The organism is Ensifer sp. GW821-FHT05G01 (genome assembly GCF_059419585.1).
This window is the reverse complement of record NZ_JBWKSC010000017.1, coordinates 1-57,465: the sequence shown is the minus strand read 5'-3', so window position 1 is coordinate 57,465 and position 57,465 is coordinate 1. Positions and strand designations below refer to the sequence as shown.

At 61.1% G+C, this 57,465-nt stretch carries 51 protein-coding genes and 3 pseudogenes; 22 read left to right on the top strand and 32 right to left on the bottom strand.

Annotated elements, in window-relative coordinates; translation table 11 throughout:
* Positions 1 to 308: 308 nt before the first annotated feature.
* From AC07UR_RS31075 to AC07UR_RS31045, 7 genes are all read left to right on the top strand, one after another.
* Positions 309 to 698, top strand: coding sequence for a hypothetical protein (locus AC07UR_RS31075; RefSeq protein ID WP_209792691.1), 390 nt, complete (start codon positions 309 to 311; stop codon positions 696 to 698).
* Positions 699 to 943: 245 nt separating this feature from the next.
* On the top strand, positions 944 to 2,056 hold the full coding sequence (locus AC07UR_RS31070) for an ABC transporter substrate-binding protein (RefSeq protein WP_209792692.1): 1,113 nt from the start codon (positions 944 to 946) through the stop codon (positions 2,054 to 2,056).
* Entirely contained in the window at positions 2,053 to 3,117 is a 1,065-nt protein-coding gene (locus AC07UR_RS31065; protein WP_209792693.1) for a FecCD family ABC transporter permease, read from the top strand. Before AC07UR_RS31070 ends, AC07UR_RS31065 begins: the two co-directional genes overlap by 4 nt.
* Positions 3,114 to 3,995: an ABC transporter ATP-binding protein gene (locus tag AC07UR_RS31060; protein ID WP_209792694.1), complete on the top strand. Its 882-nt coding sequence runs from the start codon at positions 3,114 to 3,116 to the stop codon at positions 3,993 to 3,995. The genes AC07UR_RS31065 and AC07UR_RS31060 overlap by 4 nt, the downstream gene beginning before the upstream one ends.
* Positions 3,996 to 4,150: 155 nt before the next feature.
* Positions 4,151 to 4,468, top strand: coding sequence for a hypothetical protein (locus tag AC07UR_RS31055; RefSeq protein WP_209792696.1), 318 nt, complete (start codon positions 4,151 to 4,153; stop codon positions 4,466 to 4,468).
* A gap of 504 nt (positions 4,469 to 4,972) precedes the next feature.
* The gene (locus tag AC07UR_RS31050; protein WP_173422425.1) at positions 4,973 to 5,170 is read left to right on the top strand and encodes a hypothetical protein; all 198 of its coding nucleotides are present in this window, start codon (positions 4,973 to 4,975) and stop codon (positions 5,168 to 5,170) included.
* A 175-nt stretch (positions 5,171 to 5,345) separates the two neighbouring features.
* On the top strand, positions 5,346 to 5,984 hold the full coding sequence (locus AC07UR_RS31045; protein ID WP_209792698.1) for an HdeD family acid-resistance protein: 639 nt from the start codon (positions 5,346 to 5,348) through the stop codon (positions 5,982 to 5,984).
* A gap of 682 nt (positions 5,985 to 6,666) precedes the next feature.
* Here the strand turns inward: AC07UR_RS31045 and AC07UR_RS31040 are convergent.
* Positions 6,667 to 6,807, bottom strand: a pseudogene (locus AC07UR_RS31040) (HlyD family type I secretion periplasmic adaptor subunit); the annotation flags it as partial.
* A gap of 226 nt (positions 6,808 to 7,033) precedes the next feature.
* Here AC07UR_RS31040 and AC07UR_RS31035 point away from each other — a divergent pair.
* A pseudogene (locus tag AC07UR_RS31035) lies at positions 7,034 to 7,216 on the top strand (IS481 family transposase); the annotation flags it as partial.
* 66 nt (positions 7,217 to 7,282) lie between these two features.
* Here AC07UR_RS31035 and AC07UR_RS31030 read toward each other — a convergent pair.
* The 12 genes and pseudogenes from AC07UR_RS31030 to AC07UR_RS30975 form a co-directional block, all read right to left on the bottom strand.
* Positions 7,283 to 8,038 (bottom strand): siderophore-interacting protein, encoded by a 756-nt coding sequence (locus AC07UR_RS31030; RefSeq protein ID WP_209792700.1) that lies wholly within the window; start codon positions 8,036 to 8,038, stop codon positions 7,283 to 7,285.
* Positions 8,035 to 8,880, bottom strand: a complete 846-nt coding sequence (locus AC07UR_RS31025) for an ABC transporter ATP-binding protein (RefSeq protein WP_209792702.1) — start codon at positions 8,878 to 8,880, stop codon at positions 8,035 to 8,037. The genes AC07UR_RS31030 and AC07UR_RS31025 overlap by 4 nt, the downstream gene beginning before the upstream one ends.
* Positions 8,877 to 10,883 (bottom strand): Fe(3+)-hydroxamate ABC transporter permease FhuB, encoded by a 2,007-nt coding sequence (fhuB, locus tag AC07UR_RS31020; protein ID WP_209792703.1) that lies wholly within the window; start codon positions 10,881 to 10,883, stop codon positions 8,877 to 8,879. The genes AC07UR_RS31025 and fhuB overlap by 4 nt, the downstream gene beginning before the upstream one ends.
* Positions 10,873 to 11,769: an ABC transporter substrate-binding protein gene (locus tag AC07UR_RS31015; protein ID WP_209792704.1), complete on the bottom strand. Its 897-nt coding sequence runs from the start codon at positions 11,767 to 11,769 to the stop codon at positions 10,873 to 10,875. Before AC07UR_RS31015 ends, fhuB begins: the two co-directional genes overlap by 11 nt.
* A 71-nt stretch (positions 11,770 to 11,840) precedes the next feature.
* On the bottom strand, positions 11,841 to 14,339 hold the full coding sequence (locus AC07UR_RS31010) for a TonB-dependent siderophore receptor (RefSeq protein WP_209792705.1): 2,499 nt from the start codon (positions 14,337 to 14,339) through the stop codon (positions 11,841 to 11,843).
* Positions 14,340 to 14,461: 122 nt separating this feature from the next.
* Positions 14,462 to 15,412: a FecR family protein gene (locus tag AC07UR_RS31005; protein ID WP_494701964.1), complete on the bottom strand. Its 951-nt coding sequence runs from the start codon at positions 15,410 to 15,412 to the stop codon at positions 14,462 to 14,464.
* Positions 15,413 to 15,520: 108 nt separating this feature from the next.
* Entirely contained in the window at positions 15,521 to 16,018 is a 498-nt protein-coding gene (locus AC07UR_RS31000; RefSeq protein WP_173422432.1) for a sigma-70 family RNA polymerase sigma factor, read from the bottom strand.
* 527 nt (positions 16,019 to 16,545) lie between these two features.
* A pseudogene (locus tag AC07UR_RS30995) lies at positions 16,546 to 16,809 on the bottom strand (LysR family transcriptional regulator); the annotation flags it as partial.
* Positions 16,810 to 16,968: 159 nt separating this feature from the next.
* A complete protein-coding gene (locus AC07UR_RS30990; RefSeq protein WP_209792708.1) occupies positions 16,969 to 18,675 on the bottom strand; it encodes a dipeptide ABC transporter ATP-binding protein in 1,707 nt (568 codons plus the stop codon).
* Positions 18,672 to 19,571, bottom strand: a complete 900-nt coding sequence (locus tag AC07UR_RS30985) for an ABC transporter permease (protein ID WP_209792709.1) — start codon at positions 19,569 to 19,571, stop codon at positions 18,672 to 18,674. Before AC07UR_RS30985 ends, AC07UR_RS30990 begins: the two co-directional genes overlap by 4 nt.
* Position 19,572: 1 nt before the next feature.
* The gene (locus AC07UR_RS30980) at positions 19,573 to 20,544 is read right to left on the bottom strand and encodes an ABC transporter permease (protein WP_209792712.1); all 972 of its coding nucleotides are present in this window, start codon (positions 20,542 to 20,544) and stop codon (positions 19,573 to 19,575) included.
* Between the two features lie 47 nt (positions 20,545 to 20,591).
* On the bottom strand, positions 20,592 to 21,293 hold the full coding sequence (locus tag AC07UR_RS30975; protein WP_209792714.1) for a creatininase family protein: 702 nt from the start codon (positions 21,291 to 21,293) through the stop codon (positions 20,592 to 20,594).
* A gap of 177 nt (positions 21,294 to 21,470) precedes the next feature.
* Here AC07UR_RS30975 and AC07UR_RS30970 point away from each other — a divergent pair, with 177 nt between their 5' ends.
* The 3 genes from AC07UR_RS30970 (at position 21,471) to AC07UR_RS30960 (ending at position 24,717) form a co-directional block, all read left to right on the top strand.
* A complete protein-coding gene (locus AC07UR_RS30970; RefSeq protein ID WP_209792716.1) occupies positions 21,471 to 22,043 on the top strand; it encodes a MarR family winged helix-turn-helix transcriptional regulator in 573 nt (190 codons plus the stop codon).
* 71 nt (positions 22,044 to 22,114) lie between these two features.
* Positions 22,115 to 23,695, top strand: coding sequence for an ABC transporter substrate-binding protein (locus tag AC07UR_RS30965; protein WP_209792718.1), 1,581 nt, complete (start codon positions 22,115 to 22,117; stop codon positions 23,693 to 23,695).
* A 68-nt stretch (positions 23,696 to 23,763) separates the two neighbouring features.
* Complete coding sequence (locus AC07UR_RS30960) at positions 23,764 to 24,717, top strand: isoaspartyl peptidase/L-asparaginase family protein (protein ID WP_209792720.1); 954 nt, start codon at positions 23,764 to 23,766, stop codon at positions 24,715 to 24,717.
* Between the two features lie 246 nt (positions 24,718 to 24,963).
* On the opposite strand, the gene AC07UR_RS30955 is transcribed toward AC07UR_RS30960, so the two are convergent.
* The 10 genes from AC07UR_RS30955 to AC07UR_RS30910 form a co-directional block, all read right to left on the bottom strand.
* A complete protein-coding gene (locus AC07UR_RS30955; protein WP_209792722.1) occupies positions 24,964 to 26,721 on the bottom strand; it encodes an adenylate/guanylate cyclase domain-containing protein in 1,758 nt (585 codons plus the stop codon).
* A 658-nt stretch (positions 26,722 to 27,379) separates the two neighbouring features.
* Complete coding sequence (locus tag AC07UR_RS30950; protein WP_412728415.1) at positions 27,380 to 28,999, bottom strand: ABC transporter substrate-binding protein; 1,620 nt, start codon at positions 28,997 to 28,999, stop codon at positions 27,380 to 27,382.
* A 59-nt stretch (positions 29,000 to 29,058) separates the two neighbouring features.
* On the bottom strand, positions 29,059 to 29,883 hold the full coding sequence (locus AC07UR_RS30945) for a creatininase family protein (protein ID WP_209792724.1): 825 nt from the start codon (positions 29,881 to 29,883) through the stop codon (positions 29,059 to 29,061).
* A 349-nt stretch (positions 29,884 to 30,232) separates the two neighbouring features.
* Positions 30,233 to 31,225: an oligopeptide/dipeptide ABC transporter ATP-binding protein gene (locus AC07UR_RS30940; protein WP_209792726.1), complete on the bottom strand. Its 993-nt coding sequence runs from the start codon at positions 31,223 to 31,225 to the stop codon at positions 30,233 to 30,235.
* The gene (locus AC07UR_RS30935) at positions 31,222 to 32,241 is read right to left on the bottom strand and encodes an ABC transporter ATP-binding protein (protein WP_173422443.1); all 1,020 of its coding nucleotides are present in this window, start codon (positions 32,239 to 32,241) and stop codon (positions 31,222 to 31,224) included. The genes AC07UR_RS30940 and AC07UR_RS30935 overlap by 4 nt, the downstream gene beginning before the upstream one ends.
* On the bottom strand, positions 32,241 to 33,149 hold the full coding sequence (gene ddpC / locus AC07UR_RS30930; protein WP_234903017.1) for a D,D-dipeptide ABC transporter permease: 909 nt from the start codon (positions 33,147 to 33,149) through the stop codon (positions 32,241 to 32,243). Before ddpC ends, AC07UR_RS30935 begins: the two co-directional genes overlap by 1 nt.
* Positions 33,150 to 33,151: 2 nt before the next feature.
* A complete protein-coding gene (locus tag AC07UR_RS30925) occupies positions 33,152 to 34,165 on the bottom strand; it encodes an ABC transporter permease (RefSeq protein WP_209792730.1) in 1,014 nt (337 codons plus the stop codon).
* A 141-nt stretch (positions 34,166 to 34,306) separates the two neighbouring features.
* The gene (locus tag AC07UR_RS30920; RefSeq protein WP_327795897.1) at positions 34,307 to 35,878 is read right to left on the bottom strand and encodes an ABC transporter substrate-binding protein; all 1,572 of its coding nucleotides are present in this window, start codon (positions 35,876 to 35,878) and stop codon (positions 34,307 to 34,309) included.
* Positions 35,879 to 35,969: 91 nt separating this feature from the next.
* On the bottom strand, positions 35,970 to 36,602 hold the full coding sequence (locus tag AC07UR_RS30915; RefSeq protein WP_209792732.1) for a helix-turn-helix domain-containing protein: 633 nt from the start codon (positions 36,600 to 36,602) through the stop codon (positions 35,970 to 35,972).
* Positions 36,603 to 36,829: 227 nt separating this feature from the next.
* Complete coding sequence (locus tag AC07UR_RS30910; RefSeq protein ID WP_209792734.1) at positions 36,830 to 38,320, bottom strand: M81 family metallopeptidase; 1,491 nt, start codon at positions 38,318 to 38,320, stop codon at positions 36,830 to 36,832.
* Between the two features lie 109 nt (positions 38,321 to 38,429).
* Here AC07UR_RS30910 and AC07UR_RS30905 point away from each other — a divergent pair, with 109 nt between their 5' ends.
* The 3 genes from AC07UR_RS30905 (at position 38,430) to AC07UR_RS30895 (ending at position 40,813) form a co-directional block, all read left to right on the top strand.
* Positions 38,430 to 39,254, top strand: coding sequence for a M55 family metallopeptidase (locus tag AC07UR_RS30905; RefSeq protein ID WP_209792736.1), 825 nt, complete (start codon positions 38,430 to 38,432; stop codon positions 39,252 to 39,254).
* 23 nt (positions 39,255 to 39,277) lie between these two features.
* The gene (locus AC07UR_RS30900; RefSeq protein ID WP_209792739.1) at positions 39,278 to 40,516 is read left to right on the top strand and encodes an NAD(P)/FAD-dependent oxidoreductase; all 1,239 of its coding nucleotides are present in this window, start codon (positions 39,278 to 39,280) and stop codon (positions 40,514 to 40,516) included.
* 114 nt (positions 40,517 to 40,630) lie between these two features.
* Positions 40,631 to 40,813: a hypothetical protein gene (locus AC07UR_RS30895; protein WP_209792741.1), complete on the top strand. Its 183-nt coding sequence runs from the start codon at positions 40,631 to 40,633 to the stop codon at positions 40,811 to 40,813.
* A 99-nt stretch (positions 40,814 to 40,912) separates the two neighbouring features.
* On the opposite strand, the gene AC07UR_RS30890 is transcribed toward AC07UR_RS30895, so the two are convergent.
* Positions 40,913 to 41,461, bottom strand: a complete 549-nt coding sequence (locus tag AC07UR_RS30890; RefSeq protein ID WP_494700353.1) for a transposase — start codon at positions 41,459 to 41,461, stop codon at positions 40,913 to 40,915.
* Between the two features lie 243 nt (positions 41,462 to 41,704).
* On the opposite strand from AC07UR_RS30890, the gene AC07UR_RS30885 reads away from it, so the two are divergent.
* Positions 41,705 to 42,577 (top strand): hypothetical protein, encoded by an 873-nt coding sequence (locus tag AC07UR_RS30885; RefSeq protein ID WP_209792743.1) that lies wholly within the window; start codon positions 41,705 to 41,707, stop codon positions 42,575 to 42,577.
* A 32-nt stretch (positions 42,578 to 42,609) separates the two neighbouring features.
* Here the strand turns inward: AC07UR_RS30885 and AC07UR_RS30880 are convergent, their stop codons facing one another.
* From AC07UR_RS30880 to AC07UR_RS30845, 8 genes are all read right to left on the bottom strand, one after another.
* Positions 42,610 to 43,293, bottom strand: a complete 684-nt coding sequence (locus AC07UR_RS30880) for a glycosyltransferase family protein (protein ID WP_209792745.1) — start codon at positions 43,291 to 43,293, stop codon at positions 42,610 to 42,612.
* A 701-nt stretch (positions 43,294 to 43,994) separates the two neighbouring features.
* Complete coding sequence (locus AC07UR_RS30875) at positions 43,995 to 45,641, bottom strand: Na/Pi cotransporter family protein (RefSeq protein WP_209792748.1); 1,647 nt, start codon at positions 45,639 to 45,641, stop codon at positions 43,995 to 43,997.
* A gap of 150 nt (positions 45,642 to 45,791) precedes the next feature.
* Positions 45,792 to 46,568: a histidinol-phosphatase gene (gene hisN / locus AC07UR_RS30870; RefSeq protein WP_209792750.1), complete on the bottom strand. Its 777-nt coding sequence runs from the start codon at positions 46,566 to 46,568 to the stop codon at positions 45,792 to 45,794.
* Positions 46,561 to 47,289, bottom strand: a complete 729-nt coding sequence (locus AC07UR_RS30865; protein ID WP_209792752.1) for an ABC transporter permease — start codon at positions 47,287 to 47,289, stop codon at positions 46,561 to 46,563. The genes hisN and AC07UR_RS30865 overlap by 8 nt, the downstream gene beginning before the upstream one ends.
* Positions 47,286 to 47,984, bottom strand: a complete 699-nt coding sequence (locus AC07UR_RS30860) for an ABC transporter permease (RefSeq protein ID WP_209792754.1) — start codon at positions 47,982 to 47,984, stop codon at positions 47,286 to 47,288. Before AC07UR_RS30860 ends, AC07UR_RS30865 begins: the two co-directional genes overlap by 4 nt.
* A gap of 58 nt (positions 47,985 to 48,042) precedes the next feature.
* Positions 48,043 to 48,837, bottom strand: coding sequence for a transporter substrate-binding domain-containing protein (locus tag AC07UR_RS30855; RefSeq protein WP_209792757.1), 795 nt, complete (start codon positions 48,835 to 48,837; stop codon positions 48,043 to 48,045).
* 286 nt (positions 48,838 to 49,123) lie between these two features.
* On the bottom strand, positions 49,124 to 50,632 hold the full coding sequence (pdxR, locus tag AC07UR_RS30850) for a MocR-like pyridoxine biosynthesis transcription factor PdxR (protein WP_209792759.1): 1,509 nt from the start codon (positions 50,630 to 50,632) through the stop codon (positions 49,124 to 49,126).
* Positions 50,633 to 50,688: 56 nt separating this feature from the next.
* Positions 50,689 to 51,258 (bottom strand): helix-turn-helix domain-containing protein, encoded by a 570-nt coding sequence (locus tag AC07UR_RS30845; protein ID WP_209792761.1) that lies wholly within the window; start codon positions 51,256 to 51,258, stop codon positions 50,689 to 50,691.
* Between the two features lie 124 nt (positions 51,259 to 51,382).
* Between AC07UR_RS30845 and AC07UR_RS30840 the strand changes: the two genes are divergently transcribed.
* The 7 genes from AC07UR_RS30840 to AC07UR_RS30810 all read left to right on the top strand — a co-directional run.
* Positions 51,383 to 52,324: an ornithine cyclodeaminase family protein gene (locus AC07UR_RS30840; protein ID WP_209792763.1), complete on the top strand. Its 942-nt coding sequence runs from the start codon at positions 51,383 to 51,385 to the stop codon at positions 52,322 to 52,324.
* A 30-nt stretch (positions 52,325 to 52,354) separates the two neighbouring features.
* The gene (locus tag AC07UR_RS30835; protein ID WP_209792765.1) at positions 52,355 to 53,488 is read left to right on the top strand and encodes an aminotransferase; all 1,134 of its coding nucleotides are present in this window, start codon (positions 52,355 to 52,357) and stop codon (positions 53,486 to 53,488) included.
* Between the two features lie 46 nt (positions 53,489 to 53,534).
* Positions 53,535 to 54,314, top strand: a complete 780-nt coding sequence (locus tag AC07UR_RS30830; protein WP_209792767.1) for a transporter substrate-binding domain-containing protein — start codon at positions 53,535 to 53,537, stop codon at positions 54,312 to 54,314.
* Positions 54,315 to 54,374: 60 nt separating this feature from the next.
* Positions 54,375 to 55,757, top strand: coding sequence for a M20/M25/M40 family metallo-hydrolase (locus AC07UR_RS30825; RefSeq protein ID WP_209792769.1), 1,383 nt, complete (start codon positions 54,375 to 54,377; stop codon positions 55,755 to 55,757).
* On the top strand, positions 55,754 to 56,425 hold the full coding sequence (locus tag AC07UR_RS30820; RefSeq protein ID WP_209792771.1) for an ABC transporter permease: 672 nt from the start codon (positions 55,754 to 55,756) through the stop codon (positions 56,423 to 56,425). The genes AC07UR_RS30825 and AC07UR_RS30820 overlap by 4 nt, the downstream gene beginning before the upstream one ends.
* 4 nt (positions 56,426 to 56,429) lie before the next feature.
* Positions 56,430 to 57,110, top strand: a complete 681-nt coding sequence (locus tag AC07UR_RS30815) for an ABC transporter permease (protein ID WP_209792773.1) — start codon at positions 56,430 to 56,432, stop codon at positions 57,108 to 57,110.
* Between the two features lie 86 nt (positions 57,111 to 57,196).
* Positions 57,197 to 57,465, top strand: a 269-nt coding sequence (locus AC07UR_RS30810) for an ATP-binding cassette domain-containing protein (protein ID WP_494700352.1), incomplete at its 3' end; no start/stop codon positions are given.

Genomic DNA, 57,465 nt, shown 5'->3' with positions numbered 1-57,465 from the left:
GCAAACAATGCCGATAAGATGACTAAAACTTGAAGGTTTTATCGGCGCCATCCGTGTTCGGTTCCAAAATCTCCGATCCGTCCTTGATACGGCGATGGGACGCCGATGGAGTTGGCATGACCGTGGATTTCGCCGTGCATGCTGGCGCGGTTGCGGCACGGCTTTGCGAAAGCCTGCCGGGTCATGCCGGTCCGTCAACAGCTGGTTGGCAACGATAATATCCAACGAACTTTGACCTGGCGCAAATCAGAACGGAAAGGATGGCTTAACATCCAATCGAACAAGGGATCGAATCGGGGAGTTGCGCCTTGAAACGGATTGGTGGCATTTGGGCGATGTCCCTGCGCATCCTGTGCGTTCTGACGCTGATCTCGATCGGTCTCATCCACAATGCGCCGCCGCGCGCCGACCTGCCTTCACAGGCCACGGCCGAAGCAAGCTATATGCTGCCCGACGGCTCAATGCCGGATCAATGCCTGGGCACCGGTGAGGATCACAAGTCCAAACCTGCAACCGGATGCGAAACATGCCGGTTGGCCGCAAACACATTGCTTCCCGACCCAGCCGACACGATCGGCGCGCCGGTTTCGTTCCGGGAAGCCACTCCCCCATTTATCGGCATCTACCGGACGCTCGGGCCGCAATTGCTGGCGTATAGCGTGTCCGCTCGAGGCCCTCCACCGCTAACCATCGCTTGATCAGCCGAGACGCTTCGTCGTCGCTGCGATGGATTAACGATAGAGCGATTTGCCCGCAAACGCCCGGTGGCGAACCAGAAGCCGGCATCACAATCCAGGCTGATGTAACACCGCCCCCTGCACGATCCGCGCCATACGCTTGCGGCTGAGCACGCTGTCGCTCCCCGCACCCAATCAGTCATTGAAAACAAAGAGCAGGCGCACGCCAGCACTGATCGTGCTGACGGCCGCCGCAAGGAAAACACATGCGCAACACACTCAAGACCATCGTTTTGCTCGCCACTGCCGCACTCGCACTTGCCGGCCAGAGCCACGCAGAAATCAGGGTTGTCGATGTCAAGGGACGGGAGGTCATCCTGGACGCACCGGCAAAGCGGGTGATCCTCAACTTCTACTACGAGGATTTCATTGCAGTCGTCGGTCCCGGCGCGATGGACAAGGTCGCAGCTCTATCGCTGTCGACCTGGAAAGACTGGCGTCCCAATCAGTTCGAAGCCTACGCAAAGGCAATCCCCGGACTGCCCACGATTCCCGACATTGGCGACACGGAAAACGGCACCTTCTCGGTTGAAAAGGTGATCGCAACGAGGCCCGACCTCGTGATCCTCTCGGCGTGGGCCTTCGATTCTCTGGGGGCCTCGGTCGACCAGATCACCTCGGCGGGCATACCGGTTGTCACGCTCGACTACAATTCGCAGACGGTCGAGAAGCACGTCCAGTCTACCCTTGTCCTCGGCCGGGTGATGGGCAGCGAAGAGCGGGCGGAAAAGCTTGCAAAGCAGTACGAAGACGCGATGCATGACATCAAGCGGCGAATTGAATCGGCTCCGCCGAGCAACAAGAAGGTCTATGTCGAACTTGCCCAGAAGGGTGCGCAGGACGTCGGCAACAGCTATGGCAAGACGATGTGGGGCGCGCTCGTTGACGAGCTCGGCGGTATCAATATCGCCAAGGACCAGGTTGAGAACTGGGGCCCGCTGAGCCCGGAATATGTGCTCACCCAGAAGCCCGACCTGGTGTTCCTGGCCGGATCCGAATGGGCGAACAAGCCCTTGTCCGTCTCGGTCGGGTTCGGCGCCTCCGAGGAACTGGTGCGCGACCGGATGAAGGCCTATGTCGAACGTCCCGGCTGGAGCACGCTGCCGGCTGTCCAGAACGGCGGCGTCCATGCCATCTATCATGGCGGTTCGCGTACCCTGTCCGACTTTGTCTACGCCGAGTACATTGCAAAACAGCTTTATCCCGACGCCTTCAAAGACGTCGATCCTGTCGCAGACATCCGGCGCTATTACGACACCTGGATGCCGATCAAGGCAGACGGCGTGTTCGTCCTTCCCTATGAAGCGAGCGTCAAATGACCGGCGCAGTCTTTGAGACGGCACATGTGGTCGCCGACTACCGGCGGGCCACGGCGAGGCGGCTCGGCGCCATTGGCGTCGGGCTGGCAGCCCTCTTGATCCTGGTCCTGGTGGATTTTCTGACCGGGCCGTCCGGCATGTCGCTGTTCGACGTGTGGTCCGCCCTTCTGGCCGGCCCGAAGGGCGACGACGTTGCGGCCGCGACCATCCTCTGGCAGCTACGCATGCCTCAAACCCTGATGGGCGCGCTTGTCGGGGCCTGCCTTGGGATCGCGGGACTGCAGATGCAGACGATCCTGGACAATCCGCTGGCAAGCCCGTTTACCCTCGGCTTCTCCGCTGCCGCGGGCTTTGGGGCGGCGCTTGCCATCATGTTCGGCGGCCTCGTTCCGCTTCCGGGTTTCGTCGTTGTCCCGGCGATGGCCTTTGCCATGACCCTCCTTGCCTGCGCGCTCGTCTATTTTGTGGCGCAACTCAGGGGAGCCACACCAGAAATCCTCGTTCTGGCGGGCATAGCAGTCCTGTTCCTGTTTCAGTCGATGCAATCGCTGCTGCAATTCCTGGCCTCGCCGGAAGTGCTCCAGCAGATCGTGTTCTGGCTGTTTGGCAGCCTGCTGAAGGCGAACTGGACCTCGGTCGCGGTCACCGCAGCGATCCTTGCGGCCTGCCTACCTTTTGTCGCGCGGGATTGCTGGAGGCTGACAGTGCTTCGCCTCGGCGAGGCCAACGCCTCCAGCCTCGGCCTTTCGGTGAGTGCGTTGCGCAAGCGCAGCTTCGTCCTGGTCGCGCTATTGACCGCAGCCGCCGTCTCTTTCGTCGGCACGATCGGCTTCGTCGGCCTTATCGCCCCGCATGTTGCCCGCACCGCAGTGGGCGAAGATCATCGCTTTGCATTTCCTTTTGCCGCAATTGCAGGCGCGATCATCCTGATTGGCGCTTCGGTCTTCGGCAAACTGCTCTCGCCAGCTTCGGTCATCCCGGTCGGCATCATCACTGCCGTTGCCGGCATCCCCATGTTGTTCCTCGTTATCGTTCGTCGGGGAGGAAGTGAAATATCATGAAGGAAGAACTCATCCTCGATGGTGTCTCCGTCAGGTGGGGACGCCTGACGATCGTCGATTCGCTCTCCTTGTCCCTTCCCGCAAACCAGATCGTCGCCCTTGCCGGCCCCAACGGTGCCGGAAAGTCCACGCTTCTGGGCGCCATCGCCGGAAGGCTCGCCCATTCGGGATCGGTGCGGTGGGGCGCGGGGCCACTGAACGCCCGGAGCGTCGGCTTCATGCCGCAACACTGCTGCACCAAGGCGGATCTCTCGGTGTTGCAAACTCTTCTGCTCGGATGCCACGAGCAGCTCGGCTTTCGCGTCGGAGAAGGCGAGCTTGAGCAGGCCAGCGAGATGCTCCACGAGTTCGGCCTCGAGGCGCTCGCACGCCGTCAGGTCGGAACCCTGTCGGGCGGCCAGCAGCAACTCGTGTTGCTCGCTCAGAGGTTGATGCGGCGCCCGAAGCTCCTCATCCTCGACGAGTCGACCTGCGCGCTCGACATCCGCCATCAGCTCACTGTCCTCGACATTCTCAGGAAGTATGTGGCGCGGACCGGTGCGCTGGTTCTCATGGCAATCCACGACCTGAACCTTGCGGCAAGGGCAGCGGACATTCTCCTGCTTTTACGGGCAGGGCGGCTGATGGCATGGGGAACTGCCGCCGAAGTGCTCACCGCCGAAAACGTCGCCGCCATCTACGATGTCGAGGCGAGAGTCCTCGCAACCGATGACGGACCCTGTGTGCTTCCCATCGGGCCGCGCCAGCCCATGAAGCCTCCATCGCCCTTTCCACAGGAGCAACGCGCCGTCGGGAACGTTCATCTGCAGTATCGGGTTGCAAGAGAGCACACCCGTCATATGCCGCTTGAGGCCCTAAACCAGCGTCAGTCCACATAACAGGCAGCTCGGCTCGACTTGGATTGCGAAACACATTCGAACGGCGCCAGCTTCAATTCAGGTTGGTCGAGCTAAGTAGCGTTTCAGGGGGCGGTTGTGCTATCGGACGATAGTTTTCGCCGCCACTCGAACAATTGACCTGCGAGAAACGTGAAATGAGCGAGATACAGAACAAAGCGGTAGCCCTTCTGACCCAGAACGAGGGCGATCTCTTTTCGCAACCGCCCCATGCCCGTGGCACACTCTTCTTGAGGCGAGCACTCGAACTCTATTTCGCACTTGGCGGCGACGAGACGACCGCAACCGAACTAATAGAGGAAGGCATGCAAACCCCACGCTTGCGGGTCGAAGCGGCTGTTGCAAATGTGATGATGGAAGTCGCCGCCGTCAGCCACCTGAATGACATCGACATGGTCCAGGCGGCCTACAATCGGCTGGATGCCGAACTGAAGGCGCCCGGCCTACTCAGGTGAGCAAGCGCCACGGTCGAAGTCTTTCTGGAAATTTTGCGGCTGTTCCCGCGCCGCCTTGGCCGCGCCGGTGGCTGGGAAAAGGCGAACGTCATCATTGAGAAGGCAGCCCGGATCTCCGGTTCGGTGACGTCACCAAATGTGAAGCGCTGGGTGCAATCCAAGAACGGCGGCGAGGAGGATTAAATTCAGCCGCTGACCGAGCGCGGCGCTTTAAAGTTTTCTGGATCGTCTATCGCCGCACCAAAGGCACGACCGTGGCGGTCGCCGATACCCGCCGGAGCCATCCGTCAATCGATTCCCTCTAGCAAAGTCGAGCATTACACCTTATCATTGCGCTTAATCTAAGCAGTCTTTAGTATGCGACTCCAGAACAGGACGACCTCTTTCACGCGACGCAATCGGCTTTTCCGTTGAACACGCGGCGCTTCGATGTAGTAGAGAGCGGACGCCAAGATTAGTTTCTTTCATTCCACTCGCGTATACTTCTGATAATGGGGATACTCCATGGCAGGATATGGTACAAACTTCAACCTGATGAAGATGAAGCTCATTGGCTTCGCCAGTATCATTATTGGCTTCCTGGTCGTGGCGTCCGGCTACCGCTATGGCTCCTTTGGGTTCGGATTGGCAGGCGTGATCTTGCTGCTCATCGGGATAGTTTTCATCATCGGTCACGTCCTGCGCCGGAATGAACGGCGGTAGCGTTGTTGCCGCCATGCGCTCTGCAGGCGCAAGGCACGCTCACGTGCCGTGTCCGGTAGATCGATGCGGCTGCACTGTAGGCGCAGCTTCTGAGCGCATTCGAACATTCTTGCGCAGCCTTCTCCGCTGGTCGGAGCATCGCAGTCACAACGAGTAGTGGGAGTGACGAGAACCCATGACACTTCACGACACCAGGCCGCGCAACGCAGGTGGCGATACGACCGGCCCCCCGACGTCGGTTCGCGTCGTGCTGGGCGGAGTGATGCTTCTGGCGGGATTGGTCGTCCTGACGGATGTGGCGTTTGCGTCGGTCGTTACTCCGGGCTTCATCGGAACCGCTGCCATCTTGGTCGGCACATTCGAAATCGTCCACGCCTTGTGGGCGAGAAGTTGGAGCGCCCTGTCATGGCAGATGCTGCTGGGACTTCTCTACATCGCCTTGGGCCTGATACTCACTGATGCAGTGGGTTCGAGCGTGATGGAGATCCTGACAAACATCGTGGCCCGGTCCGGGCGCACACAAGAGTTGTTGCAAACCTACGTGATTGGCCTGTTGTTCGCCCTGTCGGGGATCGTCAGGATGTTGCTCAGCCTAAGCCACTGGCGTCAGGCAGGATGGACCATGATGCTGTCAGGAGCCTTTGGCGCCGGGGCAGGATTCGCCATCTTGTCCGAGTTCCCAAAGTTAAGTCTGTGGATGTTGGCACTCTTGCTCGGCATCGATTTCCTGGCGCACGGCCTAGCGTGGCTGAGATTTGCATTTTCCCCTCGGCCGGACAGAAGTGGAAGCGATGCGGACCCCCCACCCGCGTAGGATGGGTCTCATACCAACGATCGCTGAGCCTTCAGCACCGCCGGATCAGGCGGATTGCGAGCCGCCTGGGACAAGGTCGAGTGAGTTTGGAAAACCCTGCCTCGGCGCTCAGTTGCTGGCAGTGCTGTGGCCGCATCTGACGGCATCATCGAAATGTCATGGCGTCGATCCAACTCCGACGCGACACCGTCGGATCGAAGCCTCCTGCAGGCCAGGAGGCAAGGCCAGCGCCTGCGTCGCCAACATGGGCGCCGCGTCCGCGAATGTCAGCGCGAGGAAATGCGCTTCCCCCAGCCAACTGGGATGGTTCACGCAAATGCTCCGGCCGCCTCCCCGAGCTGCTCGGTTTTTTTGTTTTGCTTTTTTTTGCCTGGCTCCAGAACGCAAAAAAAGCCCGCCGACCTTACGGTCTAGCGGGCTCTTTTTTGATTTGTTGCGGGGGGCTTAAGACACCAATACTCATGGATAAGGACCTCCGCCGCATCGATATGACCGATGAGGAACGCGCACGTTTCCTGCTCGCAGTCGAACAGACGAAGTTCCTGCCCGCCGACGAAATCTCGTAGGGAGCCAGGAACGTGTCCAAGCATTGGTTTCACGCAAACCGTGCAGTCCACCGCAGCGCGGAGTACACTTCACCTACCCTCTTGCTCATTGCTCGTCTCGATCGCAGGACATCCAGTTACTCCTCGCGCTTCGCACGTGCGATCTGATTAGCAAGCGGCTTGTTGAGATATGAAAGTGCGGCGCACTCTCCAGTCTGGACAAACGCCTCCACCGGCATACCCATGTGAAGCACCAGAGAGCCCAGGCGTCCAAGCTCTGGCTTCGCTGTTACGACCGTTCTCCTCCAGTTCTCATAGCAGGCGTTCGATCGATGCCTAAACAGGGAAGCGAGCCGGGCTTGTAACGACGGAAGCGCTACGCCGGGGGAGACCGGAAGCGTAAGACAGCAAGCAATCAATTGGCGATTTACCAAGGGGCCAATCCAGGTGTTTAGTCCCATGCTTTGATGGTGCAGTATTTTCCATTGAATGGAGGGAGGCACTATGGGCCGGCTTCTTCATGGGAGCGCCACCACGACAGAGGCGGTCCGTCGAGCGATACAACATAGTCAAGAGAGCCTGAGATCACTGGCCAAGCACTACGGCGTCAAGCAGAAGACCGTTGCCAAATGGAAGAAGCGAAACTCTGTCGCTGATCTGCCGACCGGCCCAAGTGAGCCAATGTCATGGCCGGGCGAGACCAGCGAGAAGGTTTCGCCGCAGGTATAGGCTAGCGTGAAATGGGCGCATTTGTTATCCGCGCGGCTTGCCCAGGAACCAATAACCGATGGCGGTGATGCGGTCTTTGTCGAACCCGATCCGATCACGGAAATGCTCACGTGCCCCGGTTACGGCTTGCGCTTCACCTGCGATCCAGATGTATCCCTGACCTTTTGGCAGGTCGATCGAGCGGGCGATCTCGGCAAGGCGTGTGATTTCTGGCGTGGCGCCAAATCCGGTATGCCATCTTGCCACCGCAGCTGCAGCCGTGATGTGCGGCTGCTCGTCGCCTGCGACAGCGACCTCGAGGTGCGCAAACGTCCGCAGTGTCGGCGGTGTTTCCTCGACGATCCGCCCGACAGCTGGAAGGCCGGTGATGTCTGCCAACAGGAGTATCCATTCCGCGTCCACCGGCGGCCGAAAACGGCCATCGGGATTGGCGATACCAATCCTATCGCCAACGTCGGCTCCGGCTGCCCAGCTCGCCGCCACACCGCCATCATGGACCACGAAATCCACGGTCATGCGCGCCCTATCGGCGTCCCACCGCCGCACCGTATAGGGACGCATCGGCGACTTCGGAACGCCTTCCGGTGTTCCCCACTTGCCATCGACCTGCCCTGGCAAGGCGATGTCGCCGCACGCGTTGGGAAAGACGAGACGGACCCATTCGTCGGCAAAGCCGGTCGATGTGAACTGTGCGATATCACCGCCACCAAGCTCGATGCGGACAACCGACGGCGAGAGCCGCTCAATCGAGACGACCTCTGCAGCAAAACTCGCATTCATCGCGGCGCTCCCTGCCCTGAGGCGCCTGGTTCCGGCAGCGCCGCAAATCCGCCGCCGGGCTGGCGGAAGACCTGCATCTCGATGCCGTAAATGCGGCGCAGGCTGTCCGGCGTCATGATTTCGGAAGGTCTGCCTTGCGCAAGCAGCTTGCCCGAGTGAAGCGCGATGATTTCATCACAGAAGCGGGCTGCCATGTTGATATCGTGCAGCACGACCACAACGCTGATGCTGCGTTCTTTCGCAAGTCGTCGAACAAGAGAAAGAACCTCGATCTGATGGGCGATATCGAGGGCTGCAATCGGTTCATCCAACAACAGGCAATCTGCGTCCTGTGCCACCAGCATCGCCAACCAGCAACGCTGCCGCTCGCCACCGGACAGCGTGTCGATCGGGCGGTTTACAAAAGCTGTAATCCCCGTCATTTCGATCGCCTCGTCGACCTTGCGCCTGTCGTCGCTGCCGAAGCGGCCGAGAGCCCCATGCCAGGGATAGCGCCCGAAGGCGACCAGTTCCTTGACGAGCAGGCCCGGAGCGGGCGGCGTCTGCTGCGGCAGATACGCGACCTTGCGGGCGAAGACGCGGCTGTCCAGTTGATCCAGCGCGACCCCATCATAGAGGACGCGGCCGTGACTTGGCCGCTGCTGGCGCGCCAGTATTTTCAGAAGCGTCGATTTCCCCGAGCCGTTGTGGCCGATCAGCCCATGAACCTGCCGCCCCTTCAACGCGAGGGACACTGGTCCGAGTATCTGCCGGCCGCCCACAAGGCATGAGACGCCCTCGACCTTAAAGCAGGGCGCTGCACAGACGCCGGACGCCTCACGGACACTCAAGCAAACAGTCATGCGCGCCTCCACATCAGCACGAGAAAATACGGACCGCCGACCAGCGCCGCGAGCAGCCCCGCCGGGATCTGCCAGGGAAAGATCAGCAGCCGACCCAGCCAGTCCGCCAGCACCATGATCGTGCTGCCGGCAATGGCCGCGGCGACAAGATGTGGCAAGGCGCGGCTGATACCGACCGCACGCGCCAGGTGGGGAGCAACCAAGCCGACGAAGCTCAACGGGCCGATCACAATCGTTGCACCGGCCGTCATCAAGGCGCAGGCGACAGCGATACAGCCACGGGCCTGGCCGATATTCATTCCGAGCGAGCGCGCGGAACTCTCCCCAAGCGGCAAGACATCAAGCCAGCGCGCGAATAGCGGAGAGGCAAACAGCGAGACCGTGGCGATACATGCAGCGGCAATAGCGGTGTCCCATGTCACGCGATAGGTGGAGCCGGACATCCAGGAAAGCAGAAATGTCCGTGACGAGCCGCCGGTGGCAATGAGCATTTCGCTGAGCGCGGCCACGAACGTTCCGAGCGCCACGCCGGCAAGGATCAACCTTTGCGGCGAAAACTCTGTTGTTCGGCTGACGGCCAACATGATGATCAGGGTCAACCCGGCCGAAGCTGTGGTTGCGGCCGTTAGCGAAGCAAGACCGAAGCCGGGCAGTACCACCGTGAGAGCGATTGCGCCGAGGCTTGCGCCGGAGGATATGCCGAGGATTTCTGGACTTGCGAGCGCGTTGCCCGTCATCCGTTGGATCATCGTTCCGGCCAGACCGAGAAGGGTTCCCGCTGATAGCGCCGCCAGAACGCGCGCGCCCCGCCATCGCGCGACGAAATCGGCAGCGTCGCCCCCCGCGACCGTCCAGCCGCCCATTGTCTTTCCCACAGCAAGCGCTCCGAGCAAAGCCAACCCAAGGACAGCCAGCCCCATCGAAACTGCCAGCCACGGGCGATCGAGCCTGCGGGCTGCGGCGAACGACACCGCTGGGGGAGCGGCAGCGTTTCTCAGTCCTGGAAGGAGGACGAGAAGGAGCGGCGCGCCCAACAACGCGGTGGCGACCCCGGTCGGCAGCGTCGTGTTACCGATTGCAACCTGCTGCACCAATTGGTCAGCCAGCCAAAGCAGGCTACCTCCAAAGGCAGGCGCCCACAGCAAACGCTCCTTCAGCCGCCTTGCGCCGGCGAGACTGACAAGCGTGGGGACCGCGAGGCCAACAAAGGCGATGACGCCAACCGCTGCGACGACGGAGGCAGACAGCGCCACGGCAACGAGAAGGGCGACAGGCCGAAATCCGGCCATTCGCAGCCCGAGAGATTGCGCACCCTCATCGCCGAGTTCCATCAAGGCCAGCGGACGCGTGAGAAGCAGCGATACGATGAACGCACACGCCAGGCGCGGGGCGAGGAACAGAACCTGCGACCACCCGCTCTGTTCGAGCCGACCGGACTGCCAGACGAACAGTTCGGAGAGATATTCATGATTGTAGAGGACCGCGACGCCTGAGATGGCCCCGAGCGTCATGTTGACGACCAGCCCCGCCATCACAAGCGAGAGTGGCGAACTCTGGCCTGAACGGGCTACGGCGAAAACCGCGGCGGCCGCAAGCAAGGCGCCTGCAATGGCGACCGTCTCCCGGCCATGATCCAGAAGCCAGGGTTGCCATAGGAGCGCGATGACGAGAGCGAGTTGCGCGCCCGTCGAGATGCCAAGCGTCGTCGGCTCCGCCAATGGGTTTCGCAGGACCTGCTGCAAGAGGGTCCCGGCGAGCCCGAGCGCGGCGCCCGCCAGGATACTGATCGCGATCCGCGGCAGATGGGAATAGACGAACAACAGCGAAGGAACATCCCCTCCGTCCGCTGCCCAAATCGCGTCCGGCCACCTCGCGATCGGCACCAGACCGGTCAGCAAGCGAACGCTGAACAACAGTGCCAGCCCGGCCATTGATAGAACGAGCAAACCGGGGGAAATGCGCAAAACCCTGTCGTTGCGAGTTGGAAGGATGTTAACCGGCATCGGGCTTTTCACGTGCGAATTCATCGACAAGCATCTGTGAGAAACGCACGGCCGTCGGAAGCGCCCCATACATGGCGACATCGGGAAACAGCCTGACCTCCCCGGCCTTGACTGCGGGAATGGCGTTCCAAAGCGCGCTTGTCTTCAGGGTTTTCAGGGCGCGCTCCGTCTTCGCTCCGTCGCCGAGAACGAGCATGCGAGCAGAAGAGATCGCCGCGAGCTTCTCGATGCCGACATAGTCGAAGCCGTTGCTGTTGGTCGGTGCAACCCATGCGTTTGCAAGCCCGACATGGGCCACGACATTGCCGGCAAAACTGTTCGATCCGAAGACATTCGCAAAGCGGCCATTGCTGTGGAGGTAGACGCAGAGGACAGGCGGGTGGCGCGGCGCGGACAAAACAGCCCGGTTGCGGGCGAGCGTCTGTTCCATCGCCGCCAGCAGGCTGCCGTCAGCCAGGCCGGGAAACGCCGTGACGACGGTTCGGGCAAAGTCCGCACACCGAGCGAGCTGACCGCGGCGGCCACCATGAAGATCGGTGACGACGACGTTGGAAATTCGGCGCAACTGTGGTTCGACCATTTTGGTGTAACTGCTCGTGTAGATGATCGAGGGGGCAAGGGCATCGATCAACTCGAGGTTCGGCTCCCAGGGCGCACCAAGATCGTGGATAGGAGCCCGTGCCGCAAAAGCCGGGTTGGCAGAAAGAAAGCGATCGCGCTCAGTGATGGCGATCGGCGCCACCCCAAGCGAAAGCAGCGTTTCCGACGATGCCCAATCGAGCGCAACCGCGCGAGCAGGAACAGCGTTCGGCTGCGCAGCCACGTCGCCGGCAACCAATGGAATGAGCGACGCTGCCCTTAGCAATGTCCGGCGGGTTATCGGCAAGACTGTCGCCCGATCCTTTCTGGAGCACAGATCGGGAGACCCCTTCGCGCAACGGTCTCCCGGCATCTTTCTCACCACTTGTATTTCAAGGTCCCCAGCACCGTGCGCCCTTCTCCCATATTGCAGGCGAGGGTGAAGAAGCAGCTCGCGACATAGGACTTGTCGAATAGGTTGGTGACGTTCAGGTTGGCACTGAGGCCATTGAGCTCTGGATTGCGCTTGCCGAAATCATAGCTGAGCGCCGCATCGAAGAGCGTGTAGGAAGGTACCTTGAAGGTGTTGAGCGCATCGCCCCATGACGCGCCCGTGTAACGCACGCCGCCGGCGACCCCCAATCCTTCGAGCGGGCCAGCCTCCACCTGGTAGTCCAACCAGAGGGACGCCATATGTCCGGGCACGCGAATGAGCTGTTTGCCCTCGGTCGCATAGCTCCCTTCAGCCGTCGCCTTGGTGACTTCCGAGTTGAGGTAGGTATAGGCGCCGATGAGGCTCAGGCCATCGGTCAACTCGGCAACGGCTTCGAATTCCAGACCGCGTGACCTGACTTCACCGACCTGTGCCGATTTGGTGATATCGGCCGGATCGGCAGTCGTGACGTTGACCCGCGTGAGATCGAAGGCCGAGACGGTGAAGAAGCCATCCCAACCCTCCGGCTGGAACTTCACGCCAACCTCGTACTGCCTGCTCTTTTCCGGTTCGAACGCCTTGCCGAAACGATCCTCGCCGACGACCGGATTGAAAGATTCCGAGTAACTGACATAGGGGGCGATGCCGCTGTCGAAGACATATGTCAGACCGGCGCGTCCGGTCAAAGCGGACCAATCACTGTCCTGCAGGGCCGTTGCCGTCTTGGGATTGGTCGGTATACCCGGATCGCCGTTCCACAGATCATCCACCTTTGCCGAAACCCAGTCGTGCCGAAGGCCGAGGGTCAGTCGCCAGTTTTCGTACTCGATCTGATCCTGCGCGTAGAGACCGAACTGGTTTGTCGTGGTTTCGGCGTCGACCCAGGTGTTCCATCTCGAAAAGTCGATGGGGCTTCCGTAGGTCGGCGCAAAAATGTTCTCGATCCGAGGGCCTGTTCCCCATTTCTCGTCACGCGTCGCCCGGCTCCAGGCATAGTCGAAGCCGAAAAGGACATCATGGCCAATCGCACCGGTCTCGAACTTGCCGTTCAGTTGGTTGTCGATGCCGACTGTGTCGCCGAAGGCATGCCGGAACTGCCAGTTTCTCGCGATGGCGGTGTTGCCTCCCGTCTGTGGGCTGAACAGCAGGCCGCTGTTGCGCGCGAGATAGTTCTCCTGGTTCTCGAAGTTGGAATAGCGGACGTTCTGCTTGAAGCTCCAATCAGCATTGAACTCGTGGAAGAACTCGTAGCCTAAATTGATCTGCTCCTGCGTTTCCCGGTCAAAATCCGGTTCCCCCAGGAAGCGTTCCATCGGCATCCGACCATAAGGGCTGGTGCCGTTGACCGCCGCCCACGGGTAATTGGTAACGGCAAGCGCATTGTTTTTCTGATAAGAGCCAAGCACCGTGAGATACGTCCCCTCATCCGGCTTCAGCGTGACGCTGGGAGCGAGCAGCAGGCGATCGTCATCCGTGTATTCGACGTTGCCGTCGGCGAGGCGACCTAGTCCAACGAAACGTCCGAGGATTGCACCTTCGGCATCAAGCGGGCCGCTGACGTCAAAGGCTGCCTGCCTGTGGCTCTGAGTGCCGAGCGAAAGCTGAGCCTCGCCGCGCGCGTCTTCCGTCGGACGCTTGGAGATCATATTGATCATGCCGCCAGGCTGGTTCTGGCCATAAAGCACCGAGACCGGACCTTTGAGGACCTCCACGCGCTCCAAACCGTAAGGCTCGGCCGCCATGATGCCGAAGTAGCTGAACGGCGTGTTGCGAAGGCCGTCAAGATAGGTATTGGCGAACTGGCCTCGGATAAAGATGTTGTCGGCCGCTACGACGGCGCCGCCATAATCCGAGCGCACGCCTGCGCTGTAGCGCAACGTCTCGTCCAGCCTGTTTGCGGCCTGCCGATCGATGCGATCGCGCGTGATGACCGAAATCGACTGCGGCGTTTCGAGCAAGGGCGTATCTGTCTTCGTGCCCGTCGATCCGCGGGTGGCAACAAAGCCGTCAACCGGACCCCATGGATTTTGACCGGTCACGCTGATCGTCTGCAACGCCGTCGCCCCGTCAACGGTAACGCCGCCGCCAACGGCGCCCGGCTCGGAGATCGCAACGGTCCGCGGATTAGTGAAGGTGTAAGTCAATCCCGAGCCGGCGAGGATCTTTGCAATCGCCACCTCGGGCGTTGCCCGACCGACAATGCCGGAGGTGTGTTTGGCCGAAGCGATCGACGGCACATAGGTGACCTGAATGCCGGCCTGCCGACCGAACCTGGCGAGCGCGTCACCGAGCGGCCCGGCCGCGATCGAAAAACTGGCCTCGGTCGACTGCGCCTGTGCCGGCAGCGGCGCCACCGCAGCGCCGCCGGCCACTGCCGTCGACATCAATAACGCAGCGGCAAACGCTCTGCCTGCCCGCTTGTTGTTCTTGCCCAAACGCCCCATTTTCTGCCCTCTTCTCACTACGCTTTCGCTCAGAAGGCCGAGCATTCGAACGACGTGCCGGCACCCTCTGATAGGGAAAACGGCGGCCGCCAGAAAATTTTCACTTTTTTCTCAAGTTTTTTTTAAAACGGTGAGATGACCGTCAGGTAGGGGGTAACGCTGCGTACCCTGCCGCCGTGAGGCTGGACAACGGCTTCGAGCGCCAACACAGGATCGCGCAGATCGTAGACACCGCTGACGAGACGTCTGCCAAACGAAGGGCTGGTTATCACGACCTCGCCCTTCTTCCATCGTGCGATGCGTGCGACGACGGCCGCGACAGTCTCGCGCTCGACGACGACCATCCCGTGCCGCCAGCTGGCAATCTGGCTTCGATCCTTCTTGCCGATCGATACGGACTGATCGCCTTCGGCAAAGGTCAGCCACTCGCCTTGCGCCAGACGCGCAGGCGCGATTGCGTTGTCCGACGGCAGATCCACGCCCACGAGGCCATGGTCAACAGCTATGGTCAGACAGTCCGCATCGCTGCTCACATCGAACGCCGTACCGAGCGCAGTGGCTGTCACGCCTGCCGAGGTGACGCGAAACGGCCTTGTTTCGTCCGGCGCCACCTCGAAGAATGCCATGCCCTGAAGCAGTTCGATCTCTCGCCGCTGCGCTGTAACCGTCAGGGCGATAGCACTGTTCGGTCCAAGTGTGGCGAAACTGCCGTCAGGCAATTCGAGGCGACGGATCTCGCCGGTCGCGGTCATCGCGTCGGCCCTCGCTTGAAGGATAAGGCGTGGGCCGGAAGAGGCTGCAGCGACAAGTCCGGCGGCGCCAAGGAAGCTGCCGACCATCAGCACGCGCCGAGAAACCGAGAAGGCGGCCTTGCGATCGGCCCTTCGTCGATCCGTGAGAATCTTGCCGGTCATGCCGTGGATTTCCAGAGCTTCCGACCACGCCTTCTCCTGTGCGGGGCCGCGCGACAGCCAACGACGCGCAACGTCGAGGGCAACCGGGTTTTCCGGGTCGCTCTGAATGCGGATCAGGAGATCCACCGCCTCATCGAAAAGCCTGTCCTCTTCGGACACGTCATCCTCCATTTGCGTGCCTCCATCACCGCATCGGGTCGACCTTGTACCGCGCCCATATACGAAAACGCGGCAGCGTGAAGGATTTTCACAGTGCCGCCGGGAATTCTATAGATCCTGCAGCCTGATACGCACATGCCGGTAGGCGTCCCGGATCAGTGCCCATGTGCGCGTGGTTGAAAGACCGATCTTTTCAGCGACTTCAGCGATCGTCAGATCTTCCAGCCGGTAGAGTTCGAAAGCCCGCCGAGTGCGCTCGGGCAGTTCGGCAAGAGCCGCATCGGAAAGCGCCAGTCGCTGCTTGTCGTAGAGCGCTGCTTCCGCCGATGGCCTGGGATCGGCAATCGCCGTGAACTCCGCATCGGGGATGTGATCGACCGGTGCAGCCTGCTCGCGGCGATGGTAATCGATCGCCAGATTGCGGGATATCTTGAACAGATACGCTCTGGGATTGTTCTGATTGCCCTTGGGGTTTGCGCCCATCAGCCGTACGAACGTGTCCTGCGTCAGGTCTGCCGCCGTCTCTTCCGACAGTCCGCGCCGGCGCAAGGAACCCGCGAGTTCCCGTGCATGCCGCCGGAAGAGATTATGAATATCCCAGGCCAATTAGAAACGTCCCCGTGAGGCGAAACCGCACGTCGGTTCGGGGTTGCGGCTGCACGAAGTCGCAGAGCCGTCGCGCTGCCGTTCGGGCATCGGTTTTGGCGGCGTGTAAGAATGCATTTGCAGAGACCTGGGCATCGATCATCACATTTCGAACTGATCCTTCTTAAGCCAGAAGCCGAATTACCTAGCAAGAACCATTAGTTACCGCGCGGTTTCGCCAGGAGATACCCGATCGATTAAAACATGTTTCTTTTTCTCATGTTTATCAACTCGATAGCCATCCGACTTGGTTTTTCGGACGATGAGTACTCCCCGGGTCCCAGTCTTTTTCTAGAATCGCGTGTCATTAACGCAACATTGACAGAGGACCGAGCCACCAGACGAACACGAAACGGCAAGGCAACGAGCTATGCCTCCACCGGTTAACGAGGTCATGCTGATGCCGCGTCGGGTTATCCTCTGCGCACTTGTCCCTCCATTCTGCTCTTTCCGCACCCGTCGCCACGTGTAAAAAAAGTGAAGTGAACCTTGCCGGCCGCCGAGCGCACCATCTCGGCCGACAGGTCGACATCGCCGAGGATCCTGACACAGCGGTCGTAGTAGACCGCCCCTGCCCTTGTCAGTTCCACCCGCGGGGTCGAGCGATGGAACAGCTGCACGCCGCGTTCCTTCTCCGGCGACTGGATCTGACAGCTCAAGGCCGGCTGGGCGATATGCCCCCGTGCGGCGGCGCGACCGAAATGCAGCTCCTCGGCAACCGCCACGAAATAGCTCAGCTGGCGAAGTTCCATACCGTTCTTCGTCTTCCGAAAAGACACGCGCATGCAGGCACGCAGGACGGAATACGCCCAGCGAACAAAGCGGAATCATTGATGCTAATATCGATGCAGTGTATCCATATAGCGTCTAGGTATTTGCAAATACCCTGTATTGAAATGTTCAGCGTCCCCTCACCGAACGCCCTGCGGCTGGGCCTCCAACATCGGAACGGCGTCGAGGAGCATCTGCGTATAGGAATGCTGGGGCGCGGTGAAGATTTGGGTCGCGGTCCCCTGTTCCACGATCTCCCCATGACGCATCACCACGACGCGGTCGCACAGATGGTGGACGACGGACAGATCATGGCTGATGAATAGAAGTGTGATGTTGAGTTTGTGGCGCAGCTCGATCAACAGATTGATGACCTGTGCCTGGATCGACACATCGAGGGAGGCGACGGGTTCGTCGCAGATAATGACCTCGGGCTGCATGGCGAGCGCCCGGGCGATTGCTATGCGCTGACGTTGACCGCCCGAGAACTGGTGCGGATAGCGATCCGCCATCGCCGGATCGAAGGCGACGGCGCGCAGCCACCTGTTGACGTAGTCGCGGGCACCGCTGCGTGTGCAGAAACCGTGCGCGATGGGCCCATCGGCCAACGACTGGAAGATCGTACGGCGAGGATCCAGCGAGGCGAAAGGATCCTGGAAGATCATCTGCACGTGGGTGCCGAGCTTGCCCGTCGCCGAGCGCACGGGCTTGCCACCGATGCTGATCGTCCCTGACGTCGGCGCATAGATGCCGCACAGTATGCGTCCGAGCGTCGATTTGCCGGATCCGGATTCCCCGACCAGGCCGAGAATCTCGCCGCGGGCGATGGTAAGGTCTGCGGATATCACCGCATGGACCGGACAGAGGTCCCGTGCCAGCCCCCAGCGCATGGCGAGTGCCCGCAGGTAGCCAATGGGTGGAGCAAAGATCTTTCCGACCGCCTCCGCCCGCAAGAAGGCGGTATCGGCTGCAGCACCGATGGCAGCGCCGCCAAGCCCGCTCAGATCCATCGGGCCGGCGGCCTCGGTCGCAGCGGACGCCAGCGGCTCGCCGGGCTTCGAACGCGACGGCAGCGCGTCCAGCAACCCTTGCGTATAGGGATGCTGCGGATTGTGCAGGACCTGCCGCGCGGGGCCTTGTTCGACGATCTTGCCGCGCCGCATAACCGCTATGGTGTCGGCAATCGTGGAGACGGTTGCCAGGTCGTGGCTGACCCAGATCAGGGATATTCCGATCTCGGCGACCAGCGCTTTCACCATGCGCAAGATCTCGGCCTGCACCGAGACATCGAGCGCCGTGGTCGGCTCGTCGGCAATCACAAGCTGCGGACGATGGAGAAGAGCGATGGCAATGGCGACCCGCTGCCGCATGCCGCCGGAGAACTCGTGCGGGTACTGATCCACCTTGTTTTCCGGATCGACGATCTTGACCCTCGCCAGCGCCTCGACCGCGCGGCGGCGTATGTCGGCGTCCGATACCTTCTCGTGCGCACGAAGTGCCATGCCGATCTGATCGATGATCCTGACCACCGGGTTCAGCGTCATCATCGGGTCCTGGAACACCATGGAGATGTCCTTGCCCCGTATCTTGCGCAGCGCCTTTTCATGGAGACCAACCAGTTCGCGTCCGTTGAAGCGGATGGAACTGCCCGGCTGGATGCGGCCGGTCTCGTCCAGCAGGCCGATCAGAGAGAAGCCGGTGATCGACTTGCCCGAACCGCTTTCGCCAACCAGCCCCATGACTTCGCCACGCTTCAGCGTGAAGGAGATGTCATCCACCGACTTGACGGTGCCTTTTTCGGTCTCGAAATAGGTCCGCAGATTGCGGACATCCAGAAGGTCATTCATTTGCGCAGCCTCGGATTGAGCTGGTCCCGGATCTGGTCGCCGACGAGGTTGATCGCCATGATCAGGACGATCAGTGCGACGCCTGGATAGATCGCGATCCAGTAACGCCCGGACATGAGGTACTGGAAGCCGTTGGCGATCAGCATGCCGAGCGATGGTTCCGTCGGCGGCAGACCGACGCCCAGGAAAGAAAGGGTAGCTTCCAGGGATATGGCAGAGGCGATCTGAACCGTGGCGACCACGATGAGCGGCGGCAACGAGTTCGGCAGAATGTGGCGGGTGATGACGAACCAGCCGCTCATCGGAACGGAAAGGGCCGCCTGGACATAGTCCTTCTGGCGCTCGGCCGCCGCCGCGCCGTGGGCCGTTCGCACGAAATAGGCATATTGGGCAAAGACCAAGGCGAGGATCAACTGCGACTTGCCCTGGCCGAGGATCGCTGCCACGACGAAGGCCAGCAGGATCGCCGGGAAGGAAAGCTGGATGTCAACGATGCGCATGATGACGGATTCCGTGCGCCCGCCGACATAAGCGGCAAAACACCCCACCACTGCCCCGATCGAGAAGGCGATGGCACCGGCCACCAGACCCATCTGCAGGGAAATGCGCAGGCCGTAGACGATGGCCGAAAGCAGGTCGCGCCCCTGGCTGTCGGTGCCCAGCAAATGCACGATGCCGGTGGACCCGACATAGCCCGGCGGGCGGCGGGCATCGCGCAGCACCAGCGCCTTCAGGTCGTAGGGATCCTGAGGCACGAGGAACGGCGCGAAGATTGCCAAAAGGATGATGGCAACCACCACCGCAAGAGCGGCGACCGCAACCTTGTTGCGGCGGAACATGTGCCAGAATTCGGCGAGCGGTGAGACGGATCTTACCGCATTGGCTTCCATCGACATCTCAGCGCCTCCCCTGCCGCAGGCGTGGATCAAGCACCGCATAGGCGAGATCCACGCACAGATTGATGACCACGAACAAGGCAGAGACCAACATCAGGTAGGCGACCATGACGGGCCGGTCGAGCGATGTGATGGAATCGACGATCAGCTTGCCAAGCCCGGGCCAGCTGAAGATCGTTTCGGTGACGAGCGCGAAGGCAAGCGTCGACCCGAGCTCCAGCCCGAACACGGTGACCAGTGGGATCGAGATCAGCTTGAGCACGTGTCGGCGCAGGATGGTTCCCTCGGAAATGCCGGCGGCGCGCGCGAATTTGATCGTATCGGTCAGCATCACCTCGCGCGTGCCGGAGGCAGCCAGCCGGCACATCATCGACAGCTTGAACAGCGACAGGTTGAGGGCCGGCAGGACGAGATGTGACCAGCCATCCAGGGTAAGAAATGAAAACGGGATACCGAACAGCTCCGCCGTCTGCCCGCGCCCGCCCGCCGGAAGGATGCCGAACTGGACGGCAAAAACCATGATCAGCATCAAACCGATCCAGAAGGTCGGTACCGAGAAGCCCAGGATCGACACCGCCATGATGGCCTTGGAGAGCAGACTGTCGGGCTTGTAGCCGGCATAGACCCCGAGCGGAATGCCTATCAGGGAAGCGAACAGCACGGCGATCAGCGTCAACTCCAGCGTCGCTGGAAGGCGCTGCGCAATCAGCGTGACGACCGGCATGTTGAAAACGAAGGATCGCCCGAGATCGCCGGTCAACAAACGCTGCAGGAACTGGAAATACTGCTCCCACAGGGGCAGGTCGAGGCCATATTGCGCGATGATCTGCTGGCGCATTTCCTGCGTCACGTCTGGCGAGATCAGAACGTCAACCGGATTTCCGATGACGTAGACGCCCATGAAGACGAGCATGGACATGATCAGCAGCACGAAGAACGCCTGTCCCAACCTGCGAAAAATAAAGGATGCCATGTCTGCCTCTGGGTGGATGCGTAAGGGGGCAATGCGCCCCCAAGGTTTCAGTGCCAGCCGTGCTCGATTTCGTGGCGCGTCTCCTCGACGCCCACCTGCCATATCGCCAGCATGTCCGTATCGGGCCGCTGGAAGACGCCGTGGTAGTTGCCTTCGGCGATACGTTCACGCTTGCGACCGGCATCGACGCGCGCGGCGGCGGCAAAGTCGATCCGCTCCTTCTGGAAATTCGGGATCGGCGCACCCTCCAGACGGGTCCACGGGAAATTCTCCATCCAGCTCGCATGCGAGGCCGCGGGATCGATCTCCAACACCTTGGCCATGGTCTTGGGCGCACGCCACCAATCATGCAGCTTGACCGAGCAGTCACGGTTGCGGTTCAGCCATTCGCTGATCACCGGATTGACCGGCGTGTTGCCGCCATGCCCGTTGACGATGAGGATGCGTCGGAAGCCGGAACGATGGAGGCTGTCGAGCATATCCTCGAACAGGCCGATATAGGTGCGCAGCGACAGGGTCACCGTGCCAGGGAAATCGGCAAAACCTGAAGCCATGCCATAGGGCAGGCAGGGGAAGACCGGCACCCCGAGCGGCGCCGCCGCTTCCACGGAGACACGCTCGGCCAGGATCATGTCGGTGGCGAGACTGAGGTAAGCGTGCTGCTCGATGGAGCCAACCGGCAGAACACACCGATCGTCCTTCTTCACCCGCTCCTCCACCTGGCTCCAATGCATGTCCTGAATGCGCATAGTCCGTCCTTCTCGCTGCTCGGCCGCACCCGCCGGACGTCGCCCGTCCTGGCCATCAAATGGGAAGCCGCCTCCTGAATTAGTTCTTTATGGATCAAAAATTACGGTTGACGCAAGGGTTTTACGCCAAATAAGGTTCCATTTGAGATCAATATCGATTTTGTATGGGATGACAGCATGGACGAGGCGATGCGTCAGGCACTGTTTGAGGGACGGGCTGGCCGGGAGGAACCCCTGGTCACGCCCGACACAAAAATCGACGCCCTCATGCATGCGAAGCTCTGGGACAATCCCTGCTGGTTCTCGTACCGGCTGAACTTTCTGGCCCTTCATTTCAACAACCCGGTCTATGGCTACATTCAGCAGCAGTTGGGCCTGCTGCGGCCCGACTTCGTGGTGCTGTGGTCGCTCCATCTGGGCGGAAGCTCGACGATGACCGATGTCGTGCGCTCTTCCGGCTTCCCGAAGAACACGCTGAGCCGCGCGGCGAACAAGTTGACACGATTGGGCATGATCGATCGCCAGACCGACCCTGACGATCAGCGCCGCATCACGCTCGATCTGACCGAAAAGGGCCAGGAAGCGGTGGACCTCACCAAGGGCATGATGATCGAGCACGAGCGGCGCATGCTGGAGTGCCTCAGCCCCGCCGAGCGGCTGAACCTTTCCGAAATCCTGACCAAGCTCGTCACTGCATCGGGGCAGTGGCCGCAAATGATCGACAGCGACCAACAGGACGGAGACCTGTGATCAGCGAGGAGAACGGCTCGAGGCCGAACGGCCACGTCCGCACCAACGACATTCAATGAGAGAGGAACAAAATGCCAATAAAATCCATGCTCCGCGCGGCCCTGGTGGCCACCATCCTGTCCTCACCCGCCGCAGCACTTGCGGCCGACCTGGTGATCGCGACGAAAAACGGCCCGGCCTCGATGGATCCGCACTTCACCGCGACGTCGGCCAATGCCGAGGCGACGAAGCATATCTTCGACACGCTCCTGCGCTCCGGCAACAACCTTGAGATCCTGCCGTCGCTGGCCACCAGCTGGCAGGCGCTGGAAGACACGACCTGGGAGTTCAAGCTGCGCAAGGGCGTGAAGTTCCATGACGGCTCCGACTTCACCGCCAAGGACGTAAAGTTCTCCATCGAGCGCATCCCCAACGTCACCGGACCGAACCCCTCGACCATTTACGTGCGGCGCGTGGCCAGCGTCGAGGTCGTCGACGACTACACGGTGCGCGTGAAGACCAACGGCCCGGCGCCCACGCTGCCCAACGATTTCATTCGCCTGTTTGTCGTTTCCCACAAGGCCGCCGCCGATTACTCGACCAAGGACAGTTCCGCCGAAGGTTTCAACACCGGCAAGGCGACGATTGGCACCGGCCCCTACAAGTTCGTCAGCTGGGCGCCAACGCAGGACCTGGTGCTCGAAAAATTCGACGGCTACTGGGACGGCCCGCAGCCCTGGGACAAGGTGGTGCGCAAGGAAATCCCGAACGACGCTGCCCGCGTCGCCCAGCTGAAGGCCGGCCAGGTCGACCTTATTTCCAAGGTGCCGGCGACCGATCTCGCCAGCATCGAGTCCGATTCCGCACTGCAGGTGATCAAGACGGAATCGATTTACATCCCCTATCTGGAGTTCGACTTCCGAAAGGACTCCCCGCAGGTATGGGACAATGGTGGCAAGAAGCTCGACAAGAACCCCTTCCTCGATGCGAAGGTGCGTGAGGCCTTCGACCTGGCGCTCGACCGTGAAACCATCGTGGAATTTGCGCTCGAGGGCATGGGCGTCGTCTCCACACAGCTCGTCAGCCCCAACATCTTCGGCTACAACAAGACGATCGCTGCGCCGGCCTTCGACGTCGAGAAGGCGCGCAAATTGATGGCCGAAGCCGGATACCCCGATGGCTTCAAGGTTGCGCTCAGCTATGCAAACGATCGGATGCCGACGGAGCTTGGCCCGACCGTGGCCCAGATGCTGGCGGCGATCAACGTGACTGTCGATGTACAGGGCGTGCCGGCGGCAGTGTTCAATCCGGCCAAGACGCGTGGCGAATATTCGCTCTACATGGCGTCCTGGGGCACGCTCACGGGTGAAGCCAACTACATGCTGTCATCCCTCATGCACACCAACGACGCGGCCAAGTCGCTCGGCGCCTTCAACGTGCGCGGTTACTCCAATCCGCAAATGGACAAGCTGATCGAGGGCGCTGCGGTCGAGATGGACGAGGGTAAGCGCCGTGCCATGCTCGAGGATGCGAACCTGCTGGTGGCGAGCGACCGGCCGGATCTGCCGCTGGCCACGAACCTCTCCGCCTGGGGCGCCAAGGCTGACACGGTGACTTACGATCCGCGCTCGGACGAGGACACGCTGGCGATGGATGTCCATCCCAAGCAGTAACGAGCCAACTTGCATCTGGGGCACCGGTCAAAGGCCGGTGCCCTTTCTCGTAGAAATCGGAGAGTCCCATGACGAAATTCGCCCTTGCCATCCATGGGGGCTGCGGCGTGATGGCCAAGCTTGACCTCAGCGAGGCCGAATGGATTGCGGCCCGCCGGGACCTCGGGCGCGCGCTGAAGGCCGGCTACGCTGTCCTGAAACGCGGCGGAAACGCCATCGACGCGGTGCAGGCGGCCGTCGTCGTCATGGAGGACAGCCCGCATTTTAACGCCGGACATGGTGCGGCACTCAACGAGAACGCCATCCATGAGCTGGATGCGTCGATCATGGACGGAAAGACGCTGGCCGCCGGTGCGATCTGCGCGTCGCGCCGCATCCGCAATCCGGTGCTTGCGGCGCGCGCCGTCCTCGAACACGGTGACATGGTCATGCTTGCCGGCCCCGCGGCGGATCGTTTTGCCGAGGCCAGGGGACTGGCAGTGGAGGAACAGGCCTATTTCACCACCGAGCGGCGCAAACAGTCGCTGGCGGCGATGAAGGCACATGTTGCCGCCGGAACCCAGCTTGCCGCCAGCGAGTCGGAAAAGCACGGGACGGTGGGCGCGGTTGCACTTGACCAGCATGGCCACCTGGCCGCCGCGACCTCGACCGGCGGCTACAACAACAAGCCCGACGGACGGATCGGCGACAGCCCGGTCATTGGCGCGGGCACTTATGCGCGTGATGGCGTCTGCGCCGTCTCCGGCACCGGCAAGGGCGAATTCTTCATCCGCCATGTCGTCGGCCACGAGGTCGCCGCGCGCATGGCCTATCTCGGCGAGGATGTGAGGACGGCTTCGGCAAAAGTCATCATCGAGGACATGAAGCCACATAATATCGGCGCCGGCCTGGTCGCCGTCGACGCTGACGGCACCGTCGCCGCTCCCTACAATACCGACGGCATGTTCCGTGGCTGGGTCACCGAAGAAGGCGACTTCTATGTCGCCTCGCATTCGGAGGTCATGGCGTTGACCGGCGATTGACTGTCCCCCCAACAGGCTGAGGCATGACGCCAATCACGGTCGCCCGTGCGCCTGTCCTTCGTCATCGCCTCGCCCACGACGCCAACCGGAACGAAGTTCGGGTTGGGTTTCGCAGCAGCACCGGGTTCCCAGAAGCACTGGGGAAGCCGTCGGATGACCAAGTCACGATCTCGAAGATCGTCGCGGCGTGCTGCCAGGAACGCGCCTCTGCGGTAGGCGATCGGTTTTCGGGGCCAATCCAACCCGTCAATTCAGGCCGGCCCGGGCAAGCCCCTCGATGAGGCGCGCCCGATCCTTGGCGCGCACGAAAGAAGATGTTGCTCCGACGGCGTGCCGTGAGATGTCGGGGACGAGCGACTTGAGCCGTCCGAGCAAGTCCGTGGCAGCCTCCTCATTGCCCAGAAGTCCGGCACAGGCCGTGCCGATGACCAGTGGGACCGCGTGGCCGGACCGCAAGCGATGCGCCTCTCGTGCGCAGCTCAATCCGAGTTCGTAATCGCCGCCCTGGAAATAGGCCATGGCATAGTAAAACTGAAAGTCGCCGAGAAAAGCCTCGCGCGGGCTCAGCCTGAGAGCGTAGTCGATGCATGGAATGGCGGCCGCCGCGCGGCCCCCGTTGGCATGCGCAAGTCCCAACTGGCCATGGGCAAACGCGGAGTTGGGGTTGATGGCGACAGCCTGGCTGATCGCTGCCATCGCCAGGACATTGTCGCGCGTCGCAAAGGCTATCATCGCCTGCGCAAGGTACGCCCACGGTTCCTTATCGTCCGCGGCAATGGCTTGTTGGACGAAATCCCTGGCTAGGGCCAGGGCGAATCCCATGTCCTCCCACCCCTGGAACGCGCGCCACATGGTAATCCAACCTTTCATGGCGAGCGCCTGGGCATAACCGGGAGCCAGTCCGATTGCCCGATCGAGCAAAGGGAGCATCTTGCCGCTGCTCTCCTCAGACAGTTGCGAACACAGGAACATCGCCCGTACGACACATTCCCAAGCATCAAGGCCACGATGCGGCTTGGGGCTTTCGCGGGCATGCTCTGCCACCAGGAGTTCCGGCCCGATGCGGCCGACGACGCTTGCGGTGATTTCGTCCTGAATGACGAAGATGTCGCCAAGGTCGCCGTCGTACCTCTCGGCCCAGAGCTGGACTTCGGAGGCTGCATCGATGAGCTGCGCGGTCACCCTCATCCGGTTGCCGGACTTGCGGACACTCCCCTCGAGAATATAGCGGATCCCGAGTTCGCGCCCGATGGCGCGCACATCCACGGGCTTTCCCTTGTAGGTGAACATTGTGTTGCGGGCGATCACGAAGAAGCCCTTGAGCTTGGATAACGCGGTGGTGATGTCCTCGGTGAGCCCATCGCTGAAGAAGTCCTGCTCCGGGTCGGGGCTCATGGCGTTGAACGGCAGCACTGCAATGGATGGTCGGTCCGGAAGCGCGGGCCTTAGCGATACCGTTCCTGCTGTCGTCCTTCCCAAAAGCGCGCGGTACAGTCGCACGGGCCGCTCCATGTTCTTGAGCGCGCGTTCGCCGAGGTACTCGTAGTCGCAGTCGAGCTTGCCCTGGAGGTGATCGTACGCCGTGCCGGAAATGCAAATGCCGCCTGGATCCGCCAAGGTCTGGAGGCGGGCCGCGATGTTGACGCCTTCGCCGTAGAGATCCCCATCAACCTCATGGATCACATCACAGAGATTGACGCCGATCCGAAAGATGATGCGTTGCTCCGTCGGGATATCCGCCTGGTTTTCGGCAATCCCCCTCTGAACGGCGACCGCGCACGCGACGGCATCGACGACCGAGCCGAACTCCACGAGCGCACCGTCGCCCATCAGCTTGACAATACGGCCCCGATGGTCGGCCAGTAGCGGATCGATCACCTCCCGGCGCAGGCCCTTGAGGGCAGACAACGTCCCAGCCTCGTCATGTTCGACGAGGCGGGAATAGCCGACGACGTCAGCGGCCAAGATCGCGGCCAGCCGCCGCTCTGCTCTTGCAGTTGCCATGGCTGTCTCCCCTCAGGAGATCCGCCGCATGAAGCCCAGGCGATTGACGCGACATGCACCATCCGGGGGCCTGACACCACGACCGTGCTGGTTCATGTTACCACTGAGACGGTCATGTGGCGACGCTCCATCAGCCACGTGTCCCAATCTCAGGATGGTCCCGAGTGGGGTTTTCTAAACCCTGCCGATCCCCGTGTGCGTTTCTAGCGCCTAGAGGTACCAATCAGCATCCAGCGAACACGCCTCGATGTAGTCTATCTTCATCTCGCTAGGGATCGCACCAAACGCAACCCGGCTCTCCGCACCTCACCTGCGTTGGACCTCGTCGAAGACGAGCTCCGCCCATGGCGAGCCGCTGCTGCAACTGACCCTCGTTGGGCAGGCGAGAAAGGCGCGCCTGTTGCGATAGTTTTCCGCTCGCGATTGCTGCCTTCGTTATCTCTTCCGGAGCAACGAGTGGCAGATGGGAGCGTCGACCGTGGTCTCCTTCGTGCCGACCGCCAGCATTCATGCGCAACATTTTCGGGTCTCGGATCGGCCTTTGATAGTTTCGATCGGCCATCATCTCGATCGCCACAGTTGCCATGAATGCGCTTCACGCGGAGGACTTGTTCGAAGTTCGGCCCGTAGCCGGGGCTACGGGCCGTTTTGCGGGGATTTATTCCTCGATGTCGACCTTCTCGAAGCGGTGCGAGCCCAAGGGCTCCATCACATAGTTCGTTACCTTCTTCGACATCGGCAGCACAACGGTGGAGTGGGCAATCGGGACCCAGGGCGCCTGGTCGCTGATGATGGCCTGTGCCTCTTCGTAGAGTTTCGTCCGCTCGCCTTGATCCGCGCTGGTGCGCGCCTTCTGCAAGATCTCGTCGAGCGGCTTGGAGCACCAGTTGGCATTGTTGCTGCCGCCGACGCCGGAGCAGCTGAAGAAGTAGCTGAGCAGATTGTCGGGATCGCCGTTGTCGCTGGTGCCGCCCAGGATGATGGCGCCATCGCGCGCCTTGTCCCGCGACTTCTTGAGGTATTCGCCCCATTCGTAGGAGACGATCTCGACGCCGATGCCGACCTTGGCAAGATCCGCCTGCATCAGTTCTGCCGCACGGCGCGCGTTCGGCATATAGGGACGGCTGACGGGCATCGCCCAGATCTTCATCTTCAGATCCTTGACGCCGGCGTCGTCGAGCAGCTTCTTTGCCGCCTCCGGATCGTAGCTGTAGCCGTCGATCGAACCGTTATAGCCCCACATCGTCGGCGGCAGGACGCTCTTGGCCATCTGCCCCATGCCCTGATAGACGGAATCGACAATGGCCTTGCGGTCGATCGCCATGTTGATGGCGCGGCGCACCTCCAGCTTGTCGAACGGCGCGATCAGGGTGTTCATCGCGAGATAGGAGACGTTGAGACCAGGCTGTTCCAACACGGTCAGGTCCGCATTTGCCTTCAGTCCAGCGATGTCGGCCGGCGCCGGGTACGGCGCGACATGGCATTCGCCCGCCTGGAGCTTCTGCATGCGTGTCGTCGGATCGGTGGTGATCGCGAAGATGAGGTTGTCGATCTTCGGCGCGCCGTCCCAATAGTCCGCATTGGCGGCAAAGCGAATTGCTGCGTCCTGCTGGTAGTCGACAAATCGGAACGGCCCGGTGCCGACCGGCTTGCGGTCGAGGTCTTCGCGCCGTCCCTCAGCCGCCAGCTTGTCGGCATACTCCTTCGACATGATCGAGCCGAAGTTCAGGGCAAGCTTCGCGGGAAGCGACGCGTCCGGCTGCTTCAGCACGAACTTGACGGTCATTTCATCGACCTTGACGATGTCCTTGATCACCGATGGCATGTCCATCGCGTTGAACATCTCCCAGTTCGCACCGGGAAAATAGCTGTTCCACGGATCGGTCTTGTCCAGCTGGCGATGATAGGTGAAGAGCACGTCGTCGGCGTTGAAATCACGCGTCGGAGTGAAGGTGTCCGTCGACTGGAACTTCACGCCCTCACGCAGTTTCAGCGTGTATTCGAGATTATCGTCGGAAATCGTCCAGCTTTCGGCGAGGCCCGGAACGACGTTGGTCGTACCGCTTTCGAATTCGGTGAGGCGATCATAGATCGTTTCCGCCGAAGCGTCCCACGTGCTGTTGGCCGAGTAGAGCGCTGCATCGAAGCCCTCGGGCGCGCCCTCTGAGCAATAGACGAGTGTCTTGGCCATGGCCGGCGTCAGGGCGAGGCCCGAAAGCATCGTTGCAGCAAACAGAGAAACAACGGTCTTGCGCGTCCGCGCGAATTTCAGAGTCATTGACGTATCCTCCCTCGGGAATGGAATGCGAAATTTCCGGCAAATGTCTCGCCGGCAGGTCAATCAGCTTTGCCCGCAGTCGTGCCGAGGCCGCGGCCGGGCGCCCAGACGAGATCGGGTGCGGTCCAGATCACATCGTTGCGGATCAGTTTCACGAGTTCGCCCGCCTGCAGGTCGAGGAAACGCTCGCCCTTTTCTGCCGTTGCGCTGCGCGGATCGCCCCAGGTGCCGGTCACCGGCGCGCGCTCGGCGAAGGAATAGAACCGCGACACGTCCGCCGGCACATCGACAGGGTGCTGCTGGTTGCCGTAGGCCTGGCCGAACATCTCGGTCTTCACCGCGTCGGCGGCGATCGCCAACATGACGGACGCCTCACCTTCGCAAGCGTGATGAGCACCGGTGTCGACCTCGAAGATCTTGCCTGCCTCTTCCGGCGCCAGCATCCACGGCGTCGTGGCGACGATCGGCATGGCAAACTCGACCGCCAGTTCACGCACGGCAACCGCGAGCGGGTCCATGTTGCCGCCATGGCCGTTGACGATGAACAGCCGCGAGAAACCGAGCGTCTTCAGCGAGCGGACGATGCAGCGGATGACGCGGCCGAGCGTATCGTAGTCGAGCGTTATGGTTCCGCCGAAAGGAAGGTGGTGTTCGCTCATGCCGAGCCAGAGGCCAGGCAGAACGGCGACCGGGATGTCGTCGGCGACCAGACGGGCGGCACGAATGGCCGCAGCCGATGCGCTGGCGGTGTCGGTAATGACCGGTAGGTGCGGGCCGTGCTGTTCCAGCGAGCCGATCGGCAGGATGGCGAGCGCCCCCGGCTTGCCGGCGATTTCGCGCAGGCTGGGGGCGGTCATGCGCGCCCATTCAACTTCCTTCGTCATGTCAGGCCCTTTCATCAGATGTCCGGATCGCAGGCGCCCGGACCGCCATGCGCGCGACTGCGTCTGGCAACATTGCGAAACATGCGCAAACGGCAGCCGGCAGAGGGCGCCGATTTGCGCTGGTTTAGGTCACTGTTTTCTCCGGCAAGCGATGGGTCGGGTTTCGGCTGAGCGCCGCGGAGCGAACGGCGCCAAGTTTGCACAGTCGGAAATATCAATCAAATTATTTTTCGTATAAGAAAATTATATTTCTTAAAATGCCCACCTGGCGCAGCAAACGACATTGTACCGCTCCGCCGCCGCCCATGCGGACGGACGGCGAATGGCAGCTCCGGCGCTCGCTCGCGCCTCAGACCTGGGCCAGATGACACCGCGCGTGGCGCACCCCATCCCCGAGGCGCCGCAGATCCTGCGGCGCCTCGCAGCCAGTGGCGGCCTTGCCGCACCGTTCCCGGTAGAAGCAACCGGTCGGCAGTTTGCGGTTGTTTGGAAGCTCCCCGATCCGCACCTCGGCAAGGGTCGGCAACGGCGTTTCGAAACTCGGAGCCGAGGCCAGAAGCGTCCGGGTGTAAGGGTGCCGCGGATTGCCGAGAACCGCGTCGGCCGGACCTGATTCAACGATCTGGCCGAGATACATCACAGCGACGTCGTCGCAGAAATGGCGCACCAGCGCGACGTCGTGGGAAATAAGCAGGTACGTCAGACCCCGCTCCCGCTGCAACTTCAAGAGCAGGTTGACGATCTGCGCCTGCACCGACACATCGAGCGCCGACGTCGGCTCGTCCAACACCATGAGATCAGGATCCGTGCTCATGGCACGGGCGATTGCGATGCGCTGGCGCTGGCCGCCGGAAAATTCGTGGGGCAGACGATCCAGATGTTCCGGCCTCAAGCCGACGGCGGCGGCCAGTTCCGCCGCTTTGGCATGCAGTTCGGCATTGCTGTGTCCGCCGCGAATGTGCAGCGGTTCGCTGATCAGCCGCCAGACCGGCAGCCGCCGATCGAGCGAGGATTGCGGATCCTGGAAAACGATCTGCATCTTCTGCCGCAGGTCGCGCTTCTGCCTTCCCTGTGCCGCCTGAAAATCCTGGCCGTCGATCGCCACCGAGCCCTTTTCGTACGGCGCAAGCCCGATGATCGCCTGGGCGAGCGTGCTCTTGCCGCAACCGGACTCGCCGACAATGCCGAGGCTTCCGCCGCCACGAACCTGAAGGCTGACACCGTTGACGGCGTGCACATGTGAGGTGGCGCGGCCGAGCCAGTCTCGGGATGCCGGAAAGCGGACAGTGAGATCGGAAACCGCCAGAACCGGTGGGACTATCGTGTCAAAACCTTCGGTCATTGCCGGCTCCCCTGCTCTGCTATTTCCGGCCCGACACCTCGCCGCCAGCACGCGACCTCTCGGCCATCGGCCCCCGCCAGTTGCGGAGACCGGGATCGACAGAGGTCGATCGCTTCCTTGCATCGCGGCTGAAAATAGCAGCCGGCAGGCGGATGCATCAGGTTCGGTACCGCGCCGGTGATCGCTTCGAGTTCCTGCTTCGGCGCCACCCGTTCCGGCAGACAGCGCAGCAACGCCTGGGTATAGGGATGCTGCGGCGCATCGAGAACGGTTCGGGTCGCGCCATGCTCGACGATCCTGCCGGCGTACATCACGTAAAGCCGGTCGCAGAGCTGCGACACGACCGCGACGTTATGCGAGATGAAGATCACCGACGTCCCGGTCCGGCGCGCACGGTTCTGGATAAGCCGCAGGATCACGGCTTGCACAGTGACATCGAGCGCGGTCGTCGGCTCGTCGGCAATGATGAGGCCGGGATTGCACGAAAACGCCATGGCGATCAGCACCCGTTGGCGCATGCCGCCGGATAGTTCGAAAGGGTATTGCTTCATGACGCGCTCGGGGTCGCCGATCAGCATGTCGGCGAGAATATCCCGCGCAATGCGCCTGGCATCCGGCAAGCTTGCCTCCTCGTGACGCATGATGACGTCGGTCAGTTGCTTGCCGATGCGGATCGTCGGGTTGAGCGCGTTCATCGGCTCCTGGAAGATGGTCGAGACCATCTTACCGCGCACGTCCTGCAGCTGGCTGTCGTCCATGGTCAGCGTGCTATGGCCAAAGAGCCTGACGGATCCGCCGGTGATCCTGTAGCGTCCTTTGGGCAGCAGTCCTGTGGCCGCCATGGTCGTCACCGATTTGCCGCAGCCGGACTCGCCGACGATCCCGACGATCTCTGCCTTTGCGACGTTGATCGACACATTGTCGAGCGCCTTGATCGCGCCACTGAAGGTTGGAAACTCCAGCGACAGATTGTGAATGGCCAGCGCCTGGCCGCGAGATTGGACGGTATCTGTCATCATCTGCCCCTCAGGCGCGGATCGAGCATATCGCGGATGCCGTCGCCGACGAGATTGCATCCCATGGCCGTGATCAGAATGGCGAGACCGGGGAAAGTGGCGTACCACCACTGATCGAGCATGTAGCTGCGGCCGCTGCTGACGAGCGCGCCCCATTCCGCGGTGGGCGGCTGCGCACCGAGGCCGATGAAGCTGAGGGCGGCCGCGATCAACACGACCCCGCCCAGATCGAGTGTCGCCTGCACGATGATCGGCGACATGGCGTTTGGCAGGATATGCCAGCGCAGAATGTAGAACGGTGAGGCGCCAAAGGTGCGCGACGCCTTGACGAAAACCTGCTCGCGCAAGGAAAGCGTCTGGCCTCGGGCCAGGCGCACGTAAGCTGGAATGCGCACGATCGCCACGGCCAGCATGGAGTTGAATAGGCTCGGGCCAAGGGCCGCCGCCAGCGCCATGGCCAGCACCAGCGCCGGCAAGGCAAGGACGACATCCATCAACCGCATGATGGCGGTGTCAATCCGCCCGCCGACCACGCCGGAAAAGCAACCGATCAGCACCCCGATCGACATCGAAATCAGCACAATCATGAAGGCGGCGCCGCAGGACGCCCTTGCCCCGTAGATCACCCGCGAGAACAGGTCGCGGCCGACCTCGTCGGTACCGAACCAATGGGCAGCACTCGGTGGCAACAGGCGCGCCGTCAGCGCGACCTTGTCCGGGTTGTATGGTGCGATCACCGGCGCGGCGATGATCATGATGAGGACGAGCAGGATGATGGCAGCGCCGACCAGGGTCAGCGGGCTCCTGCGGCTGAGATACCAAAGGTAACGCAGGCGCTCGGAGATGGACTTGCTACTGCGCATCGCGGGGCTCGCCGCGGCAGGTTCGGTCGGCATGACGACGGACATGATCAGACCTCCCTGATCTGCGGATCGGCGAGCATGTAGGCAAGATCGACCAGGAGGTTGATCAGCACATACCCGATGGAAGCGACGATCGTGAAACCCATGATGGCGGGAAAATCGAGCGTCTGAATGGAGGTGACGACGTAGGTGCCCATGCCGGGCCAGGCGAAGATCGTCTCGGTCAGCACCGCGCCATAAAGGAGGTCGCCTAGCGCCAGCCCCAGCAGCGTGATGGAAGGGATCAGCGCGTTTCGGAGCGCATAGTTGAAGATGATCATGCCCTTGCGCAGGCCACTGGCGCGCGCGGTGCGAATGTAATCCTCCTGCAGCACATCCAGCATGGAGGCACGTATCTGGCGCGTGATCACGCCCATATTGGCAAAGGCCAGCACGAAGCCCGGCAGGATGATGTGGTAGACGGCGCTGCGGAAGGCATCGAAGCGGCCTTGCAGTAGCGAGTCGATCAGCAGGAAGCCGGTGATGCGCTCCGGCACAACGATGCCCATGGCCAGACGGCCGCTGCCGGGCAGGATCTGGAACTTGGCGTAGAAAAGATAGATCAGGATAAGGCCGAACCAGAACACCGGCATCGAGATGCCGCAGACCGAGACCGTGCGAGCGATCTGGTCGATCGGCCCGTCCTTGTAGACCGCCGACAGCACGCCGAGCGGCACGCCCAGACAGATGGCGATGAAGAGCGCGACTGCTCCAAGCTCCAAGGTCGCCGGCAGGAAGGTGCGGATATCGCCGGCAACAGGGCGGTTGGTGCGAAGCGATGTCCCGAGATCCCCCTGCAGCAGATTGCCGATATAGATGGTGAACTGTTCGACGACAGGTCGATCCAGACCCAGGTTGCGCCTGACGTTTTCAAGCGTTTCGGCGCTCGCCCGGTCGCCGGCGATCATGCGCGCCGGATCTCCCGGTATGAGATGCGAGATCGTAAACGTGATGATGGCGACGCCTAACACCACGAAAAGCAGAAGTACCAGACGCGGAATGATGATGCGGGTGATTGCCATGAACGTCGGCCCTTCCGGCAGGAGAACCCTGCCTTGCCTGGGAAACGATGAACCCCTGCCGCCACGGCCGTTAAGGCTGGCGGCAGGTGCTCCGTGGAATGAGGCCGGTCAAGGCCACGGGATCGCTCTGATCCCGCTTTCTCATTCCGTTTTCGACATCGTTCCGAAGTTGTAGACCTGGATCAGCATGGGATTGTAGACATAGCCTTTCACGACCGCGCGGCGGGCGAAGATGTCATTCTTTTCCATGATGTAGAGATAGGGCGCATCCTGCGTCGAAAGCGTCTGCGCTTCGACATAGAGTTCCTTGCGCTTCGCCTCGTCGACGATGGATCCCGCCTCTTTCACGAGTTCGGTCACCTTGGTGTTGTCGTAGAAGGAACGGTTGCCCGGACCACCCATTTTTCCGGCGTCGAACCAATAGTTCATGAACATGTAGGGATCGGCAAAATCAGGCGTCCAGGCGCCAGGCGCCATGTCGAACTTGCCGTTGGCCACCAGTTCGCGTTTGGTCGTGTCGGCGACCGCTTGCAGGTCGAGCTTGATGCCGATTTCCGCAAGAGACGCCTGCAGCGCAAGTCCGACCGGCTCCCACGCAGGATCGGCCTGGGAGAAGGTGTAAGTCAGGTGGATGTCGCTCTTGCCGGAGTCGGCCAGCAGGGCCTTCGCCTTCTCGACATCGTATGTGTACTGGAAACCCTGCGGGTCGTGGCCCCACATGCCGCTCGGCACCGCGCCGCGCATCTGCTTGGCCTGACCGAGCATGATGCCGTCGATGATGCCTTGATAGTCGACCGCATAGGAAATCGCCTGGCGCACCTTGGCGTCATCCAGCGGCGGCTGGCGGTTGTTCATGTAGATGTAGTTCACATACATGCTGGGATTGCTCTCGACCACGACGGAGGCGTCCTTCTGCAGCGCCTCCGCCTGATCGAGCGGGATCTGTTCGATGATGTCGGCATCGCCGCTCGTCAGTTGCAGACGACGGGCCGAGACGTCGCCGACGATGCGGATGACGACCTGCTTCAGCGCCGGCTTTGTGCCGGCGTAATGTTCGTTGCGGTCGAGCACGATGCTCTGGTTGCGCTCCCAGGAGGCGATACGGTAGGGGCCGCTGCCTGCGGAGTGTTCCGCAAGCCAGGCCTTCGCCATGTCGCCGCCCTTCTCGTGCTCCATCACCTTCGGATTGACGATGGCCGCGCCGGAGACGGCGAGTGTCGAGATAAAGGGCGCGAATGGCGCCGTCAGATGGAATCTCACCGTCTGCGGATCGACGACCTCGACCTCTTTCAGCACCGGAAACGCGTCGGAGGGACCCGCTTTCAGCTTCATCAGCCGGTCGAAGCTGAATTTGACGGCGGCCGCATCGACCGGTGCGCCGTCATCGAACTTGTGGCCGCTGGCAAGCTTGAAGGTCCAAACCAGGCCGGCGTCGTCGGCGGTCCAGCTTTCGGCCAGTTCCGGTGCGACTTCCGTTGTGCCGCCCTTGTAGGCGACGAGCCTTTCATAGGCTGCGTAAATCAGTGTGTAGCCGCTGTTGCTGATTTCAACGCCTGGATCTGCGGTCGGCGGATCTTCCGCTCGCGCCAGCACCAGCACGTCCTGCGCTGCGATCGCGCCGGAAAGCGGCGTTGATGCCAGAAGCAAGGCAACGCCAATCGATTTCCACTTGGAACCGTTCATCTCGTAGTCCTCCCCAGAACTGCGGTGCACGATGCCCTCCCGGCACCAACCGCAGCACTAGAGTAGGAAACGATTTTCCTAAGTGCAATATTTTTTCTTATCGTACTCGTTTTTAGTTGTGTCAGCTCTTGAGCTTGATCGTCTGGGCGTTCGACAATGTGGAAACCAACTCGGTTTCCGGGGTCGAGCAAACGCACAGGATCTGCGCCGGCTCTTCGCTCACACTGAGATAGGCATGCCCCATCATCGCATCGAAGTAGCAGGAATCGCCCTTCTTGAGCCGCAAGGGCGCATAGATCTCGGTATGAAGCTCGAGCTCCCCTTCGACAACGTAGAAGAACTCCTCGCCCTTGTGGCGGATCAGCGGCCCGAATTCCTCGAGGGTGCGGGCGCGAGCCATCGCCACGATCGGAACCATCGACTTCTTCGAAATCTCCGTACAGACATAGAGATAGTCGTAGTTCTGCGTAATGATCTCCCGCCCCTCGCCAGATCTGGTGTAGGTGCGGCGCCCCAGCATGCTGGGCGCATCCTCGGCACCCGTCATGGTCCCGAAGAGCTCGACGATATCGACCTTGAGGCCCTGCGCCAGCTGGATCAACCGGTCATAAGTAAGCTGCATCTGGTTGTTTTCGACCTTGGAGAGGGTCGAGACTGCAAGCCCCGTCATGGAACTCACTTCTGCCAGCGTCCAGCGATTGCGGTTGCGAATCTCCTTCAGGATATCGCCGAGGGTGGATTTCGCATCGGTCATTGTAGGCGTCTCCAATTTGCCTGCAGCCGTCACGACCGCCTGCCGGTCTCGACTCAGCCCGCGACGCGGCAGAATCCGATTGGCATGATAGGAAAACCATTTCCTATAATACGTGGCCGAAATCAACATCGGCTCGAAAAGCTATGCCATCCCTTGCATGCCGGCGTCATCGGCGCGGCCTGCAGATCATCCCTGCCGCAATGACGACAGGGATGGCTGGCCAGGATCTATGCAGTGAGCGCCGCCGCATGGCGTCCGTCCTCCTGCGCGAACGGGTCGGCGACCTTCGGCCAATAGGGGCGCTTCAGTTTGGTGAAGGGCAGCTCCTCGAAGTGGGGTTGCAGGGCGCCGGGGCCGCCGACATAGAGGATTTCGCTGGCGATGGGCTCAAAACCGGCGCGGAAGTGGTTGCTCGATTTCACCACGACAATCTTCCTCTGTGCGGGGTCCAGGCCCAGCGCTGTCATGCATTCCGGGTGGAAGACCTGTGTGCGCACGGTGTTCAGCACGATGTCGACACCGCCTGCCGTAACCCACACCGCGTCGCCGATGCCAAGCGGCGTCGGCCCGAAGCGCTGGGTGATGCCGGAGGCAATACGTCTGATCGTCACGGTGAGGTCCAGTGGGTTGCCAGATGCCGGCCCGACCTTGCCGCCGATCCTGAGCGCCAGCGTCGCCCCCTCTCCCGCCTCGCGGCACAGGCGCACTGCAATCGGATCCCAGTAGAGGCAGGTCGCCACATCCTCGATGCCGCGCTCTATGATGCGGCGCAGGATGAAGGTCGAGTCTCCAGGGGCTCCACCGCCGGCATTGTCGGAGACGTCGGCCAGCACAACCGGTCCGCTCTTTGCAGCGACGGCCTGGTCCAGCGCGGCATCGATGCTGAGATAAGTGCCACGCATATCCTCACGCGCAGCGAATATCTCCCTTCCGAAGGCCTCGGCGGTCCGAGCGGCTTTCGCCTTGTCGTTGTCGGTAACGACGAGCATCCTGGCGCCGACATCTTCGACGTCTCCCCAGGGGAAGCCGTGACCGAAGGAGACCGAGAGAATGCCATCCTGCCCCTCCAGCGCCTTCATGCGATCGACGATGCCGCGCAATGGCGCGCGATGCGGGTGGAAGGTGTTGATCATCCGGCAGTCATAGAGCGCCATTGCCGGGCGAACCTCGCCCGCAAGGGTTCGCTTCATCAACCGGAACAATTGGCTGGCAACCTCTTCGATGTCGGTGTGCGGATATTCCTTGTAGGTGGCGATCACGGTCGCGCTCGAGAGCATGCGATCGGTGATGTGGCAATGCAGATCGAGCTCGGCGGCAACCGGGACATTCGGCCCGACCACTGCGCGCACATGCTCGATCAGATCGCCCTCGACATCGTCATAGCCGTCTGCGACGCAGGCGCCATGCAGCGCCAGCATGACGGCGTCCACCGGCAAAGCCGCCTTGAGGTCGTGGAGGATGGTGGCGCGGAAGCTCTCATAGACCGCCCGCGTGGTCTTGCCGCCGGGCTCGGCCACGGCGCAGAGACTTTCCACCACGTCCCAGGCTTCTTCTTCGGCCGCATTGCGCCAGACCAACATCTGCGACGAGCAGCACGTGAGTGGCCTGCTTGTCGCGTCGCCGTAGGCGATCAGGTTTTCCTGGAAAGCCTCAAGCCCCGTCTGCATCGGCGAGAAGGTATTGGTTTCGGTGTCCAGACCCGCAATAAACAGTTTCATTTTTGCCTCCGCCAAAAAGAAAGATATTTTCTAATCATAAAACTATGTTTATCGTCGGAAAGTCAAATGCATCATTCGCGCTCTTGCGCGGCTGGCCGGGGAGGCAGGTATGCGCATCTACATTTCAGCTGATATCGAGGGGATCGTCGGGGTCGTCAGCCGCGACCAGCTGATGCCGGAAGGTTTCGAATACGAGAACGCGCGCCGCTGGATGACGGACACCGTTGTCCACGCCTGCGAGGCCGCGCATGAGGAAGGCGTCGAGGAAATCATCGTCAGCGATTCCCACGGCAATGGCGAGAGCATCCTGATCGACCGCCTGCCAGACTATGTGCAGATCGTTCGCAGCTGGCCGCGGCCGCTGATGATGATGCAGGGCGTCGAGCTCGGTTCCTTCGTCGGTGCGATGCTTCTCGGTTACCACGCCGGGGCAAGCCATTTAAGTGGGGTGCTGTCGCACACGATCGGCGGCACGGCCTTCGCCGAAGTGCGCATCAACGGTGCCGTCATGCCGGAGGCAGGCATCAACGCCGCCATTGCCGGACATTTCGACGTGCCCGTCCTTCTCGCCTCGGGCGACAACATCGCCCTGGACGAAATCAGGGCCTGCATCGGCGATATCGTCACGGTGCCGGTCAAGCAGGTCTACAGCACGCAATCGGCGATATCGCTGACGCCGGCCGTCGCACATCGCCGCATTCGCGAGGGCGTCAAGGCGGCGCTGGCGACAGCCAGTGGGGCAAAACCCTTCAAGCTGGAAAACCCCGTCCTGGAGATCGTGTTCCGAAACCGCCTTCCGGCCGAATACCTCTCCTACCTCAAGGGTGTCGAGCGCACCGACGGTTACACGATCCGCTACCAGGGCGACGACATGGTCGACGTCTCACGTTTCATCCAGTTCGTGGTCGGCTACAATTCGCGCCTGACTTTCTGACAACTTCGCTACGGAATCCATCCATGACCACCTCGATTGTCCTCGGCGCCGGCATGGTCGGCGTCTCCACCGCGCTTGCCTTGCAGGAGAACGGGCACCAAGTCGTGCTGCTGGATCGCCAGGCGCCCGGGCGGGAAACCAGCTATGGCAACGCCGGCATCATCCAGACCGAGGCCGTCGAGCCCTATGCCTTCCCCCGCAGCGTAAGCGAGATCGTCAGGGTGGCGCTGAAGCGTGGCAATGACGTCGACTGGCGGCTTCGCGATTTGCCACTCGTGGCAGGGCCGCTCTTGCGCTATTTCACGCTGTCTGCGGCGGCACCCTACGCCAGAACCATTGCGGCCTATTCACAGCTCGCCCTGCGTGCGAGCGGCGATCACGCGCGCTTTATCGAGCCCGCCGGCGCCAACGACCTGATCGTCCGGCAAGGGTGGCGCGCCGTCTATCGTACGCCCGCGGGTTTCGAAGCGGCTGCAGCCGATGCGGAGCGGCTGAAGCGTATCTATGGCGTGCCGTCAGATGTGTTGGGCGCGGACGAACTTGCCGCATGCGAACCGGCGCTCCAGCGTCGGCTTGCAGGTGCCGTCCATTGGACCTCACCCTGGACTTGTCGCGACCCGGGCGAGCTGGTTGCCCGCTACGCCGCTCTCTTCGTGGCGCGCGGAGGAACACTCGCCCGCGGCGACGCCATGTCCTTGCAGCAGAAGGGTGCCGGTTGGCACGCATTGTCTGAGGACGGTCTTGTCAACGCAGAAAACGCGGTCGTTGCCCTCGGGCCATGGTCGCCGACGCTCGCAAGCGCGTTCGGCTATCGCATACCCATGGTGTTCAAGCGCGGCTACCACAGGCATTTTTCGGGCCAGAACGGGCCACGCGTCTCAATGCTGGATGTCGACAATTCCACGCTGGTTGCGCCGATGAACGCGGGATGGCGGGTCTTGACTGGCGCGCATATGACGCCGCCGGGAACAGCGCCGGCATCGCGGCAAATTCGGCACGCCACCGACACCGCACGCGAGCTTTTCGCGCTGCGCGATCCCGTCGAATCCACGCCATGGTCGGGGACCCGTCCCTGCATGCCCGACATGCTGCCTGTCGTCGGCCCGACCCGGCACAAGGGCCTGTGGTTCCATTTCGGCCACGGCCATCAGGGGTTCACCTTGGGGCCGACGACCGCCGTCCTCCTTGCAGGGCTGATGACAACGGGCCGCGCTGATCCGCTTGTACTCCCGCTGCTTCCGTCAGCGCGGGGCTGGGCGTAGCGCAGCCGCAAAGACCACGGCGGGTAGATCGACATCGTCAGGGATTCTCGCACAGCAGTCGGAGTGGATCGCTTCGGCCCTGGTGAGTTTCATCCACTGTGTCGGAGCCATTTCGTGGCGGTTGTCGAGGAGCTCCATTTCGGTCGTGCGGCATCGATCGGCGCCCGCACGTTCTTTTCGGCAGTGCATGGCGTGATCTCCGTAAGCCTGGAGGGTCGCTTCGCGGGCATAACGCCCGAATTGCTGGAGCGGGAAGTTACGGTGCTTACCCGCCTTCTCGCGCACAACTCCAGCTGACACCGCAGCCGGCTATATCCTCTCCCGGCAAAACTGAAGCCGATGGGGTCGAACGAACCCAAGGCTTTTCTGCTGTTTCAGTCGATACATTATGCAACTTCAGAAATCTAAGAGGTACATTCTAATTCCAAGCGCGACATGCTCTCCCCGCTGACACCAGCCGCAGGTGCGCGTCATGTTGGTCTTGCCCCATGTCTCGTCGATGAAGACGAGACGATCCGGATCAAGTCGATGCTGATGGGTCTTCCACCGCATCCGGAACCGGGCCACCTTCGGCCTGTCCCGCTCGCTTGCCACCGGTGTTTTTTTGAAAGTTTTGCCTTCAGCGCGCAGGAACCGCCAGACCGTGTCATGGGACACGTCGATCCCCGCAGCCTTCAGCTCTGCCGACAGCGCACGCACCGTCCAGTCGGGTTTGATCTGAAGCCGTTGGCGCACCGCGTCGGCCGCAGCGCCCCTCAAGATCGGTTGGACATAGCCGCCGATCTTCGCCGGCATCAAGCCTTTGCCTGAGCGATCGAGCTGTCCAATCCGCACCGCGGTCGCAGCCGATATGCCGAACCGCTCCGCCGCGGCGCGAACTGTCATGCCATCGTTCAACGCCGCCGCAACGCGAGTGCGCAAATCCAGAGAAAGAGGTCGCACCATCATTGCTGGCCTCCACACCAGCAAGGATCTTGAATCGCAAAATCAAAGAAGACGGATTCCACAAACGATTCCAACTACCGCTGACAGACTCTAGCGGGCGTGATCGGGGTCCACTTGACCAGTGACTTATCGGCATCGGCGCCGCAACGAGCTGCGATCCTCCTACCTCCACCCGTGCGGCCTCCTTCCGAACCGGTATGCTGCCCTCCCGGTCGTCGCAATAACATTTCTAATGAACAAGGAATGACGGCGGTGCCCGCGTCCTCTATTCATTTACGGAAACGTCCATCAAGCTGGGTACTTGAGAACATGTCACTGCAAGCCGAAGATTTCGAAACGCTTCTTTCCGGATACGAGATGCTTGCGCTGATCGCCAACAGCGAGAACGTCGATATAGATTCCATCACGCGAGCGCTCCCGGAAAACACCCTCTATATCTTCTTCACCGGCTGCGCCAAGGTCCTGCACAAGCCGTTTGAGAAGGACGCCATGCTCTGCCACCGTCTCGTTGCTGATGGCGCGCGTTTCTTCAAGTCGCGGAAGCATTTCGACAGGGCCTACAGCCTGTTTGCGAACGGTCTCAAGGCTGAGATCGGCGTTCTAGCCGAGCGTGGCGTTCCCACCGGTACACCACCGCTCGACGCGCCACGCCGCAGCGACCTGGTTCCCTACACACTGGATTTCGATCATACGTTTGGAGCACTCTATCCCGCTGGTCGTATGCCGACTACCGGCTTTGCCATCGCCGCCTGGCTTATCGAGAAGATGCCCCACGCCAATGTCTGCCTGTGCGGTTTCACCGGCGTCGCCGGCCTGCAGTTCGGCATTTATTCAGGGCATGACTGGACATTCGAGCAGGTCATGCTCCAATTGTTCGTCAAGAACGGCCGAATCAGCCGCTTCGAAGACAATCTAAGCGAACCAGCTGGCATGTTCGCCCGCATTCATGACCGCTTTCCGGAATTCAACGAGGCGACAATAGCGCTGGTGGCGACCAATGTCCTTGCAAATCGCTTGACCGGCACCGAACTGCAAGTCGCCAAGCTGTGGTCGAAGACCAGGATACAGCGCAAGATCGGAAGCCTATTTACGCGAATTAAGAAATTGGGCCGCTGAGGTTCGCTTCGGCGGCCGTCAAGGCGGCTGCTTTAGCGCTGTGCGACGTAGAGGACCCGGTCGCGGGCCGCGAACCATTCCTCAGCGTAGTCGTCGTTCTTGTACGCCTCAAAATACGGCCCGCCATCGGTAAAGTGCACGAGGTCGGCCGATTCGTTGTACTCGTATTCGTTGACGAGCCAGTTCCATGTCTGCGGCAACGCCCCGATCAAGTCTTCGGATTCCAGCCACTTAAATTGATGTAGTTCCAGCCCGGTCGCTGTGTTGACGAAATCCGGCGACAGCGCTTTGCACTTCGCATTGTTGAACAAAATGACGCTCGACCAGTTCTTCTTGTCGTATTTCGTCTGGGTCTGGCCGAGAAACTTGGTTTCGACCTTCGGCTCATAGTCATGCTTGACGCACATAGCGGAATAGTGGTCGTCGCGCAGTTCCCATAACTTGGCGATATCCGTGCGCATCAGCATATCGCAATCAACAAAAAGGCTCCAGCCTTCGTAATTGCTGAGGTACGGAACGAGGAAGCGCGAGAAGGAAAATTCTGTAGATTGCAGCTGGTTGCGCTCGCGTACGAAGATTCCGCCGAGATTGTTGAGCGAGATCGGCAGGAACTCCACCGGAATCGAGCTCTTCTCCAGAATGCTCTGGCAAAAGACATGATAGGCCACGACTTCTTTGCTGTCGAAACCAATGTAGACCCGTGCCTTTACAGCCATTTTCCCTCCTTAAGCCAAACAGTCGCACCACTCGCGAGCTCAAACGGGCTCGAATGTATTGTCGCCGCACTAAGTGCCGATAGCGTTAATGCACGCGCGACCTCCCTGATCACGGATCTGGCCACTCTTTCGCACGGAGACGCCGTCGAAAAGCTCGACGGGCACGCTATGCACTCGAAGTTGGTATTTTCCACAAGATCCTCAAATCCAGCTACAAGCCGGACTCGGCCCGACTGCGAACCGCTTAGCGCCTCGTGAAGCTCATTGTCGTTTGTATCTTGCCATGGCGCGTATGCGAGATGACGATGCTCAACCGAGCTACGCTCGACCGACCCGCCACCGCGGTCACGAATGCCGATCATCGGATCGCGTGATGGCTTCGTGACGCCTCACGTTAGCCTTCTGGTCGTAGACCGGCGGGTGGCGCAAACTTCCAATCGATACATTATACAATCCCAGACGTACAAACCCGAAACAAACCCGGCACCGGATCGTCATACCGTGCCTGACAGTGTCTGAATTCCGTATTGCACAATCCTGTCGCAACTGGTTCAAACTATCCGGCGGACGTCGTTCCCCGGCGATGATCATCTGATGATACACCTGAGGCCTGCGTTTCGCTCAAGCTTGCTCCAAACGCCTAGATGACAATCGCAATGACCGCCCGCGACCTCCCTGGGGCATCCCACAAGATCCAACCGCTATAGAAGGCGGCTCGCTCTTAAAAGCCCTGCCTGGGATAGCACCGGATAGGCTATCGACACCAGCAGCGAATTGATCTCCTTGATGTCACGCATCGTGTCGATATGAAGCGAGGAGGTCTCGATACTGGCTGAGTTGCCAGTAGCCAGCCTGTGGATGTGCTTTTCCTCACTTTCTCGAACAAGGTCTCGAACGATCTCCTTTTCGCGCACGAGCTGCCGTGCATGCTCCACATCGCGATTGACGATGAGGTTGAAGGCGAGCCTCGCGTTGCGAACGATCCGCTGATGCATCACGGAAAGCTCCTGCCATCCCTCCTTTGAGAAGGCCGTGTTGCGAGAGTGCTTCTTCCTTGCCTTCGCGAGCATGCTCTGCGAGATGAGGTCACCCACTTGCTCGAGGTTGATGGACGCTCCGAGCAAGTCCTGTTGGCGCCGCGCCGCCTCGTCACTCAGCTCCCCGCGGGAAACACGTGCCAAATACATCTTGATTTGCAGATTGTACCGGTCGATCTGATCATCAAGCTGCTCAACGACCGCGATCTGCCGGGCGTCTGGTTTTTCGTAGACATCGAAAATCCGCGTGAGCATCAGCTCAACCTTGTCGCACATGGCAACAACTTCGCGCGTGGCATTGTCCAGCGCACGGGTCGGGTTGTCGACGTCTGCAATATTAAGGGCGGAGGCCGTATGGAGCGATTCCGACTCGCTTTTGTCCGGTCCAGAAAGCCATCCATCGAGCGCCTGCGCCACGACCATGGATAAGGGTAACCCCACCACAAGCACAGTCCCGTTTGCCGCGATGTGGACCCACACTACAGCATCACCCGCATGCTCAAAAAACGCCTCCGGCTTCAGTTGAAACACGAGTTGAAGCCCGAGGGCGATGAGCATTCCGATCCCGCGGATCATGACGTTTCCAAGCGGAACGATCCGAGCGGCACGCTCTTCACCGCGCGTGAGCGCGGCGCCGATAACAGCCCCACCAAAATTGATGCCGAGAACAAATGGGATGATGAGCGCGGAAGGAACGATCCCCTGCTCCGTAAAAGACGCAAAGAGCAGGATTGCCGCGATGCTGGAGTGGAATGCCCAGGCAAGCAACGCCGCCAGAAGAAAGGCCGAGATCCAGTCCTGAGACAAATAGCTGATGATGAACGGGAGCATGCGGCTTTCCTTGAGAGGAAGCGATGCCTCGCCGATCAATCGAAGTGACAGCAGCAGCAGGCCCAGTCCGAAAATAATGCGCCCGATCTCACGCCACCGGCGTGAATCCGTCCGATAGGAAATCGTTCCTAAAACAAAGGCACACGGAACCAGCAAGGAGAGATCGTGACGAAGGAGCTTCGTGACGAAAGCTGATCCGAGATCCGCTCCAAGAAGCGTTGCGATCCCCATGCCGCCGCCGACGTAACCGCTCGCCACAAAGCCCGAAACGATAAGCGCCACCGCTGTGGCGCTTTGAAGCGAAATTGCGAGAAGGAACCCCGCTACAGCAGCCTTCGCTCGATTGCCCAGTGCTTCGCGCAAGCGCTGACGCATGAAGCCGCCATAGGCCCGTTCGATACCGGTCCTGACCAAACGTGTCGCCCAAAGCAACAAAGCGACGGCGCCCGCCAGGTGCAGGAAAATCACGGAACCGCTCATTCGAGATCAATCCTTCAGATTGAGATGGTTTGGACGAATAGAGGCGCTGCCGCCATGCTCGCGCCACGCATATTTGTTGGCGGAGGGCGAGCTGTCGTTCCGGGGCCGGCAGGCCGTTGATCGTAGCCCTGCCCTCCCATCAGAGCTGCATCAATTCAGCGTTTCGAGGACTTGGCGATGCAAGGCTTCGTTGGCGGCTGCAAGACACAGATTGCCGGAGGTCAGCGTGAGCGGCCGACCCTGCCAGTCCGTGATACAGCCGCCCGCACCCGTCACCACCGGGACAAGGGCGCAATAATCATAGGGATCGAGCCCTCCATCGATGCTGATGTCGATGCTGCCGTCCGCGACACGGCCATAGGCCATGCAGCTCCCACCATAGACGCACCATCGCGTAGATTGGCGCAGGCGCTCAACGCTATCCTTCTCGTTTTGCTGGAACGGTTCCGGATTGCCGTTGGCCATGAACGCTTCCGAAAGGAGAGCAGTCGAAGCGGTCCGGATGGCAACACCGTTGAGGGTCGTCGCGCGCCCTGACATTCCTAGCCAGCGGTCGCCGGTGACAGGATTGTCGATAAGCCCAAGGACCGGCGTCCCGCCATGCGTCAATGAAATCAATGTGCCATAGACAGCAAGTCCGCCGACGAAGGCCTTGGTGCCGTCAATAGGATCGATGACCCAGACGAACTCCTCCCCCAAACGCTCAGCGCCAAACTCTTCCCCGAGCACCCCATGGTCGGGGAAGCGGTCGGCGATGCGTTCGCGCAGTGACTGCTCCACTGCGCGGTCGGTTTCCGTTACCGGGCTCGAATCCGATTTCGCAACGGGGCGGCGCGGTCCGGCCGCGGCTGTGCGCACGATCTGCCGCGCAACATCGGCGATCTCGTTGGCGAAACTGGAAAAAAGGTGAAGCGGCTGATCAAGCATGGGCGGGGACCCTCCTCAGTGTGTTTCGTGCCTCTACGGCCGAGCGCATATGGCGGGAAAGTCGGGCCTCGATCGCCCGCACCAGGCGCGAGAGCATCCAGGCGACGCAGAGATAGATGAGCGCAGCGGAGATAAAGACTTCGTAGGGAGCATAAGTCCGGGCGACGATCGTATTTGCCGTGCCCGTGAGTTCCATGATCGTGATTGTGCTGGCGAGCGAGGTCGCTTTCATCATGCTGATCATTTCGTTGCCATAGGCCGGCATGCCGATCCGGAATGCCTGGGGAAGAATGACGAGCCGGTAGATCAACAAGGGGCGCATGCCCAAGGCGACGGCAGCCTCCTTCTGACCGGCCGGGATTGCGAGAATGGCGCCGCGCAGGATGTTCGCGGTGTAGGCTGCGGTATGGAACGCGAGCGTCAGCAGTGCGCAGAACCAGGCTTCGCGGAGGACCGGCCAGAAGATGCTGCTGCGAATGATCTGAAACTGCGAAAATCCGTAGTAGACCAGGAAAACCTGCACCAGCAGAGGCGTTCCACGGAAGAAGGTGATGTAGCCCATCACCGGGAGCCGGAACATCGGGCGGCCATTGGCGGCGACGATGCCAAGCGGCAAGGCGAGCAGGCCTCCGCAAACAAGGGTCATAAGGAGCAATTGCACTGTGGCCAGCGCACCGTAAAGCAGCGCCGGAATGCTCTCCAACATCAGGGACCAGTTCATGCTGCAGACCTCCTCTCGCCACGCATCAGCCGTCCTTCGAACCAGGCGACGAGGCGCGTATTTGCCAATGTCAGAGCCAGGTAAATCAGGGCGGTCGTCATATAGAATGTGAAGGGCTGGCGGGTGACCGAGGTGGCCATCTGCGACAGTCCCATCAGTTCATGCAAACCGACGATCGAGATCAGCGAGGTATCCTTGATCAAGGAAATCCAGTTGTTGCCGAGGCCTGGCAATGCAAAGCGCATGAGCAGCGGCAGACGGATCTTGACGAACATGACGAACCACCCGAGGCCAAGCGAATGCCCCGCCTCGATTACGCCGGTCGGAACGGATTGCCACGCACCGCGCAGGACTTCGGCAGCATAACCACCGAAGACGAGGCTGAGCGCGAAGACGCCAGCCTGGAGAGGCGGCACCTCGACGAAGCCGAAGTCCGCGACGAAGAGGTTTACCGCTTTCGTTAGTGCCACCGTGCCGCCAAAGTACACGATCAGGATGACCAGCAGTTCGGGGGTCCCTCGCATCACCAGGCTGAATCCACGGCCAAGGGAAGCCACGGCCCGGTTCGGTGACATCTGTGCCAACGCTCCCAGAATGCCCCAGCACAGGCCGACGAGCAGCGAGAGCACTGCCACTTTCATGGTCAAAAAGGTGCCGTGGGCGATCTCGTCGCCCCATCCCTGCAATAGATCCATGGTCGTCTCCATAGAAAGACGGAGCCTTCAAACGGCTCCGTCAGATTGTCGTCGCGGATTACTTGGCGGAGGTCGGAAGGACGCTGAACGACCAGTAATTGTCGTTGATCACCTTGAAGTTGCCATCCTTGAACATGGCGGTCAGCGCACCATCGACCTTCTTCAGAAGATCTTCGTCGGCCTTGCGGATGCCGATACCGATACCGGGGCCGAAGTAGGATACGTCGTCGATTTCCGGACCGACGAAACCGTAGTCCTTCCCTTCCTGCTTGCTGAGAAAATCGTTGTCGAGCTTGATGGGGCCAGCGAAAATGAGATCGACGCGGCCGGCTTGAAGATCGAGGATCATGTTGTCGACCTTGTCATACTCGGACACGGTCGCCTGAGGATACTTCTCTGCTATGTACTTCGCATAGGTCGATGAGCGTTGGAGGCCGATGGTCTTACCGGCAACGCCTTCCGGGTTCGGCTCGCCGGCATCCGTCACCGGCTTGGCATCCGAGGTCTTGAGGCCGACGAACCGGGCGGCCGACGAGCGGTAGGGAACGGAGAAGTTGATGCTCTGCAGCCGTTCCGCGGTGATGGACATCGATGCGGAGATCAGGTCGTACTTGCCGGCGAGCAGGCCAGGGATCATGCCGTCCCAGGCCTGGCAGATGATTTCGACCTCGCTGCCAATCTGCTTGCCGATGGCAAGCGCGATATCAACGTCGAAGCCTTTGATTTCTCCGTTGGCATCCTGATATCCGAACGGGGGATAGGTGCAGTCAGCTGCCACTTTAAGCGTGGCGGCCTGCGACGACGTTGCGCCTAGCAGAAGGCCGGCGAAGGTGAATGCGATGATCTTTTTCATGAGACCTTCCTTGTCATAAGGCTGCGGTTTTTCGGCATGGGGAAACAGGTCAGCTGCCTTAAACGGGCGGCTACACGTTAGGTGTCACGAGCGGCGACCAGCGCTCAGGGCCAGCAGCACGTAGCTGCTCTGGCGATGCTGGTAAGCGCAACTATTTGGTCATGTCTTTGGATCCGACTTGCATTCTGGCCTCCCTCCAGAACTTGTCTTCTGGAACAAAGGATGGCTCGGAAGCAGAGCGAGCTAAAGTACCAATTCTTATAAACTGATGGTACCGAACTGCGCTTCAGGAGGACTTGCCGGTTCGTTCCAGAAACCGCCGTGTGACAAGCTCCATCCGCTGAACCGCCGCGGCCAGCCGCTCGGGGGAGAGGTTTCCGAATCCCGCGACGAGACCAAAGAGATCCTTCCGCTCAACGCAATAGGACGAAAGCGGTGGCGTATCGATCCATGCTCCCCGCAAGAGACGTGAAAGCTCGACGTCATCCAACGGCTCGTGCGCGGTAAGCGTCAAATGAAGGCCAGCGTCCAGTGTCGGCACATCGAATACGTCGCCCAGCTTTTCTTTTAAGGCTGTCATTATCGCGGTGGCACGATCCCTGTAGAGGGCGCGCGTGCGCCGAATATGCGATGCGAGTTCTCCGCTCGCCATGAAATCCGCAACCGTATGCTGGTGGGTCAGCGGGGCGTAGCAGGAGAGGCTGTCTTGTACTGCCGTGAAGGCGGTGATCAGCTCGCGCGGCACGACGAGGTAAGCAAGCCGCAGCCCGGGGGCGAGCACGCGATTGAAGGAGCTGACATGGATGACCCGCTCGCCCCCCTTGCGCGCGGCGAGCGGGACGAGCGGCGTACCGCGCCATCGAATCTCGCTGTTGAAGTCGTCCTCGAATATCCAGCTGTCCGACGTATTGGCCCAGGCGAGAAGCCGTTCAATCGCCGGTTCCGACATGGTTGCACCCGCGGGAAACTGGCCGATCGGCGAAACTAGGATCATCCGGGCATCCGCGGCACGATGCGCGATGTCGTCAGCGTTCAGTCCGTCGCGATGAACAGGCACGGGTGTGAGCCGAAGCCCAGCCGAACGTAGGGTGGACAACAGCGTCGCGTAGGCCGGATCCTCCACGCCGACGACGTCACCGGCGTCGAGAAGAACATGCGCGACGAGATTGGCTGCCTGAAGCGTGCTTCCCACGACGATAATCTGGTCAGCCTCGCATCGGATACCGCGCGCCTCGCTGAGATAGATGGCGAGTTGTTGGCGAAGCGCCGCCAGGCCGCCGCCTTCGCCATAGCCGAGATCAGAAACCGCGAAGCGTCGCCAATAGTTGGCGGCGATCTTGCCGAACTGCTTATAGGGGAAGATATCCAGCGCCGGCATGCCAGGACTGAGATCGAACTTGTCCTGGCGCGACCAGCTCCAATGCCGTATCGACGCCTCCCTCCCCCGTGCAGACAGCGCAACGGGTAAACTCGAAGGCGGCAGGCCTCTTTCTCCTCCAGGCCGAACAGAGTCTTCTGGAAGGCTCTCTTCCACGTAAAAGCCGGAACCCGGGCGACGCTGGATGTAGCCCTCGGCCGCCAAGCGATCATAGGCGATGTTGACCGTATTTCTCGATATCTCGAGATCGGTCGCCATCGACCGGCTGGCCGGCAGACGGGCGCCGCGTGCGAGCTGTCCGTTGACGATCAACCGGCGCAACTGGATGAACAGCTGCTCCTGCAACGTCGGCCCGCCGGACTTTTCTCGAACGACCATGGTCCAAACGGGATAATTGAACTGTTTCGCTGAGGCCATCCGAGAAATCCCTGTACGGAGCCGCGCACGATCTCCTCGCCGGGCGATGTTTCGATCTACGAGACGACGTTGCGAATGAAGCGGGCGATCTTCTTTCCGACATTGCTGTACGAATAGTGCTGGGCCGTGCTGTAGGTGACAAACTCGCCCGTGGCATAGTCCCGCGCCTCGCCCGATTGGATCAAACGCAGCGCTCCTTCGACGACGAAAAGCATCTCGTGCCACCCTTCTGGGTCCGGCTCGGCCACGTAGCTGTCGCCCGGGCCGAGGGTCCACAGCCACATTTGCGTTTCCCGCGAGGCGGGCGCCGAGCAAAGCAGCGTAGCGGCACTGGCCGGTTGACTTCCGCGCCAGGTGACCTCGTTGATCTCGGCACGCGTCTCCCGCGACGGATCGCGCACCAACTCGACGAAGTCTACGCCCATCGCTGTCGCCAATTTATCGAGGCTGGAAAGGCTGATGTTCGCATCGCCGCCCTCAACCGCGGCGATCATCCGCCGGCTGATGCCGGATGCATCTGCCAGCGCGGTCTGGCTCAGGCCCGAGGCGAGCCTTAAACGGCGGAGGTTTCCGGAAACGTGGGCCAACACATCGGCCCGGTCTTGACTGTGCAATATATTGCTCATATGGTCCTTCTAGACTATCGGCTTTTACAGCTCAACACATTTCTGTGCGTCTTGCCCTGCATGGGGCGCCAAAGCTTTGGCGTCCATGCAGCGTGACTTCGCACGCCTTTTTGGGATCGTCGCAATGCAGAAATTGGTCGTACTCAACGACGAAGATATCACCCGACTGTTGCCCCGGACAGATGTTCGCGCAGCCCTGGAACGTATGTTCATCGCGCTTGCAGATGGACAGGCTGTGCAGCCGCCACAGACGTTGAGCCTGTTCCCGTCCGGAGGGGGAGACTTCATCACCTATCCAGGAGTTCTCGGAAGCGATGGTGTCTTTGGCACCAAGCTGTCCCCCTATATTGCCGGCACGAATGGGCCGACGGTTACAGCCTGGACGCTCCTGATGTCGATGGAGACTGGAAAGCCGCTACTCCTGTGTGATTCCAAACGCCTGACGACCGAACGAACGGCAGCGACCACCGCGATTGCCGCCGATCTGCTGGCCTCGAAGGAGGCCAAGATCCTGACGATCATCGGTACAGGTGAAATCGGCCTCGCGCATCTTCGGCATGCCGCATCGATCCGTCCGTGGCAGGAAATTCGTCTGTGCTCTCCGGATATTGCCACCCGGCACGGTCTTCCGGTGCAGCTCGAGTCTGGCTGCCCGGTGACGACATCCACCTATACCGATACGGCCGCGGCCGGCGCCGACGTGGTCATGCTATGCACCTCGTCCGGCTCACCGGTCATCGACGCGTCGAGAATCGGCGCGGGCGTACTCGTCACATCCATCAGCACCAATGTCGCCAACGCCCACGAGATCGCCCCCGACACGCTCAATCGGTTCGATGTCTATTGCGACTATCGGGCCACCACGCCGGCTGCGGCCGGCGAAATGAAACTTGCCGCGGAACGTGGCCAGTGGAGCACCGATCGCCTTGTTGGCGACCTGCCCGAACTATTGTCGGGCCGAGCAACTGCCCGGGACACTGGCCGCGCAGCTTTCTTCCGTTCGATCGGGCTCGGGCTCGAAGACATAGCAACCGCAAGCGCCCTGCTTTCCGCAGCGCGCAACTAACCAATTCCAAGACAGCACAGGAGATAGGCAATGAAGATTCGTCATTTCGGCGTCGAGATCTGGATGAACCGCTACGAAACCAGATGCGACTGGAACATCGCCGAGACATGCGTCGAGTCGCTGACGGTCGCAGAACTACTGGAGATGGCCGGCAAGACCGACACGATCCTCTCCGAGCTTCTGCCGATGAAGCTAACCTACGGCGCCATCGAAGGCAGCGAACGCCTCCGCAAGCTGGTTGCCGGCCTTTACGAAAGGCAGGGGGCGGACAATGTCGTGATCACGCACGGCGCCATCGGCGCGAATGCCCTGGTGCACGCAACGCTGGTCGAGCCGGGTGACCGAGTGATCTCGGTCCTTCCGACCTACCAGCAGCACTATTCCATCCCGGAAAGCTATGGCGCCGACGTACAGATCCTCAAGCTCACGGAAAAGACTGGCTTCCTGCCAGACCTGGAAGAGCTGAAGCGCCTTGCAACACCGGGCACGAAACTTATCGCCATCAACAATCCGAACAATCCGACGGGCTCGCTGATGGATCGCGCCTATCTGGAGAAAATCGTCGAGATTGCCCGCGCCTGCGGCGCATGGATCCTGTGTGACGAGGTCTATCGCGGTACGGACCAGGAAGGCGACGGTATGACCGCCTCGATCGCCGATCTCTATGAAAAAGGCATCAGCACCGCGAGCATGTCCAAGACTTTCGCGCTTGCCGGCCTGCGCCTTGGATGGATCGTCGCTCCCGTGGAATTGATCCACGCGGTCTCCGTCCATCGCGACTACAACACGATCAGCGTCGGTATGCTGGACGATCATTTCGCAGCCATCGCGCTGGAGAACCGCGACAAGATTCTTGCGCGCAGCCAGGCGATCACGCGCACCAACCTCGCCGTGCTTTCCGACTGGGTCGAGAACGAGCCGTTGATCTCGTGGATCAAACCGAAATCGGGCACGACGGCACTCCTCAAGTACGATCTGCCCATTTCCTCGGAAGAATTCTGCGTCCGGCTTCTGGAACGTACCGGCGTCATGCTGACGCCTGGCAGCGCGATGGACATGGAAGGGTACGTCCGGATCGGCTTCACCAACAACGGCACCACCCTTCAGGAAGGCCTGAAGCGCATGTCCGAATTTCTTAAGGGCTATCAAACCGCGGCCGCGTGATCAGTGCGGTGGAGATGCAATGTCTCATAACGAAAGGGGAGTGAACATGAAGAAATTGCTTGCCGTGATGACGCTTTCGCTGGCAGCGAGTGTCGCCAGTGCGGAAGATCTGCGGGTCGGCACGAGCGCAGATTATCCGCCGTGGGAGTCCGTCGATGCCGCCGGCGAGGTCGTCGGTTTCGACCGCGACATCGGTAACGAAATCTGCAAGCGCATCGAGACGAATTGTACATGGCAGAACCAGGCCTATGACGGGCTGCTGCCCGGCCTGCAGGTCGGTAAGTTCAACCTGGTGATTTCGGGCGTTTCAATCAACGAGGAACGGGCGCAGAAGGTCGACTTTTCCGTCGCCTACGCGGACGCCCCGAACGCGATGGTCGTTGCAGCGGGCAGCCTGGTTGCCGAGGCGAAGTCCGCCAAGGATCTGCAGGACAAACTCGCGAAGGTCGCGATCGGCGTACAGACCGGAACGACCCATGAGCAGGTGGTTCGCGCCCATTTCCCCGATGCGGACGTACGCGTCTATGACCGCCCGGACCAGATTGCCGACGACGTTGTCGCCGGACGCATCGATGCCGGCCTGATGGAGCGATCCGCACTTGAGCCGCTTGTGAAGGATCGTGGCGCTGACAAGCTGGTCTATGCCGGCCCGCTCCTGACCAGCGCGGACTTCCCCGAATTCGGCAAGGGACAGGGCGTAGCCATCGCCAAGGGCAACACGGAACTCACCGCCAAGGTTGACAAGGCTGTGGCGGAGATGCTCGCGGACGGCACAATCAAGACGATCTCCGAAAAGTGGTTCGGCTACGACATTTCCAAGAAATGACGAACACGTGAACCGCGCGAGGGGGCGACAAGCCCGCCTCCTCGCGAGAGGAATTGGACGATGACACTTCCAGATCACATCAAAATCGAAGCGACGCGAGACCTGACGGACCTCGTCGCGATCCCTTCCGTCAGCGCCCGAGTTGAAGGCCTCGATGCGTGCGCCGATAAGGTTGCCGCTCTTCTGACCGACGCCGGCTTCCAAACTGCGATCGAGCCAGGGGACGTCGGTCCGTTCGTAACCGGAGAAATCGGTGAGGGCCCCTTCGCACTGGTGATCTACAACCACTACGATGTTCAGCCTGAAGAGCCTGTCAATCTTTGGACAGCACCGCCCTTCAGCCTGACGGAGCGCGACGGCGCGCTCTTCGGCCGCGGTGCGGCAGACGACAAGGGCGAATTCGTCAGCCGCCTTGCCGGATGGCGCCTGTTCCGGGAACGACACCCCGGCCCCTTACCCTTCCGCGTGATCTGGATCGTCGAGGGCGAAGAGGAAATCGGAAGTCCTTCGCTCGTACGCTTCCTTGAGAAACGTTATCCGGACCTTCAAGCTGACCTCTGCTGGTGGGAATTCGGGGAGGTCGATTCACGCGGCCGACCGGTGGTCCTCATGGGCTTCAAGGGCGTGCTGGCGATCGAGCTGAGCGTGCGGACCGCACGCGCGGATCTTCATTCCAGCCTCGGCGCAATATTCGATAATCCCCTATGGCGGCTGGCCTCTGCTGTCGCTTCCATGCGCGATGCAGCCGGCCGTGTCCTGATCGAAGGCTTCTACGAAAACACCGAGTCCGATCGAGCGACGAGAGAGCTTGCCGCTTCGCCCCCGTTTTCGCTGCAAGACTTGATGGCGGCAACCGGCGGGCAAAAGCTTCTCGGCGCCGTGACACCATCCAACTTCTACGAGTACCTCAACTTCGAACCATGCCTCAACGTCAACGGCATCCATGGCGGATACGAGGGAGCTGGCACGAAGACGGTTCTGCCGGCGACCGCGACCGCCAAGCTCGATTTTCGTCTCGCCCCTGGACAGGACCCCAAAGCCGTCGCGGACCTGGTACGCCTGCACCTGGACGACAACGGCTTTGACGATATCGAACTGATCGTTCACGACGCCGAGGTCTTGGGTGTTCGCAGCGATCCGTCGCATTGGGCCGTCAAGCTCGGGGCCGAGTTGCTGGAAAAGTGGTTCGGCCAGCCTGCCATCCTTCAGCCGAGTTCTGCAGCCTCAGGCTTAGCGCACCCCTTCGTGCACCAACTCGGCGCCACGCTCTTCGGCGCAGGCATCACCCACCATGGCGCTATGTTGCACTCTCCCGATGAGAACATCCTCATCGACCAGTTCCACCAAATGATCGGCTTCTCCGCAGACTTCTTCGCCGCGCTCGCCAGCCAGTGCGGAGCGGAGCGAGACGCTGGTTCCCAGCAACGCGAGACCGGATCATGATCGAAGCGATTGTCCAGTATATTCCCCAGCTCCTGCAGGGCTTCGTCGTCACCCTCTCCGTCGCCGTCGGAAGCTTCGTCCTTGGACTGATCTTCGCGGTCGTGCTTGCACCGGCCGCGGTCTACGGATCCGCCCCTGTTCGCAAGGTTATCGCCGGCTACGTCAGCCTCATTCGCGGTCTGCCGGAACTGCTGGTCATCTTCCTGATCTTCTACGGCGGCACGGTTCTGTTGAGCGGACTTTTCGGCGGCTATGTCGAAGTGGATGCTCTCACCGCCGGCATCGCCGCGCTGACCGTCGTCTCAACCGCCTATCTGACGGAGATCGTCCGCGGCGCACTGGCCGGGGTGTCCTCTGGTCAATGGGAGGCGGCACTCGCTCTCGGCCTTCGCCGGCCCGGAGCGTTCCGGCTGGTCGTCCTGCCACAAATGATGGTCCGAGCCCTGCCGGGCCTCGGCAATCAGTGGCTCGTGATCCTGAAGGAGAGCGCCCTGGTCTCGATCATCGGGCTCGAGGAATTGATGCGCAAATCCGTCGTCGCGGCCGGCGCAACCCACAAGCCCCTCGCCTTCTACCTTACAGCCGCAGCGCTGTATGTGCTGGTGACCGGCGTCTCGACGCTCTTCATCAATGCCTGCAATCGGCGCCTGACCACTCATCTGCGGTAGTCCCATGTCATTGGATCTTTTTCTTCCCGCTTTCATCGCCATCAAGAACGGCTTCGTTCTGACACTGATAATCACCCTGGCGAGCTTCCTCTTGGGACAGGTGGTCGCGCTGCCGGTCGCCCTGGCTCTGTCCTCTCCCTCAAGGTGGTTGCGGCTTCCGGCGTCTGCCTACACGTTCGTCATCCGTGGCAGCCCGCTTCTCGTGCAGCTCTTCATTGTCTACTACGGCCTTGGACAGCTCGAGGCCGTTCGCGAAAGCGTCCTCTGGCCCATTCTCCGCAGCCCGGTTTACTGCGCCGTCCTGACGATCGCCCTCAACTCGGCCGCCTATTCGGCTGAGGTCCTGGCCGGTGCAATCCGGCAAGTGCCCAAAGGGCAGTGGGAAGCCGGGAAAGCTCTCGGATTGGCAAAATACGTCCTGTTGATCAAGGTAGTCCTGCCGCAGGTCTACCGCACCGTCTTGCCAAGCATCGGCAACGAACTGATCCTCGTCATGAAGGGGTCGACCCTCGCCAGCGCGGTCACGGTCATGGAAATGAGCGGTGCAGCCCGCGTATTCGTCGCCAAGACCTATGCACCATTCGAAACGTTCCTGATGGCGGGTGCCATCTATCTTCTGATCGGCGCCGCTTTCGGGCGGGTCTTCAAGGGGCTCGAAACAAGGTTCGCCATCCCAGGCCGATAAGCCACACGATCGACAGTTCGCGAGAACCGCAAGCGGAGAACGTCGTCCGCTCGGCGAAGCTAATGCACACTTCTGGAGGAGAGAAAATGTCAAAGTCAGCAGTCAAGATCGCCGGCATGAACAAGTGGTACGGCGCTTTCCATGTCTTGAAGGACATCGATCTCGATGTTCAGCAGGGCGAGCGCATCGTCATTGCCGGCCCATCGGGCTCCGGCAAGTCGACGATGATCCGATGCATCAACCGCCTCGAAGAACACCAGAAGGGCGAGATCGTCGTTGACGGCATCGAGCTCACCAACGATCTGAAGAAGATCGATGAAGTGCGCCGCGAAGTCGGCATGGTGTTCCAGCACTT

Excerpts from the sequence above, each read along its gene's own strand:
- AC07UR_RS31070 (WP_209792692.1), top strand. The coding sequence starts at position 944 with ATGCGCAACACACTCAAGACCATCGTTTTGCTCGCCACTGCCGCACTC.
- AC07UR_RS31065 (WP_209792693.1), top strand. The coding sequence starts at position 2,053 with ATGACCGGCGCAGTCTTTGAGACGGCACATGTGGTCGCCGACTACCGG.
- AC07UR_RS31060 (WP_209792694.1), top strand. The coding sequence starts at position 3,114 with ATGAAGGAAGAACTCATCCTCGATGGTGTCTCCGTCAGGTGGGGACGC.
- AC07UR_RS31055 (WP_209792696.1), top strand. The coding sequence starts at position 4,151 with ATGAGCGAGATACAGAACAAAGCGGTAGCCCTTCTGACCCAGAACGAG.
- AC07UR_RS31050 (WP_173422425.1), top strand. The coding sequence starts at position 4,973 with ATGGCAGGATATGGTACAAACTTCAACCTGATGAAGATGAAGCTCATT.
- AC07UR_RS31045 (WP_209792698.1), top strand. The coding sequence starts at position 5,346 with ATGACACTTCACGACACCAGGCCGCGCAACGCAGGTGGCGATACGACC.
- AC07UR_RS31030 (WP_209792700.1), bottom strand. The coding sequence starts at position 8,038 with ATGAATGCGAGTTTTGCTGCAGAGGTCGTCTCGATTGAGCGGCTCTCG.
- AC07UR_RS31025 (WP_209792702.1), bottom strand. The coding sequence starts at position 8,880 with ATGACTGTTTGCTTGAGTGTCCGTGAGGCGTCCGGCGTCTGTGCAGCG.
- fhuB (WP_209792703.1), bottom strand. The coding sequence starts at position 10,883 with ATGCCGGTTAACATCCTTCCAACTCGCAACGACAGGGTTTTGCGCATT.
- AC07UR_RS31010 (WP_209792705.1), bottom strand. The coding sequence starts at position 14,339 with ATGGGGCGTTTGGGCAAGAACAACAAGCGGGCAGGCAGAGCGTTTGCC.
- AC07UR_RS30990 (WP_209792708.1), bottom strand. The coding sequence starts at position 18,675 with ATGAATGACCTTCTGGATGTCCGCAATCTGCGGACCTATTTCGAGACC.
- AC07UR_RS30985 (WP_209792709.1), bottom strand. The coding sequence starts at position 19,571 with ATGTCGATGGAAGCCAATGCGGTAAGATCCGTCTCACCGCTCGCCGAA.
- AC07UR_RS30980 (WP_209792712.1), bottom strand. The coding sequence starts at position 20,544 with ATGGCATCCTTTATTTTTCGCAGGTTGGGACAGGCGTTCTTCGTGCTG.
- AC07UR_RS30975 (WP_209792714.1), bottom strand. The coding sequence starts at position 21,293 with ATGCGCATTCAGGACATGCATTGGAGCCAGGTGGAGGAGCGGGTGAAG.
- AC07UR_RS30970 (WP_209792716.1), top strand. The coding sequence starts at position 21,471 with ATGGACGAGGCGATGCGTCAGGCACTGTTTGAGGGACGGGCTGGCCGG.
- AC07UR_RS30965 (WP_209792718.1), top strand. The coding sequence starts at position 22,115 with ATGCCAATAAAATCCATGCTCCGCGCGGCCCTGGTGGCCACCATCCTG.
- AC07UR_RS30960 (WP_209792720.1), top strand. The coding sequence starts at position 23,764 with ATGACGAAATTCGCCCTTGCCATCCATGGGGGCTGCGGCGTGATGGCC.
- AC07UR_RS30955 (WP_209792722.1), bottom strand. The coding sequence starts at position 26,721 with ATGGCAACTGCAAGAGCAGAGCGGCGGCTGGCCGCGATCTTGGCCGCT.
- AC07UR_RS30950 (WP_412728415.1), bottom strand. The coding sequence starts at position 28,999 with ATGACTCTGAAATTCGCGCGGACGCGCAAGACCGTTGTTTCTCTGTTT.
- AC07UR_RS30945 (WP_209792724.1), bottom strand. The coding sequence starts at position 29,883 with ATGACGAAGGAAGTTGAATGGGCGCGCATGACCGCCCCCAGCCTGCGC.
- AC07UR_RS30940 (WP_209792726.1), bottom strand. The coding sequence starts at position 31,225 with ATGACCGAAGGTTTTGACACGATAGTCCCACCGGTTCTGGCGGTTTCC.
- AC07UR_RS30935 (WP_173422443.1), bottom strand. The coding sequence starts at position 32,241 with ATGACAGATACCGTCCAATCTCGCGGCCAGGCGCTGGCCATTCACAAT.
- ddpC (WP_234903017.1), bottom strand. The coding sequence starts at position 33,149 with ATGTCCGTCGTCATGCCGACCGAACCTGCCGCGGCGAGCCCCGCGATG.
- AC07UR_RS30925 (WP_209792730.1), bottom strand. The coding sequence starts at position 34,165 with ATGGCAATCACCCGCATCATCATTCCGCGTCTGGTACTTCTGCTTTTC.
- AC07UR_RS30915 (WP_209792732.1), bottom strand. The coding sequence starts at position 36,602 with ATGACCGATGCGAAATCCACCCTCGGCGATATCCTGAAGGAGATTCGC.
- AC07UR_RS30910 (WP_209792734.1), bottom strand. The coding sequence starts at position 38,320 with ATGAAACTGTTTATTGCGGGTCTGGACACCGAAACCAATACCTTCTCG.
- AC07UR_RS30905 (WP_209792736.1), top strand. The coding sequence starts at position 38,430 with ATGCGCATCTACATTTCAGCTGATATCGAGGGGATCGTCGGGGTCGTC.
- AC07UR_RS30900 (WP_209792739.1), top strand. The coding sequence starts at position 39,278 with ATGACCACCTCGATTGTCCTCGGCGCCGGCATGGTCGGCGTCTCCACC.
- AC07UR_RS30890 (WP_494700353.1), bottom strand. The coding sequence starts at position 41,461 with ATGGTGCGACCTCTTTCTCTGGATTTGCGCACTCGCGTTGCGGCGGCG.
- AC07UR_RS30885 (WP_209792743.1), top strand. The coding sequence starts at position 41,705 with ATGACGGCGGTGCCCGCGTCCTCTATTCATTTACGGAAACGTCCATCA.
- AC07UR_RS30880 (WP_209792745.1), bottom strand. The coding sequence starts at position 43,293 with ATGGCTGTAAAGGCACGGGTCTACATTGGTTTCGACAGCAAAGAAGTC.
- AC07UR_RS30875 (WP_209792748.1), bottom strand. The coding sequence starts at position 45,641 with ATGAGCGGTTCCGTGATTTTCCTGCACCTGGCGGGCGCCGTCGCTTTG.
- hisN (WP_209792750.1), bottom strand. The coding sequence starts at position 46,568 with ATGCTTGATCAGCCGCTTCACCTTTTTTCCAGTTTCGCCAACGAGATC.
- AC07UR_RS30865 (WP_209792752.1), bottom strand. The coding sequence starts at position 47,289 with ATGAACTGGTCCCTGATGTTGGAGAGCATTCCGGCGCTGCTTTACGGT.
- AC07UR_RS30860 (WP_209792754.1), bottom strand. The coding sequence starts at position 47,984 with ATGGATCTATTGCAGGGATGGGGCGACGAGATCGCCCACGGCACCTTT.
- AC07UR_RS30855 (WP_209792757.1), bottom strand. The coding sequence starts at position 48,837 with ATGAAAAAGATCATCGCATTCACCTTCGCCGGCCTTCTGCTAGGCGCA.
- pdxR (WP_209792759.1), bottom strand. The coding sequence starts at position 50,632 with ATGGCCTCAGCGAAACAGTTCAATTATCCCGTTTGGACCATGGTCGTT.
- AC07UR_RS30845 (WP_209792761.1), bottom strand. The coding sequence starts at position 51,258 with ATGAGCAATATATTGCACAGTCAAGACCGGGCCGATGTGTTGGCCCAC.
- AC07UR_RS30840 (WP_209792763.1), top strand. The coding sequence starts at position 51,383 with ATGCAGAAATTGGTCGTACTCAACGACGAAGATATCACCCGACTGTTG.
- AC07UR_RS30835 (WP_209792765.1), top strand. The coding sequence starts at position 52,355 with ATGAAGATTCGTCATTTCGGCGTCGAGATCTGGATGAACCGCTACGAA.
- AC07UR_RS30830 (WP_209792767.1), top strand. The coding sequence starts at position 53,535 with ATGAAGAAATTGCTTGCCGTGATGACGCTTTCGCTGGCAGCGAGTGTC.
- AC07UR_RS30825 (WP_209792769.1), top strand. The coding sequence starts at position 54,375 with ATGACACTTCCAGATCACATCAAAATCGAAGCGACGCGAGACCTGACG.
- AC07UR_RS30820 (WP_209792771.1), top strand. The coding sequence starts at position 55,754 with ATGATCGAAGCGATTGTCCAGTATATTCCCCAGCTCCTGCAGGGCTTC.
- AC07UR_RS30815 (WP_209792773.1), top strand. The coding sequence starts at position 56,430 with ATGTCATTGGATCTTTTTCTTCCCGCTTTCATCGCCATCAAGAACGGC.